This is a genomic window from Bradyrhizobium sp. UFLA05-89 (assembly GCF_059803475.1).
Genome location: NZ_JBANBA010000039.1, coordinates 1 through 57,671 on the forward strand (window position 1 = coordinate 1; position 57,671 = coordinate 57,671).

At 62.5% G+C, this 57,671-nt stretch carries 45 protein-coding genes, 2 tRNA genes and 3 pseudogenes (1 of these 50 running past the window's edge); 37 read left to right on the top strand and 13 right to left on the bottom strand.

Translation table 11 applies throughout. The annotated features are described in order from the left end of the window. Nucleotides 1–1,174 (bottom strand): ABC transporter permease (locus SO139_RS21125; protein WP_498540542.1); only part of this gene is annotated, 1,174 nt, incomplete at its 3' end. Continuing rightward, the gene (locus SO139_RS21130) at nt 1,171–2,805 is read right to left on the bottom strand and encodes a sugar ABC transporter ATP-binding protein (protein ID WP_449378961.1); all 1,635 of its coding nucleotides are present in this window, start codon (nt 2,803–2,805) and stop codon (nt 1,171–1,173) included. The genes SO139_RS21125 and SO139_RS21130, both read right to left, overlap by 4 nt. Nucleotides 2,806–2,977: 172 nt before the next feature. Here SO139_RS21130 and SO139_RS21135 point away from each other — a divergent pair, with 172 nt between their 5' ends. The 7 genes from SO139_RS21135 (at nt 2,978) to SO139_RS21165 (ending at nt 11,272) form a co-directional block, all read left to right on the top strand. Next, nucleotides 2,978–3,694 (top strand): GntR family transcriptional regulator, encoded by a 717-nt coding sequence (locus SO139_RS21135; RefSeq protein WP_449378960.1) that lies wholly within the window; start codon nt 2,978–2,980, stop codon nt 3,692–3,694. A gap of 38 nt (nt 3,695–3,732) precedes the next feature. After that, nucleotides 3,733–5,178 (top strand): xylulokinase, encoded by a 1,446-nt coding sequence (gene xylB / locus SO139_RS21140; RefSeq protein WP_449378959.1) that lies wholly within the window; start codon nt 3,733–3,735, stop codon nt 5,176–5,178. Nucleotides 5,179–5,318: 140 nt separating this feature from the next. Continuing rightward, entirely contained in the window at nt 5,319–6,842 is a 1,524-nt protein-coding gene (locus tag SO139_RS21145; RefSeq protein ID WP_449378958.1) for a sugar ABC transporter ATP-binding protein, read from the top strand. Continuing rightward, a complete protein-coding gene (locus SO139_RS21150; protein ID WP_449378957.1) occupies nt 6,835–7,875 on the top strand; it encodes an ABC transporter permease subunit in 1,041 nt (346 codons plus the stop codon). The genes SO139_RS21145 and SO139_RS21150 overlap by 8 nt, the downstream gene beginning before the upstream one ends. A gap of 98 nt (nt 7,876–7,973) precedes the next feature. Continuing rightward, nucleotides 7,974–8,921 (top strand): ABC transporter substrate-binding protein, encoded by a 948-nt coding sequence (locus SO139_RS21155; protein ID WP_449378956.1) that lies wholly within the window; start codon nt 7,974–7,976, stop codon nt 8,919–8,921. A gap of 118 nt (nt 8,922–9,039) precedes the next feature. Then, complete coding sequence (locus SO139_RS21160; protein ID WP_449379006.1) at nt 9,040–9,876, top strand: SDR family oxidoreductase; 837 nt, start codon at nt 9,040–9,042, stop codon at nt 9,874–9,876. 82 nt (nt 9,877–9,958) lie between these two features. Then, entirely contained in the window at nt 9,959–11,272 is a 1,314-nt protein-coding gene (locus SO139_RS21165; RefSeq protein ID WP_449378955.1) for a solute carrier family 23 protein, read from the top strand. Between the two features lie 29 nt (nt 11,273–11,301). Here SO139_RS21165 and SO139_RS21170 read toward each other — a convergent pair whose 3' ends face one another. Continuing rightward, complete coding sequence (locus SO139_RS21170; protein WP_449378954.1) at nt 11,302–11,541, bottom strand: hypothetical protein; 240 nt, start codon at nt 11,539–11,541, stop codon at nt 11,302–11,304. 198 nt (nt 11,542–11,739) lie between these two features. Here SO139_RS21170 and SO139_RS21175 point away from each other — a divergent pair, with 198 nt between their 5' ends. From SO139_RS21175 to SO139_RS21195, 5 genes are all read left to right on the top strand, one after another. Then, the gene (locus SO139_RS21175; RefSeq protein WP_449378953.1) at nt 11,740–12,831 is read left to right on the top strand and encodes a hypothetical protein; all 1,092 of its coding nucleotides are present in this window, start codon (nt 11,740–11,742) and stop codon (nt 12,829–12,831) included. Nucleotides 12,832–13,276: 445 nt separating this feature from the next. Beyond that, nucleotides 13,277–14,839: a 2-isopropylmalate synthase gene (locus tag SO139_RS21180; RefSeq protein ID WP_449378952.1), complete on the top strand. Its 1,563-nt coding sequence runs from the start codon at nt 13,277–13,279 to the stop codon at nt 14,837–14,839. Between the two features lie 213 nt (nt 14,840–15,052). Then, nucleotides 15,053–16,054, top strand: a complete 1,002-nt coding sequence (locus SO139_RS21185) for a TRAP transporter substrate-binding protein (RefSeq protein ID WP_449378951.1) — start codon at nt 15,053–15,055, stop codon at nt 16,052–16,054. Nucleotides 16,055–16,287: 233 nt separating this feature from the next. Next, nucleotides 16,288–16,869, top strand: coding sequence for a Spy/CpxP family protein refolding chaperone (locus SO139_RS21190; protein WP_449378950.1), 582 nt, complete (start codon nt 16,288–16,290; stop codon nt 16,867–16,869). A gap of 166 nt (nt 16,870–17,035) precedes the next feature. Next, nucleotides 17,036–17,111 (top strand) — tRNA-Lys (locus SO139_RS21195). 271 nt (nt 17,112–17,382) lie between these two features. Here SO139_RS21195 and SO139_RS21200 read toward each other — a convergent pair. Beyond that, a pseudogene (locus SO139_RS21200) lies at nt 17,383–17,614 on the bottom strand (IS5/IS1182 family transposase); the annotation flags it as partial. 31 nt (nt 17,615–17,645) lie between these two features. Next, nucleotides 17,646–18,455 carry a hypothetical protein gene (locus SO139_RS21205; protein ID WP_474799136.1) on the bottom strand — a complete coding sequence of 270 codons (810 nt, stop codon included), beginning with the start codon at nt 18,453–18,455 and terminating at the stop codon, nt 17,646–17,648. 198 nt (nt 18,456–18,653) lie between these two features. Between SO139_RS21205 and SO139_RS21210 the strand changes: the two genes are divergently transcribed. After that, nucleotides 18,654–18,804 (top strand) — tRNA-Lys (locus SO139_RS21210). Between the two features lie 600 nt (nt 18,805–19,404). Here SO139_RS21210 and SO139_RS21215 read toward each other — a convergent pair. Beyond that, a complete protein-coding gene (locus tag SO139_RS21215) occupies nt 19,405–20,283 on the bottom strand; it encodes a GNAT family N-acetyltransferase (RefSeq protein ID WP_449378948.1) in 879 nt (292 codons plus the stop codon). A 325-nt stretch (nt 20,284–20,608) separates the two neighbouring features. Between SO139_RS21215 and SO139_RS21220 the strand changes: the two genes are divergently transcribed. From SO139_RS21220 to SO139_RS21230, 3 genes are all read left to right on the top strand, one after another. After that, nucleotides 20,609–21,532 carry a 2-hydroxyacid dehydrogenase gene (locus SO139_RS21220; protein WP_449378947.1) on the top strand — a complete coding sequence of 308 codons (924 nt, stop codon included), beginning with the start codon at nt 20,609–20,611 and terminating at the stop codon, nt 21,530–21,532. Nucleotides 21,533–21,544: 12 nt separating this feature from the next. Beyond that, nucleotides 21,545–21,901: a cupin domain-containing protein gene (locus tag SO139_RS21225; protein WP_449378946.1), complete on the top strand. Its 357-nt coding sequence runs from the start codon at nt 21,545–21,547 to the stop codon at nt 21,899–21,901. 207 nt (nt 21,902–22,108) lie between these two features. Continuing rightward, nucleotides 22,109–23,566: an NAD-dependent succinate-semialdehyde dehydrogenase gene (locus tag SO139_RS21230; RefSeq protein ID WP_449378945.1), complete on the top strand. Its 1,458-nt coding sequence runs from the start codon at nt 22,109–22,111 to the stop codon at nt 23,564–23,566. Nucleotides 23,567–23,698: 132 nt separating this feature from the next. Here SO139_RS21230 and SO139_RS21235 read toward each other — a convergent pair whose 3' ends face one another. Further along, a complete protein-coding gene (locus SO139_RS21235) occupies nt 23,699–24,388 on the bottom strand; it encodes a haloacid dehalogenase type II (RefSeq protein ID WP_449378944.1) in 690 nt (229 codons plus the stop codon). A 343-nt stretch (nt 24,389–24,731) separates the two neighbouring features. Here SO139_RS21235 and SO139_RS21240 point away from each other — a divergent pair, with 343 nt between their 5' ends. Then, entirely contained in the window at nt 24,732–26,108 is a 1,377-nt protein-coding gene (locus SO139_RS21240; protein WP_449378943.1) for an aspartate aminotransferase family protein, read from the top strand. Nucleotides 26,109–26,124: 16 nt separating this feature from the next. Here the strand turns inward: SO139_RS21240 and SO139_RS21245 are convergent, their stop codons facing one another. Both SO139_RS21245 and SO139_RS21250 read right to left on the bottom strand, forming a co-directional pair. Then, nucleotides 26,125–26,601: an Lrp/AsnC family transcriptional regulator gene (locus SO139_RS21245; RefSeq protein WP_449378942.1), complete on the bottom strand. Its 477-nt coding sequence runs from the start codon at nt 26,599–26,601 to the stop codon at nt 26,125–26,127. A gap of 114 nt (nt 26,602–26,715) precedes the next feature. After that, complete coding sequence (locus SO139_RS21250) at nt 26,716–28,041, bottom strand: NAD(P)/FAD-dependent oxidoreductase (RefSeq protein WP_449378941.1); 1,326 nt, start codon at nt 28,039–28,041, stop codon at nt 26,716–26,718. Nucleotides 28,042–28,687: 646 nt separating this feature from the next. On the opposite strand from SO139_RS21250, the gene SO139_RS21255 reads away from it, so the two are divergent. The 9 genes and pseudogenes from SO139_RS21255 to SO139_RS21295 all read left to right on the top strand — a co-directional run bounded on the left by SO139_RS21255 (nt 28,688) and on the right by SO139_RS21295 (nt 40,644). After that, complete coding sequence (locus SO139_RS21255; RefSeq protein ID WP_449378940.1) at nt 28,688–30,379, top strand: ABC transporter ATP-binding protein; 1,692 nt, start codon at nt 28,688–28,690, stop codon at nt 30,377–30,379. Beyond that, nucleotides 30,376–32,046, top strand: coding sequence for a peptide ABC transporter substrate-binding protein (locus SO139_RS21260; RefSeq protein ID WP_449378939.1), 1,671 nt, complete (start codon nt 30,376–30,378; stop codon nt 32,044–32,046). The genes SO139_RS21255 and SO139_RS21260 overlap by 4 nt, the downstream gene beginning before the upstream one ends. Before the next feature lie 73 nt (nt 32,047–32,119). Further along, nucleotides 32,120–33,070 carry an ABC transporter permease gene (locus SO139_RS21265; protein WP_220001813.1) on the top strand — a complete coding sequence of 317 codons (951 nt, stop codon included), beginning with the start codon at nt 32,120–32,122 and terminating at the stop codon, nt 33,068–33,070. Between the two features lie 38 nt (nt 33,071–33,108). Next, entirely contained in the window at nt 33,109–33,987 is an 879-nt protein-coding gene (locus SO139_RS21270) for an ABC transporter permease (RefSeq protein WP_449378938.1), read from the top strand. Between the two features lie 44 nt (nt 33,988–34,031). Then, complete coding sequence (locus tag SO139_RS21275) at nt 34,032–35,342, top strand: NAD(P)/FAD-dependent oxidoreductase (protein ID WP_449378937.1); 1,311 nt, start codon at nt 34,032–34,034, stop codon at nt 35,340–35,342. 170 nt (nt 35,343–35,512) lie between these two features. Next, a complete protein-coding gene (locus SO139_RS21280) occupies nt 35,513–36,385 on the top strand; it encodes a GNAT family N-acetyltransferase (RefSeq protein WP_449378936.1) in 873 nt (290 codons plus the stop codon). Between the two features lie 26 nt (nt 36,386–36,411). After that, nucleotides 36,412–37,590 carry an alanine racemase gene (locus SO139_RS21285; protein ID WP_449378935.1) on the top strand — a complete coding sequence of 393 codons (1,179 nt, stop codon included), beginning with the start codon at nt 36,412–36,414 and terminating at the stop codon, nt 37,588–37,590. A gap of 77 nt (nt 37,591–37,667) precedes the next feature. Further along, nucleotides 37,668–39,131: an aldehyde dehydrogenase family protein gene (locus SO139_RS21290; RefSeq protein WP_449378934.1), complete on the top strand. Its 1,464-nt coding sequence runs from the start codon at nt 37,668–37,670 to the stop codon at nt 39,129–39,131. A gap of 189 nt (nt 39,132–39,320) precedes the next feature. After that, nucleotides 39,321–40,644 (top strand): annotated as a pseudogene (locus tag SO139_RS21295) (NAD(P)/FAD-dependent oxidoreductase). A 95-nt stretch (nt 40,645–40,739) separates the two neighbouring features. On the opposite strand, the gene SO139_RS21300 reads toward SO139_RS21295, so the two are convergent. Then, on the bottom strand, nt 40,740–42,179 hold the full coding sequence (locus SO139_RS21300) for an FAD-binding oxidoreductase (RefSeq protein WP_449378932.1): 1,440 nt from the start codon (nt 42,177–42,179) through the stop codon (nt 40,740–40,742). Nucleotides 42,180–42,730: 551 nt separating this feature from the next. Here SO139_RS21300 and SO139_RS21305 point away from each other — a divergent pair. From SO139_RS21305 to SO139_RS21355, 11 genes are all read left to right on the top strand, one after another. Next, complete coding sequence (locus SO139_RS21305) at nt 42,731–43,915, top strand: ABC transporter substrate-binding protein (RefSeq protein WP_449378931.1); 1,185 nt, start codon at nt 42,731–42,733, stop codon at nt 43,913–43,915. A 23-nt stretch (nt 43,916–43,938) separates the two neighbouring features. Then, complete coding sequence (locus SO139_RS21310) at nt 43,939–44,811, top strand: branched-chain amino acid ABC transporter permease (protein WP_498540543.1); 873 nt, start codon at nt 43,939–43,941, stop codon at nt 44,809–44,811. 42 nt (nt 44,812–44,853) lie between these two features. Next, complete coding sequence (locus SO139_RS21315) at nt 44,854–45,840, top strand: branched-chain amino acid ABC transporter permease (protein ID WP_449378929.1); 987 nt, start codon at nt 44,854–44,856, stop codon at nt 45,838–45,840. Then, a complete protein-coding gene (locus SO139_RS21320) occupies nt 45,837–46,607 on the top strand; it encodes an ABC transporter ATP-binding protein (RefSeq protein ID WP_449378928.1) in 771 nt (256 codons plus the stop codon). Before SO139_RS21315 ends, SO139_RS21320 begins: the two co-directional genes overlap by 4 nt. Further along, nucleotides 46,600–47,340, top strand: a complete 741-nt coding sequence (locus SO139_RS21325; RefSeq protein ID WP_449378927.1) for a branched-chain amino acid ABC transporter ATP-binding protein — start codon at nt 46,600–46,602, stop codon at nt 47,338–47,340. Before SO139_RS21320 ends, SO139_RS21325 begins: the two co-directional genes overlap by 8 nt. A gap of 29 nt (nt 47,341–47,369) precedes the next feature. Further along, nucleotides 47,370–48,578, top strand: coding sequence for an aspartate transaminase (locus tag SO139_RS21330; RefSeq protein ID WP_449378926.1), 1,209 nt, complete (start codon nt 47,370–47,372; stop codon nt 48,576–48,578). Between the two features lie 95 nt (nt 48,579–48,673). Further along, complete coding sequence (nac, locus tag SO139_RS21335; protein WP_449378925.1) at nt 48,674–49,612, top strand: nitrogen assimilation transcriptional regulator NAC; 939 nt, start codon at nt 48,674–48,676, stop codon at nt 49,610–49,612. Nucleotides 49,613–49,856: 244 nt separating this feature from the next. Then, a complete protein-coding gene (locus SO139_RS21340) occupies nt 49,857–51,923 on the top strand; it encodes a hydantoinase/oxoprolinase family protein (RefSeq protein WP_449378924.1) in 2,067 nt (688 codons plus the stop codon). Between the two features lie 12 nt (nt 51,924–51,935). Next, nucleotides 51,936–53,618, top strand: a complete 1,683-nt coding sequence (locus SO139_RS21345; protein WP_449378923.1) for a hydantoinase B/oxoprolinase family protein — start codon at nt 51,936–51,938, stop codon at nt 53,616–53,618. A 9-nt stretch (nt 53,619–53,627) separates the two neighbouring features. After that, complete coding sequence (locus tag SO139_RS21350; RefSeq protein ID WP_449378922.1) at nt 53,628–54,431, top strand: SDR family NAD(P)-dependent oxidoreductase; 804 nt, start codon at nt 53,628–53,630, stop codon at nt 54,429–54,431. Between the two features lie 12 nt (nt 54,432–54,443). Further along, entirely contained in the window at nt 54,444–55,145 is a 702-nt protein-coding gene (locus SO139_RS21355) for an HpcH/HpaI aldolase family protein (RefSeq protein WP_449378921.1), read from the top strand. A gap of 137 nt (nt 55,146–55,282) precedes the next feature. Here the strand turns inward: SO139_RS21355 and SO139_RS21360 are convergent, their stop codons facing one another. The 3 genes and pseudogenes from SO139_RS21360 to SO139_RS21370 form a co-directional block, all read right to left on the bottom strand. Next, nucleotides 55,283–55,783 (bottom strand): hypothetical protein, encoded by a 501-nt coding sequence (locus SO139_RS21360; RefSeq protein ID WP_449378920.1) that lies wholly within the window; start codon nt 55,781–55,783, stop codon nt 55,283–55,285. Nucleotides 55,784–55,809: 26 nt separating this feature from the next. Beyond that, nucleotides 55,810–56,421 carry a LutC/YkgG family protein gene (locus SO139_RS21365; protein ID WP_449378919.1) on the bottom strand — a complete coding sequence of 204 codons (612 nt, stop codon included), beginning with the start codon at nt 56,419–56,421 and terminating at the stop codon, nt 55,810–55,812. Then, a pseudogene (locus tag SO139_RS21370) lies at nt 56,418–57,671 on the bottom strand (lactate utilization protein B); it runs 260 nt beyond the window's last position. Before SO139_RS21370 ends, SO139_RS21365 begins: the two are co-directional and overlap by 4 nt.

Consider the following 57,671-nt stretch of genomic DNA (forward strand, 5'->3'; position numbering starts at 1 on the left):
TGCAGACGATGATCAGGCCCTTCATCAGGAGCTGGACGTTGGAGTCGATATTCTGAAGCTGAAGAATGTCCGACAGGAGCCCGAAGATCAGGACGCCGACGAAGGTGCCGGCGAGGCCGCCACGACCGCCCATCAGGCTGGTGCCGCCGATCACCACCGCAGCGATCGCGTCGAGCTCGAGGCCTGCGCCGGCATCGGGCTTGCCTTGCCTGTATTGTGCGACGAACAGCACGCCGGCGATTCCGGCGAGCAGTCCGGACAGAAGATAGGCCGTAAGCTGGACCTGGGCGACCTTGATGCCCGAGAGCTTGGCAGCCTCGACGTTCCCGCCGATCGCATACGCATAGCGGCCGAACGTCGTGAAACGCAGGATCGCGCCGAACAGGACGATCGCCGCCAGGAAGAAGACGCTCGGCACCGGCAGCACGCCCCAGAGCATCGAGCGCAGCAGCTCGAAGGCCTCGGTGGCGTTCGTGCCGGTGTAGACCGGCACAACGGCATTGTCCGATCCGGCGGTCAATCGTGCGATGCCGAGTGCGCTGACCATCATCGCGAGCGTCACGATGAAGGGCTGCATCCGGCCGGCGACGATCAGGAGCCCGTTGAGGGCTCCGAGTAGCAATGCGAGGCAAGGCGCCACCAGGAGCACGCCGAGCACGCCGAACTTGCCGGCCACCTGGCTCGCGGTCCACCACGCGATCGCGATCGCGACGATCAGGCCGAGCAGCGTGGGAATGCCGACGCTGTGCCAGCGCGACAGCGCGATGTCGCGGCGCCGCCCGGCGCCGACATCGCGGCCGCGGGCAAGGCCTGCGAATATGAAGCGCGCAGCCAGCGCGGCGGCCGCGCCGCAGACGAGCACGGCCGCCGGCACGCCCAGCGCCGAGGCCGCCGTCCAGCCCGGCTTGGTGAGCAGCATTGCGCATATCACCGTCGAAAAACCCATGACGGAGCCGACTGACAGATCGATGCCACCGAGCAGGATGACCATGGTCATGCCGGTTGCGACCAGTCCGGTGATCGAGACCTGACGGAGCACGTCGGTGAGATTGCCGTAGGACAGGAAGATGTTGTTGCCGGACGAGGTGTGCGGCGAGGTGAGGGCGCCGATCAGGCAGATCAATAGCAACCCCCAATAGAGCTTGGTTTGCGAGAGGAGTTTGAGTGCCTTCATGATGCTTCTTCCTGCGACCACGCCGCCATGCCCGGTGCGGCAAGGCGCATCACCGCCTCCTGCGTCGCATTCTCGCGCGTCAGGAGGCCGGTCTGCCGTCCCTCGCACATCACGAGGATGCGGTCGGACAACAAGAGAAGTTCGGGCATTTCCGAGGTCACCACGATGATGCCGAGGCCCTGTGCGGCGAGATCGAAGATCAGGCGATAGATTTCCTGCTTCGCGCCGATGTCGATGCCGCGGGTTGGCTCGTCGAGCAGCAGAATGCGCGGCTCGGTGGCGAGCCACTTGCCGATCACGACCTTCTGCTGGTTGCCGCCCGACAGCGTTGCGGCCGCCTGTCCAATGCCGGTGCAGCGGACCGACAACCGGCCGACCATCTCGCGAGCCAATGCACGTTCGCGTGCGAAGGAGCGCAGGCCGAATTGCGACAATACCCCGATCGACGGCAGCGCGATGTTGTCGCAGATCGAGGCGGCAAGGTGCAGGCCGCGCTCCTTGCGATCCTCGCTGACGAGCGCAAGGCCGAGGCGATAGGCATCCGCCGGCGCGTTGATGTCGGCGGTCTCATCGTCGATCGTGATGGTGCCGCCGCACCAGCCGCGCGCGACGCCGAAGATGGATTCCAGAATCTCGGTCCGTCCGGAGCCGAGCAGGCCGCCGATACCCAAAATCTCGCCGCGCCTGAGCTCGAAGCTGACGCCGTGCAGCATCCGGCGCCATCCGCGCGGACTGAGCGTGTCGAGCGTCAAGTCCTTGACCGACAGGATGACCGCGCCATCCGCCGCCGCCGCACCGCGGTCGCTTGCGGCCATGTCGCGGCCGACCATCGCCGAGATGATCGCGCCGCGCGACAATTCGCCGATTGGGGCCGTGACCACCCGCCTGCCGTCGCGCAGCACGGTGACGCGGTCGGCGAGCTCGAGCACCTCCTCGATGCGGTGCGAGGTGTAGATGACCGCGACGCCCTCGGCTGCGAGCTGTTGCACGATCTTGAACAGCGTCTCGCATTCCGACGACGACAGCGCCGAGGTCGGCTCGTCCATGATGAGGATACGGGCATCGAGCGACAGCGCCTTGGCGATTTCCACCAGCTGCTGCTCGCCGACACGCAAGTCGGCAACGCGACTCTCCGCGTCGAGCCTCACGCCCAGCCGGGCCAGCAGGCGCTCGGCCGCCTCGACCATGCGGCGGCGATCGATCAGCAGGCCCGCGATCAGTGGCTCGCGACCAAGAAAGATGTTGTCGGCCACGCTCAGCTCGGGGACGAGATTGAGCTCCTGGTGGATGATCGCGACGCCGGCTTCCTCGGCGTCGCGCACGCCGGCGAACGACATCGCCTGGCCCTCGACCTGAATGGTGCCGTCATAGCTCGTGTGCACGCCGGCGAGGATCTTCATCAGAGTGCTCTTGCCGGCGCCGTTCTCGCCCATCAGTGCGTGCACTTCGCCGGGGCGCAGATCGAAGTCGACATTGTGGAGAGCCTTCACTCCAGCGAAGGACTTGGAGACCTGTTCGGCGGAGAGAGCGACGTGACCGCTCGGCGCGCCGGCGCGAGCGCCAAGCTCGATCACGCGGGAGGACGCGCGTGATTCATCCTGCGCTCCGAGAGCACCGACGCGTGCTTCCATTGCTGCTCCTCCCAGCCCCGACTCTTCAGTCTTTGACCAACATTGAGCCGCAGGGGGTGATGGTTGTTGTTTTGCTGATATGCTAGTTATATCAGTCGTCGTTCGTCAAGCCTTCGTCCGCGCAATTGGACTTCGCCAACCGAAAAAGTGAAAATCAGCCTGGGATCAAAGCATGCATTCAATCGGCGGGTTCAGGGGCGGCGGAACTGTTGCAGCGCGAGGGCGCAGGGCAGGCGGGTCGAAAGTCGATCAGGCGTACCTCGCGTTGAAGCGCGCGATCGTATCGGGACAACTCGCGCCCGAAACACCAATCGACAAGAATGAGTGGTGCGCGACCTTCGACGTGTCGCGGCTGTCGATCACGACTGCGATCAACCGGCTTGCCTTCGAAGGCCTCGTCGTGGTCGAGCCGCAGCGCGGCTCCTATGTCGCGCGGATTCACCTTGAGGATGTGCGGCAATGGATGCTGATGCGTCGCGCGCTGGAGGTGGAGGTCGTCGAGGTCTGTGCCGCCGACATGTCGGACGAGGCGATCGCGGCGCTTGGTCAGAATCTCGCCTATCAGAAAGCCGCCATCGCCAGCGGTGATCTTGGAGGCTTTCATGAACTCGACACCAGGTTTCATCGCCAGATGACCGAAACCTTGAATCTTGCGCGGGTTGGCGAGGTGCTTGATCCGATCCGCACTCATCTTGAGCGCGTACGCAGGACTCTGCTTCCCGAGCCCGGGCGGCCCGAGGGGACGTTCCGCGAGCACGAAGCGATCTATCGCGCGATTGCCGCCCACAAGCCGGATCAGGCCAGGCGTGAGATGGCGGATCATCTTGACCGCGTCTCGCGCGAGCTGCAATCCTTTGTCGCCAAGCATCCCGGCTTTTTCGACGAGTAGAGGTCTAACCGGCCGTCATCGCGTCAGGCGAAAGCATCATGTATCTCGGAATCGATCTCGGCACCTCCGCGGTCAAGACGGTCCTCGTCGACGACACCCAGCACGTGATCGCAAGCGCGAGCCGGTCGCTCGCGACGGCCTCGCCGCGACCCGGTTATTCCGAGCAGGATCCGCGGAAATGGATCGAGGCGGCGTTTGCGACGTTGGATGAGCTGAAGGCGGATCATCCGCGCGAGCTGGCCGCGGTCGAGGGCATCGGCCTGTCCGGCCAGATGCATGGCGCCACGCTGCTCGACGCGAATCTCGAGCCGCTCCGCCCCTGCATTCTCTGGAATGATGGCCGCTCTGCAGCCGAGTGCCGTCAACTTGAAGAGCGCTGGCCGACCTTGCGCGCCACGACCGGCAACAAGGCGATGCCCGGCTTCACCGCGCCGAAGCTTTTGTGGATCGCGGCGAACGAGCCCGAGATCTTTGCGGCGACAAAACTCGTGCTGCTGCCGAAGGCCTATCTGCGCCTGGTGCTGACGGGCGAGGCGATCGAGGACGTTTCTGACGCCTCGGGATCGCTGTGGCTCGACGTCGCGCGGCGCGCCTGGTCGGATGAGGGCCTTGCCGCAACGGGCCTGTCACGCGCGCACATGCCGCGGCTGGTCGAAGGCTGTGCGCCATCGGTGCGCCTGACGCGCGAGCTCAGCGAACGCTGGGGCATGGTGAAACGGCCGATGATCGCAGGGGGTGCCGGCGACAACCCGGCCGGTGCGGTCGGCATCGGCGCGATCCGTCCGGGAACCGCGTTCATCTCGCTGGGCACATCCGGCGCGCTGTTGACGCCGACCGACAGGATTGCCGCGAACCCGGATCGCGTGGTGCATACCTTCGCGCATGCGATCCCCGCGATGTGGATTCAGGCCGGCGCGATCCTGTCGGCCGCGTCCTGCCTTGCCTGGATGGCGCGGCTACTCGGCGCCCCGGAGGCCGAGCTGCTGGCGCCGCTCGGTGCATGCCCGCAGGCACCGTCGCCGATAAGTTTCCTGCCTTACCTTGCCGGTGAGCGGACGCCGCATGACGACCCCAATGTGCGCGGCATGCTCGATGGTCTGAGCCACGGCACCGATCGCGCTGATATCGTGCAGGCGGTTCTTGAAGGCGTCGCGTTTGCGCTGGCCGATTGCCGCGATGCGCTCGCGGCTGCCGGCCTCGTAGTTTCGGAGGCCGATGTGATTGGCGGCGGCTCGCGGTCCGCTTTCTGGCTCGCCGTGCTGGCGAACGTGCTGAATATTCCGATCCACCGCTTTGCAGCAGGCGAGACCGGCGCCGCGTTCGGTGCGGCGAGATTGGGGCGCCTTGCTGTCACCGGCGAGGCGATCGCAGCCGTCTGCACGTCGCCGCGGCGCGTCGAGACTTTTGAACCCGAGCGGGCGCTCGCCGATGCCTACGCCGAACGTCTGCCCGCATGGCGCGAGCTGTACCGGCCGCACCATTAGCGTCGTGCGTTCCGCATGTGCACCTCTTCGATATTGTCGGTTCGGTATTGCCCTGCGCCGCCGCCTTTTGTTTAATGGTCGAACCGCGCTAACAACGAAAGAGACGCGGGTGGGAAACGCATTGTGCGCCGGGAGGCACGATGAACGATCCGATCCTCGAGATGCGCGGGGTCTCCAAATCCTTCTTCGGTATCAAGGCGCTGCGCGCCGTTGACCTTACCGTCTATGCGGGCGAGGTCCACGCCCTGATGGGCGAGAACGGTGCCGGAAAATCAACCCTGATGAAAATTTTATCGGGTGCCTACCGGCCCGATCCCGGCGGCGAGATCCGCATCGAGGGCAAGCCGGTACGGATCGAAGGCCCGCTCGGCGGCCGCGCTGCCGGCATCTCGATCATCTATCAGGAACTGTCCTTGGCCCCCAACTTGACCGTCGCGGAGAATATTTATCTCGGCCGCGAGGTCTCACGTTCTGGATTGCTCGCGCGCAGCGACATGCGCGTCGGTGTCGGCCCGATCCTGGAGCGGCTGGGCGCCGACTTCACCCCGTCGACGCTGGTGGCACATCTTTCCATGGGCCAGCGCCAGCTGGTCGAGATCGCGCGTGCGCTGCACGCGCGTTCCAAAATCCTGATCATGGATGAGCCGACGACCGCGCTGTCGGCCGGCGAGAGCGAGCGGCTGTTCGCGCTGGTCCGGCAACTGCGCGCCGAAGGGCTTGCCATCATCTATATCTCGCATCGTATGGACGAGGTCTATGCGCTCGGCGATCGCGTCACGGTGCTCCGTGACGGACGTCTGGTCGGCTCGCTCGACAAGTCTGACATCCGCGCCGACAGCATCGTCCGCATGATGGTCGGGCGCGACGTCTCGTCTTTCTACAAGAAGGACCACGATCCCGAGGCTGGAAAGGGGCATCCGGTACTCACCGCGACCGATATGTCCGACGGGCAGCGCGTCAAGGGCTGTTCGCTGACCGTGCATGCGGGCGAGGTCGTGGGACTGGCCGGCCTGATCGGCGCAGGCCGCACCGAACTTGCACATCTGATCATCGGCGCCGCGCCGAAGATTTCCGGCCGTGTCGAACTCGAAGGCCAGCCAATCGACATCCGCACACCCGGCGAGGCGCTCGAGGCCGGCATCGCCTACCTCACCGAGGACCGCAAGGCGCTCGGCCTGTTCCTGGACATGTCGTGCCAGGATAACATTAACCTTGCCGTGCTTGGGCGCGATGCGAAGCTCGGCTGGTTCCTCGATCGCGACAAGGCGCGTGAGCGCGCCGACAGGGCTTTCGCGGGCTTAAGCATCCGCGCCGCCAACGCCGGCGTCCCCGCGGGCGGACTGTCCGGCGGAAATCAGCAGAAGGTGCTGCTCTCGCGGCTGCTTGCAATCGGCCCCAAAGTCCTGATCCTCGATGAGCCGACGCGCGGCGTCGACGTCGGGGCCAAGTCCGAAATCTATTCGATCATCGACAATCTCGCCAAGGCTGGCACGGCGATCCTCATCATCTCGTCCGATCTGCCCGAGATTATCGGCATCTGCGACCGCGTCATCGTGATGCGACTGGGGCACGTCGAAGGCGAGATCAGGCGAACCGCGACACAGCCGCTGACCGAGGAGGATATCATGGCACTTGCGACGGGGATGGAGCACCTCGATGCCTGATCAGGGATCTTCACCAACAAAGGCGGCCACGGCAAACGGACTTGCCGCTGCCCAGGAGACGAAACGCCAGCGGGTCAGGCTCCTGATCCAGGCGGCCGGCATGCTGCCGGTGCTGCTGCTGCTGTGCGCCGGCTTTCATTACCTGTCGGACGGCCGTTTCTTCACTGGCCAAAATCTCGGCATCGTGCTGCAGCAGGCCGCGGTCAACACCGTGCTGGCGGCGGGCATGACCTTCGTCATCCTCACCGGCGGCATCGACCTGTCGGTCGGCTCGATCCTGGCGGCCTCCGCGATGGCCGGGCTGACCCTGTCAAAACTGCCCGAGCTCGGGGCGCTGTGGCTGCCGGCCGCCGTTCTCACCGGGCTCGGCTTCGGCGTCGTCAATGGCGCGCTGATCGCGCTGCTGCGACTGCCACCCTTCATCGTTACGCTCGGCTCGCTCACCGCCGTGCGCGGTCTGGCGCGCCTGCTCGGCGCCGACACCACCGTGTTCAACCCTTCCATTCCCTATGCCTTCATCGGCAACGGCTCGCTTACTCTCATTCCCGGCGTGATCTCGATTCCCTGGCTATCGGTGATTGCGCTGCTCGTGATCCTCGTTTCCTGGCTGGTGTTGCGCCGAACCGTGCTCGGCGTGCATATCTACGCGGTCGGCGGCAATGAAAGCGCGGCGCGGCTTGCCGGCATCAAGGTCTGGGCGGTGCTGATCTTCGTCTACGGGGTATCGGGACTGTTTGCCGGCCTTGGCGGTGCGATGCAGGCGGCGCGGCTCTATGCAGCCAACGGCTTGCAGCTCGGACAAAGCTACGAGCTCGATGCGATCACGGCCGTGATCCTCGGCGGCACCTCCTTCGTCGGCGGCATCGGCTCGATCTGGGGAACGCTGGTCGGCGCGCTGATCATCGCCGTGCTGTCGAACGGCCTGATCCTGGTCGGCGTATCCGACATCTGGCAATACGTCATCAAGGGACTGGTGATCATCGGCGCCGTCGCGCTCGATCGTTACCGCCTTCAAGGCTCGGCGCGCACCTGACGATCGGTGCGCGAAGGCACGGCCACTCGCGCTGTGGAACTCCGTTGCGGCAACTGGTCAGCCGCGCGGGACATCAAATCAGACCAGGGAGGAAGCCAATGTTGAAGACGATCTCGCTTACCAGCGCCGCCGTGGCGCTTGCCCTGAGCTCCACGCCGCTGCAGGCGAAGGAGCTCAAATCCATCGGCGTCTCGCTCGGTTCACTCGGCAACCCGTTTTTCGTCGCGCTGTCGAAGGGCGCCGAGTTCGAAGCCAAGAAAACCAATCCCAACGTCAAGGTCACGACCGTCGGCTTCGAATACGATCTCGGCAAGCAGGTGACCCAGATCGACAACTTCATCGCCGCCGGCGTCGATCTGATCCTGTTGAACCCCGGCGATCCCAAGGCGATCGGCCCGGCAATCAAGAAAGCGCAGGCCGCCGGCATCATCGTCGTCGCGGTCGATACCGCGGCAGAAGGCGCCGACGCCACGGTGACCACGAACAACGTCCAGGCCGGCGAGATCTCCTGCCAGTACATCGTCGACAAGCTCGGCGGCAAAGGCGACGTGATCATCGAGAACGGGCCGCAGGTCTCCGCGGTGATCGACCGCGTCAACGGTTGCAAGACCGTGTTCGGCAAGAACCCCGGCATCAAGGTTCTGTCCAGCGACCAGGACGGCAAGGGCTCGCGCGAAGGTGGCCTCACAGTGGCGCAAGGCTACCTGACCCGCTTCCCGAAGATCGATGCCATCTTCGCGATCAACGATCCGCAGGCGATCGGCACTGATCTGGCCGCGCGCCAGCAGAGCCGCTCCGGCATCATCATCACCGCCGTCGACGGCGCCCCCGACATCGAGGCCGCGCTGAAAGATCCGCAGTCGCCGCAGATCCAGGCTTCGGCCTCGCAGGATCCGTTCTTCATGGCACGCCGTGCCGTGCAGGTCGGCGTCGGCATCCTGGGCGGGCAGAAGCCCGCCTCGACCGTCGAACTGCTGCCGTCGAAGCTCGTGACGCGCGACAACGTCGCCGACTACAAGGGCTGGACCTCGGATCGCACGCAGTAAGCGGCATCGCCTTTGCCGGCGCCGCCCCTTGCGGGCGGCGCTGGAACGCTGCAAGACGGGAGGCGTTTGTGATCGGCGGCATGTGCCGTTCGACAGAACCCCCATGAGTGCGTCGCCTATGCAGCAATCCGATTCATCGACCTCGTTCGCATCCCGCCTCGTTGGACGATATGCACTTATAACCGGCGCGTCCCAAGGGATCGGGCGTGCGATCGCCGTTCGCTTCGCGCAGGAAGGGGCGACCGTTGCCATCAACTATCTGGAACACCGTACGGATGCGGAGAACACGCTTGCGCTTGCACAGGCGGCCTCGCGCGAGCGCGGCCATGGCGACCGGGATCATGTCGTCATTCAGGCCAATGTCGCTGTCGAGGCGGACATCACGCGGATGTTTGAAACGGTGCTGTCGCGCTGGCGGCGGCTCGATTGCCTCGTCAACAATGCCGGCTTCCAGAAGGAATCGCCGAGCGAGGCGCTCGACATCGAGGCCTATCGGCGCATCATCGACGTCAATCTCAACGGCGCCGTGCTCTGCGCGCAGAAGGCGCTGGCGCATTTCGTGAGCCGGGGAGGCGGCGGTACCATCGTCAACTGCTCGAGCGTGCATCAGATCGTTCCAAAGCCCGGCTATCTCGCCTATTCGATCAGCAAGGGCGGCATGGCGAATCTGACCCGCACGCTCGCGCTCGAATTTGCCGGCCGCGGCATTCGCGTCAACGCCGTCGGGCCGGGCGCGATCGACACGCCGATCAACGCAGCCTGGACCGGGGATACGAAAAAGCGCGCGGACGTCGAGAGTCACATCCCGCTCGGCCGGGTTGGAACGGCCGACGAGATCGCCGCGGTGTTCGCCTTCCTCGCCTCGGACGAGTCGAGCTACATCACCGGTCAGACCATCTACGCCTGCGGGGGTATTACGCTGTTTGGGGAATTCCGCGAGAACTGGGCGAGCTAGAACTCCCGACGTCTGCTACACTCCGCGTCAACCCGAAGGGCGCGCCAGCGCGTGACACAAGCGGCAATCGGGGAGGGGGATCATGTCGACGGCCACGGGCTCTAACGAGCAAGGTAGCGGCTACTTTCCACGCTGGAAGCTGAAGACCTCGGGCGTGATCCTGCCCGAGGAACGGCTGCCCTGGGGCCAGACGATCATCGCCAGCCTCCAGCACGGCGTCGCGATGTCGGGAGCCACGATCATCGCGCCGTTGCTGATGGGGTTCGACCCAAATCTCGCACTGTTCTTTTCCGGCGTCGGCACGCTGATCTTCTTCGTGGTCGTAGCCGGACGTGTGCCGAGCTATCTCGGCTCCAGCTTCGCCTTCATCGCCGTCGTCATCGCTGCGACCGGCTATTCCGGGCAGGGACCGAATCCCAATATCGACGTTGCGCTCGGCGGCATCGTCGGCGCTGGCGCGCTCTATGGCATCATCGCGCTGATCGTGATGTGGGCCGGCGTCGGCTGGGTCGAGCGTCTGATGCCGCCGGTCGTCACTGGTGCGGTGGTCGCCGCGATTGGTCTCAATCTCGCGCCTGTGGCTGTGAAGGCCGTGAGCGCAGGCGCGTTCGACACCTGGGTCGGACTTTTGACCGTCCTGATCATCGGCCTGACCGCGGTCGCAGCCCCGGGATTGTGGCGGCGGCTGCCGATCATCGTTGGTGCCGTTGGCGGCTATCTCCTTTATCTCTTGCTTGCCAATGGCCTGGGTCTCGGCAAACCGGTCGACTTCACTCAACTCGCCGCTGCGCCCTGGATAGGCCTGCCCAAATTCACGACGCCGACCTTCCATGCCGACGCGATCTTCCTGATCGCGCCCGTCGCGATCATCCTGGTTGCCGAGAATCTCGGCCACATCAAAGCCATTGGCGTGATGACCGGCCGAAGCCTGGATGGCTATCTCGGCCGCGCGTTCCTCGGCGACAGCCTTGCCACGATCGTCTCCGCCTGCGGCGGGGGCACCGGCGTCACCACCTATGCCGAAAACATCGGCGTCATGGCGGCGACGAAGGTCTATTCGACGATGCTTTTCGCGGTGACCTCGATAGTATCGATCCTGCTCGGCTTCTCGCCGAAATTCGGCGCGCTGATTCTGTCGATCCCGGGTCCCGTGATCGGCGGCCTGTCGATCGTCCTGTTCGGTCTGATCGCGGCGATGGCCGGGCGAATCTGGGTCGAGAACAAGGTCGACTTCTCCAATCCGCGCAACCTGATCACGGTCGCCGTTGCGCTCACTGCCGGTGCCGGCGATCTCACGCTGAAGTTTGGCGCATTCACGATGGGCGGCATCGGCACTGCGACCTTCGGCGCGATCATCCTCTACCAGATTTTGGCCACAAAGGACGCGGGCAACTGATCAGCGGAAGCCGTGATGTGCGGATTTCATCAGGCCACAGGTAGCTCGAGCGCGATGACGCCGTCGCCGCTATCCGTGGATCTGATGCTGTCGCGCGCCACCGATTCGATGGCGGGCCACCGCTCGCGGAACAGCGCTGATGCGTCGTGGAAGTTCGGGGCGTCGACCCTGACACAGCAGGCCCGCCGCTTGCCGCCATCCGCTATCTGAAATGAGAAGGTGAAGCCGACCCGCTCCGCATCGCCGTCGATCGCCCGCAGTTTTTGCATCAGTGTCCCCTGATGTTGCATTCACCGGCGTACCTTGCGTTTTCGATTTGGAAATTCCTGCGGCGCGATTGTGGCGCCGATCAAATAGGTTTGCAGTGTTGCAAACATCTGACACTTGTCGTGAGGTGGCGCTTCAAGGCCTTGTTCCCAATGACTACGATTAAGCCAACAGGCTGAGCGCGTGAGCTGAAGACGGACATGGAAGCGAGACGCCATATCATCGCAAGCGTGGCGCTTGCCGTTGCAATCGCCTTGAGTGGGGTCGTGAATGTCGGCTCATCGGCGCACGCGCAGCCAGCCGCGCTTACCGCGAAGCAGTCAGGAGCGCTCGAGGCCTACAATCGGGCGTTGAGTGACTTCAAGGCGATCCTCAGCCAGCGACGCCGCCAGATCGACGCGCACGAGCCGCTTCCGAACCTGCCGGGACAAGCCCTTTACCTGGCGCGCGTCGACGTCATGAGCACTTACAAGGATCTCACCGATGTACTTCCGTCGCGGATCGGACGGCCCAACAAATACGAGGTTCCAGCGGCGTATTTCGACGCTGATATCGAACCGCTGATCGACGAGTACAGAAATCTTTTCGACGTCATGGAGGCGCCGCCCGCGAATGCGCAGGCCTCACCGACGCCATTCAAGGACGTCGTCGATCTCGGTACTGCGATCGCGCGCGCGAAAGGATTGGATACGAAGGGGGCGGACGCGGCCGGCCGTATCAGCCTGGGGCTGTTCTTCGCCGAGACCAACGGCAAGCAGAATGTCGGCAATGGGCGCTCCAACACCTATATCGGCAGCTTTCAGACCGGCCCGTCCGAAGACCGCAATGGCCGGAAGCGATGGCAAGCGATCAGGCCGTCCATCGCCTCACTTGATCCGAAACTGATCGCGCGCGACGACAAGGAGGAGGCGCGCGTCAGCCTCGACCATCGGCTCAACCACTGGACCGCGGTGCGTGACGGCCTCATGAACGCCCACGCGGATCTCTTCGCGGCGATCCCCGATATCGCCAAGACGCTGCCGGACCCGATCGACCAGATGAAATTCTTCGAACTCATCCAGATCATCCCGACGGCGACGCGAGCCGCGCTGAAGTCGGGCAACTTACTTCGGAGCCGAGTCTCTGACCCGACGGTCATGAAATACTTACGCAACAACAGCATCTTTGCCTATGGACGCGCAGACAGGGCAAGAACGTCAGCGAGCTTCCGTGAAATCCTCGATGCGATGTGGCTGTTCAATCAGAAGTTCGCGCGGGCGCAGGCGGAGTTCGAACGCGTGCGGGCGCGGTGAGGGCATCCACCGCATCTTCTCCGCCAGCTCGCTCCATTCGCCTGCGGAGCCGGCGAGGGCAAGGTCAGGCTCCAATCAGGTCAGTTATCCTGACCATCTTTTGGCGTTGCAGTTTCAGCCATTTCTCGTCTAGAAACGCCTCAACGGGCCTCCCGGCAATGAACCGTCAACGGTTTTGGCCGAGGATTTGTGGCTCAAAGGGTCTGGCAATGCTGATTCGCGGCCAAAAAAATGGGATCTCGGGGGAGGCGGCTCTGGCCGTCGGCACCGCCGCGTCCCGGTCCGCGATCCTGCCCACCCTCCTTCTTGGCGAGCTCCTTCTTACCTGCCCCTGAGGGCCGGCTGGGCGAAACGCGCCTGGGCACTCAGGGGTTGTACGAGATCACCGGACACCTCAAGCGCTCGAGCCAATCGAAGGGCGCACCACCTTAAAGGAAATTTCGAAATGGCCCCCGTGAACAAGTCCGAGAAGGACCGCGTCATTATTTTCGACACCACGCTGCGCGACGGCGAGCAGTGCCCCGGCGCGACCATGACGTTCGAGGAGAAGCTCGAAGTTGCGGAGCTGCTCGACGATATGGGCGTCGACGTGATCGAAGCCGGCTTCCCCATCACCTCCGAAGGCGACTTCCAGGCGGTCAGCGAGATCGCCCGCCGCTCCAAGAATGCCGTCATCGCCGGGTTGTCGCGCGCGCATCCGGCCGACATCGATCGTTGCGCCGAAGCAGTGAAATTTGCAAAGCGCGGCCGCGTCCACACCGTGATCGCGACCTCGCCGCTGCATATGCGGGTGAAGTTGAATAAGACGCCGGAGCAGGTGATCGAGACGTCGGTCGCCATGGTCGCACGCGCCCGCAATCTGATCGACGACGTCGAATGGTCGGCTGAGGACGGCACCCGCAGCGAGATGGACTTTCTCTGCCGCATCGTCGAGGCCGTCATCAAGGCCGGCGCCACCACGGTGAACATCCCCGACACCGTTGGCTACACCACGCCCGATGAGTACACCCACTTCATGAAGACGCTCATCGAGCGCGTGCCGAACTCGGACAAGGCGGTGTTCTCAGTGCACTGCCACAACGACCTCGGCATGGCCGTTGCGAATTCGCTGGCCGGCGTCGTCGGCGGCGCGCGTCAGGTCGAGTGCACCATCAACGGCATCGGCGAGCGCGCTGGCAACGCCGCACTCGAGGAGATCGTGATGGCGATCAACGTGCGCAACGACAAATTCCCGTACTGGAACAAGATCGACACCACGCAGCTCACCCGCGCCTCGAAGGTGGTGTCTGCGGCGACCTCGTTCCCGGTGCAGTACAACAAGGCGATCGTCGGCCGGAACGCGTTCGCGCATGAGAGCGGCATCCATCAGGACGGCGTGCTGAAGGATGCCTCGACCTACGAAATCATGCGGCCGGAGATGGTCGGCCTGAAGCAGTCCTCGCTGGTTCTCGGCAAGCATTCCGGCCGCCACGCCTTCGTGCACAAGCTGGAGGAGATGGGCTACAAGCTCGGCCCGAACCAGCTGGAAGATGCATTTGCGCGGATGAAGGCGCTGGCCGACCGCAAGAAGGACATCTACGACGAGGACATCGAGGCGCTGGTCGACGAGGAAATGGCGGCCTCCCACGACCGCATCAAGCTGACCTCGCTGACCGTGATCGCGGGCACCCATGGTCCGCAGCGCGCGACCATGAAGCTCGATGTCGACGGCCAGACCAGGATCGAGGAAGCCGAGGGCAACGGTCCGGTCGATGCCGTCTTCAACTGCATCAAGGCGCTGGTGCCGCACGAGGCCAAGCTCGAATTGTACCAGGTTCACGCAGTCACCGAAGGCACCGACGCGCAGGCCGAAGTATCGGTCCGTCTGTCCCATGACGGCCGATCAATGACGGCACGCGCGGCGGATCCGGACACGCTGGTGGCCTCCGCCAAGGCCTATCTCGGCGCGCTCAATAAGATCGTCATGAAGCGCCAGCGCGATACGGTGCAGACGGCAGCGGCGAGCTGACGAACGTTGGCTTGTCATTCCGGGGCGTGCGAAGCACGAACCCGGAATCCCGAGATTCCGGGTTCGGCTCTTCGAACTGCCCCGGAATGACGCCGAATACCTGCCCTGCTAACGGCCAATAGCACCGGTGTGCGCCGGCCTGTATTGATGCAGCCAGCACAAGGATGGGCCGCCCGCGCACCGGGCGGCCCAAACAATAACAAGGGAGACATCATGCGCACCTTCGCGATCGCGGCATCCGTCGCGGCTTTGGTTCTGGGGCTTGCCGGTTCGGCAGCCGCCGACCCGATCGTCATCAAGTTCAGCCACGTCGTCGCGACCGATACGCCGAAGGGCAAGGCGGCCGAGAAGTTCAAGGAGCTTGCCGAGAAATATACCGGCGGCAAGGTGAAGGTCGAGGTCTATCCGAACTCGACGCTCTACAAGGACAAGGAAGAGCTCGAGGCGCTCCAGCTCGGCAGCGTGCAGATGCTGGCGCCGTCGAACTCCAAGTTCGGCCCGCTCGGCATCCGCGAGTTCGAGGTGTTCGATCTGCCCTACATCCTCCCTGACCTGAAGACGCTGCGGAAAGTGACGGAGGGTCCGCTCGGCGCAAAACTGCTCAAGCTGCTGGACGCCAAGGGCATCACCGGCCTTGCCTATTGGGATAACGGCTTCAAGCAGATGAGTGCCAACAAGAAGCTGATCACGCCGGCCGACTATCAGGGCGTGAAATTTCGTATCCAGTCCTCGCGCGTGCTCCAGGCTCAGTTCAAGGCGCTGGGATCGCTGCCGCAGGTGATGGCGTTCTCCGAGGTCTATCAAGCACTCCAGACCGGCGTCGTCGACGGGCAGGAGAATACCTGGTCCAACATCTACACCCAGAAAATGCACGAGGTGCAGAAGTTCATCACCCAGACCAATCACGGCTACATCGGCTACGTCGTGATCGTGAACAAGAAGTTCTGGGACGACCTGCCAACCGATGTCCGCGACCAGCTTGCCAAGGCGATGAAGGAAGCGACCGATTTCAACAACGCGCAGTCGCAGAAGGAGAATGACGATGCGCTCGCCGAGATCAAGAAGAGCGGCAAGAACGAGATCATTGCGCTGACGCCGGAACAGGACGAGGCGATGCGCAAGGCGATGGAGCCGGTCTACAAGGATGCCGCGAGCCGCGTCGGCCAGCCGCTCATCGACGAATTCCAGAAGGAAGCGAAGAGCGCGACGAACTGAGATAGCCTGCGATTATAGAAGGGCTTCCGCGTGCGCCGCGGAAGCCCTTCATTCGTTTGGCGACCATTGTTGCGAATGATTTCAAACTGCGACAATGGAAGCGGTGTTTGCAATGCGGTGTTTGGATATGTCTTGATTACATCTTGGTAAGACTGGCCTCTCTATCGAAGTTGTAAGTTGAACACGGTGCAAATGGCGCCCATCTTCAGGGAACCTTGGAAGAGGAGGTTCGTATGAGGAAGTTCGCCATCGCCGCTATCGCGGTGCTCAGCATCGCCGGCTCCGGCGCTGTCTACGCGCAATATCATCGCTTCTCCGACCACATGCGTCACATGCGCATGAATCCGGAAGATCGTGCCGCCTTGGTCGATGCGCGCATCGCGGCGGTGCATGCCGGCTTGAAGCTGAATGCCGACCAGGAGAAGCTGTGGCCGCCTGTCGAGGCCGCCGTGCGCGACTTCGCCAAGCTACGCATCGATCGCGCCAATGCGCGAATGAACGCTGGCCCGGGCGATGCCGACAGGACGGATGATCCGGTCGCCCGCCTGCGCCAGCGCGCTGACGACATGGGCGCGACGTCCGCGGCGCTGAAGAAGATCGCCGATGCCGCCGATCCCCTCTACAAGACCCTGGATGAGGGTCAGAAGCGGCGTCTGGCCGTCCTGACCCGCCACCAGGGCCCGTTCGGCGGCGAAGGCGGCTGGCACCACCGCTTCATGGAGCGCGGCATGGATCGCATGATGGACCGCGGCATGGACCGCTTCCACGGCGGCGACCGGGATGGCGGGCCGGATCGGGACGGCGGACGCCTGTAAGAGGACCGGGATTCCCCGGATAAATGCGCACGAAGCCGCTGGAATCCGGCGGCTTTTTGCTTTTCCCGGAAATCGGACGAAGCCTTGGAAAACCTCGTCCACATCGCTTGCCTTCCCAGGATCGCTTTGCTAAACGACCGGCCTCGCAAGGCGTTAGCCGCCTTTCGGGCGCATAGCTCAGTTGGTAGAGCAGCTGACTCTTAATCAGCGGGTCCCAGGTTCGAGCCCTGGTGCGCCCACCAAACAAAAACCCCTCTTTTTCAGTAAATTACGAGAGTGGTCGCCGAGAACAAAACGGGTCTCGTGCGACGGTTTTTGTAGTCGGACGTCGCGGGCCGGATTGCGGTGCGACTTATCCTTCCTTGTTTCTGTATCTTCATCCCATTTGATACAGCGCGCGGATCCAATGGCACAGGTCGATTACGTGCTCGTCGTAGAATAGGATGCTAGGGCGAGCAAAACGGACAATCCCCGGAGGTACGTCTTGCTGCAGAACCAGAATTGGGTCGTCCGTTAAGAAGACGGATTGACCTGCGCAGGACTTGTGAGCGTTCGCGATAGCAATCCCAGGAACAGGCCCACCCAGGAACAGGCCCAAAAGTTCTCAGCGAGGCGAGAAGGCGGAAGTTGTGGCCGACGGCTGAGAGGAGGCGTTGGCGGCGTCACCAGTGCGGCCTTTGAGGTAGCGGCGGCCGAGATGACCTTCGGCCTTCATGCGTCGGATGACGGGTGGCAACTCGCCTCTCGGTGGCGCGTGATGATTGCCACGAGACTCATTACTGATCTGATCTATCAGGCGCCGCGAAGGTGTACACAGTTCTGCCGCCCATCTCCGGATTCTCGTCAAGCTCGCTGGTTTCGTGCAAAGAGATGCGCGGCAAACGGTTCTTGATCCGGCGGCGTATTTCGGTCTCTGGGTAAGTCAATCTCTGAAAGAAACTCAACGTCTTGCCACTCTTGTCCGCGAGATCGTGGCAGGCCTTGACCCACTCACCTTTGACCCGCCTCCGCTCGAGCTTGATCGCTAGGTCAAGATCACCGAGGTCGTCAGTGTCGGTGAGATAGGAGCCGAATACACGAACTTCAGTGACGTAGTGGAGCAGCTCAGGGTCATTGTTGATCTTAGCGATGCGCTCAAGCGTCTTCTGAAGTAGGGCCTCGGCAGTGGAGCGGGTCATCCGGGGAGCAAGAGTTTTCATCCCGGTCGCGTGGCCCTTGTCCGTAATGCGATAGACGATGCGGCCGTCGCTTTTCCGATCGTCTTCGCGAATCAGATCGCGAGCCAGAAGTGCTTCAATCAAATTGCGCGTCTGAGCCGGGAGATCTGGCGCATTGGGCAAACGCACTCCGAAAATCTTTTCGCGATCCCGTGCCATGGTCCAATTGCGTAGAGCCTGGCCGCGATTTTGACGATCGATCTTGCCTTCCTCAATCAACGTGTCGATGGTCGAGCGCCACCATGCCTTCAATATGTGCTCATCGACTAAATCGGAATGAAAGCCATCGGAGTTAGTGGCATCGGCCAGGAGGTCGCGCACTAGCTTGGCAGGTTGGCCTCCAACCGTGGCATCTCGGTCAATTTTCATGCGCTGCCTTCATGCTGCCGCATTGAACTTATTCAGCTGGTGCTGCGATTCTCGCACTGCGTCACGCTCGTGCGTGAGGTGCGCATCCTCAAGCGCGACCCAGCTCGACCCTAGGGATTCCGCAAAATGGTTCACCCAAGTCCATTGAAAACGATAACCTCGGGTAGAACCGTTTGCAGGCGCCAAAAGGCCAATTGCGGGCCGCATTGCGATTTACAATTCTGCTGTAAGCAATTGATTTGTATCGGCCTGCTAATGCCAAGCTTTACATTTAAGTCATTGAAATATCTATCTAAATGACTGACTCTTAATCAGCGGGTCCCAGGTTCGAGCCCTGGTGCGCCCACCAAGCTTTTCAATAGCTTAGGTAGCTTGCGAGGCGGCCATTCCGACAAGTGGTCAGCGGCTATCGAGCTGATCTTTCAGTCTCGATCCTATTCAAAGCCGAGGGTGGTCTTTGCGCCTTTCTTCTGGGCAAGATGCATGCGTCGGTGACCTGAGTACAGAAAGAAAATCCGCACATCGTAGAATAGGATATTGAGGCGAACTATTGGGCCAGGTGCCGGAGAGCTCGCCGCAGGACACAAATCCGTCCGGTCATGGATTGGAGCAGACTTCAAGACTTACAACCGGAAGACGGCGTGTGCCCAACGTGTGCACGGATCAAGAAAAATCCATCGAGGGCGAGCTTCGGCCGTCGTTGCGTGCGCTCCGAACCTAACGGCGGGTGGCTAGTTGGCTGAAATTCAGCACCACAATCTGAATCGTGTGTTTGACTCCCACTCTCTCCGCCATTTGTGCGATTTGGCACGCCAAACTACGATTTTGCGCGCTTAAATTCGTCGATTGGGCCGAATGCACGCCAAGGCTGGCAGCGATAGAATCCTCATGGGACCTGGAAACAGTTTGCCTGTCGCTTGAGCCCTTCTCCGTCCGATGCTTCAGAGCTTCAGCTCAAGGCGTGACCGGCCAATCCGTAGACCCACGGCTCGTTTTCCTTTCGGTTCAGGAATCGCCGTCCCTTGGACATGGTCGTGACTGTGTCGTTCATCCCGAGGCGGCTCTGTTGAAGAAAGTCGGCAAACAGACCCGTCTGCTCCCGCGTATCCACGCGGGCGAACCTTCCGGCGAGATCCTTGAGATGCATGGCCGTGAGATGGATCGCGTCACAATCATTGCTGGCGACGATGGGCCCGATCACGTGGCCGCGCCCGAATTCGCGCTTCATGGAGTACCCGACGGTCGCTCCGCCGCGGCGCAAGACGCAGATTGACGCGCTTTCGGAAAGCAATGCAAGCAGTCTCTGGCGGTTGGTTCCGAACGCGCGTTCATCCAGTGCTGCGATCTCTTTGAAATTCTCGGCAGACGGCGAGCTCAATTCGCCGTCGAGAGTCGGCACCGGTGGCGGTGGTGACACGACCTCTCCTTGCCACTGAAACACGGTGGCTTCCTTCGTGAAGCCCAGGGAAAGATAGAGGTGGTACGCCGCGTCGGTCGAATTGAGAGTCAAATTCCGGTCGTCACACCGCTCGAACACCTGCTCCATGAGCCAGCGGCCGGTGCCCTGAGCCTGGGTTCGGGGCGATGTGATCACCAAGCCAATGGTCGCGAAATCGCGGCCATGTGGAAACCACATCGCGCTGCCGAAGACCCGTCCGATGCCATCAACGGCTACGATCCCATGACCTGCGCGGCGCAAGAAATCCCAATCCTTGGGCCGATGGGGCCAGCCAACCCCGGTCGAGAGGGCGTGGAGCAGCGTCACATCAACGTCGTTGATGTCTTTCGCAGCCAGTTCGAAGGACTTCACGCGTACCGTTCGTCCCATCTCGACCCGTCCGTTCCTTCGCGGGATGCCAGTCTCTCGCGCATCGCGCCTTTTCTCTCCCGCCACAATAGGGCAGCGGGAGTATTTCGCCGCACTATCGCACGGAAACTCGGCAGGTTTCCCCTGTTTGGGCCTTCTTTTCGAAATCTTCGGCTTGTCTCGCCGCGCAATTCGGCAGGGAAAGCTCCGGCTCGCAGCTACCCTCGCGATATCAGGCAAACTGCGCAGGCAGAGTGAGTCGCTGTGGATGCTCAAGGACGTGTTGCGAGGCTAGTCGCTTTTCCCGGCGTCGTCGACACGCCAGGCAAGGCAGAGGCGTGTAGCGATGGCATTTTTGTTTAATTCCGATGCTGCGAGGGCGGCAGTCTTCCGCGAGGTCTTTGCGCGCGAGCTCCCCGATCTGGAATTCCATCATTGCAGCGAGAGTTTCGACCCGGGAAAGGTGCGGTACCTGCTGACCTGGAACGTGCCCGACGATCTCTCGCGTTTTTGTAATCTGGAAGTGCTCTTTTCCATCGGCGCCGGTGTCGATCAGTTCAGGCCGGAGGCCATACCCGGCCACGTGAAGGTCGTGCGCATGGTGGAGGATGGCATCGTTCGCATGATGCAGGAATACGTCGTCCTCGGCGTGCTGACGCTGCATCGCGAGATGCTCGCGTATCGGGAGCAGCAGAGACGGGGCGTTTGGCAGGCGCTAGCATCGTCCCAGGCGACTGATCGGCGTGTTGGCTTTCTGGGGCTTGGCATGCTGGCGCAAGCTGTAATCGACCGCTTGAGGCCTTTTCAATTTCCGCTTGCCGCATGGAGCCGCAGCAAAAAGGCGTTCGAAGGGGTTACCTGCTTTCATGGCGACGATCAGCTTGGCTACTTCCTGCGAGGAACGGATATCCTGGTCTGTCTTCTGCCGCTGACGGAGCAAACAAGCGGCATCCTGAACGCAAGGCTCTTCTCGCTTCTGCCGGCGGGAGCGAAGCTGCTGCACGTCGGCCGTGGTCCGCAGCTTGACCAGAGCGCACTCATCGAGGCGCTCGACAGCGGGCGTCTGACAGCAGCCATGCTTGACGTGACCTATCCCGAGCCGCTGCCGGAAAGCCATCCGCTCTGGTCCCATCCGAAGGTGATCGTCACGCCGCATATCGCGTCCGTGACTCAACCGCATACGGCAGCACAATCCGTCATAGAAAACATTCGGCGCCACCGCGCCGGACGAAACCCGATCGGCCTCGTCGATCGAACACTCGGCTACTAGCAGGAAAATGCCATGTCACTTCTGGTCACCATCGACACCAATCCGGACTTCGCACCGAAGAACGCCTTACCTGCGCCGGAACGGCTCATCTCTGGCGATCCATCCTTCAAGACTTGGGCCCAGGACGCCTCGAAAGGCGAGAAGGTGCTGACCGGCGTCTGGGAAGCAACACCGGGCGAGACCCATTCCATCAAGGGCACCACCTTCGAGTTCTGCCACATCCTCTCGGGCCTCATCGAAATCGAGGAGAAGGGTGGCGAGACGAAGACCTACCGTGCCGGCGACAGTTTTGTGATGAAGCCCGGCTTCGTCGGGGTCTGGCGCACGATCGAGACCGTGCGGAAAATCTACGTCTGCCATTATGACTGAGACGACGCTGAGGGCAGCACGATCAAGCGGCCCCTCAGAATATTCGACCTCCGCGGCCGCGCCTGACCAGATTCAACGCGGCCAGACGCTTCATTCTCGATGAAAAATGCGGCGTCCGGTCCTGTACTGCTTGCATGAGACGGCTTCATCTCGCCGATCGCAGATCCAGGCAGATGGCGGGATGGCCCGAAGGCAAGGAGCAAGCCCATGATTGCGTTGAAGGACACGGATCTGTTTCGCCAGCAAGCCCTGATCGGCGGCGCCTGGCGGGATGCGAGCACGAAAGCCACCGTTGACGTCGTCGATCCCGCCAGCCAGAAAGTGCTCGGCACCATCCCCGACATGGGCCGAGACGAGACCAGGGCAGCGATCGACGTCGCGGCCGCAGCGTTCAAGCATTGGAAGACCAAGTCTCATGCAGAGCGCGCCGCGCTGCTGGAGCGCTGGTATGAGCTGATGCGTCGGCATGAGCAGGATCTGGCTCTCCTGCTGACGCTGGAACAGGGCAAGCCGCTTGCCGAAGCGCTCGGCGAGATCCGTTACGGGGCATCCTTCGTCAAATGGTTTGCGGAAGAAGCCCGCCGCATCAACGGATCGACAATCCCGGCGCCCACCGTCGATCGCCGCATTCTGGTTCTGAAAGAGCCGGTCGGCGTCTGCGGGATCATCACGCCCTGGAATTTTCCCAACGCGATGATCACGCGCAAGGTCGCACCCGCGCTTGCTGCGGGCTGCACTGTTGTTATCAAACCGTCTGAATTCACGCCTTTTTCGGCTCTGGCCATCGCTGTTCTGGCTGAGCGGGCCGGAATTCCGGCGGGCGTGATCAACATCGTGACGGGCATGCCGGCGGAAATTGGCGCGGAGCTGATGGCCAACGAAATCGTCCGCAAGATCTCGTTCACCGGATCGACCCGCGTCGGCGGGTTGTTGATGAAGGGCGCCGCCGACAACATCAAGCGGCTTAGCCTCGAGCTCGGCGGCAATGCGCCGTTCATCGTCTTTGACGATGCGGATCTCGACCGGGCCGTCGAGGGCGCGATTGCGTCAAAATTCCGCAATGGCGGGCAGACCTGCGTTTGCTGCAATCGCATTCTCGTGCAATCAGGCATTTACGATGCCTTTGCACAGAAGCTCGCCAGCCAGGTCGCGAAAATGAAGGTCGGCGTTGGCACGGAAGAGGGAGTCGCAATCGGACCGATGATCAACGGCGCGGCGATCGAGAAGATCAAGCGGCACGTGGTGGACGCCCTTGATAAGGGCGCGAAGATCATCTCGCAGAGTGAAATGGTGCCGGAAGGACGGCAATATGCCCGGCCTCTCGTGCTCGGTGGTGCGACGACTGAGATGCTGCTCGCTTCGGAGGAGACCTTCGGGCCGGTCGCTCCGCTTTTCCGGTTCGAGACCGAGGACGAGGCAATTGCGATCGCCAACGGTACGCCATTCGGCCTTGCCGCCTATTTCTACACCGAAAACCTCAAGCGCTCATGGCGTGTTGCCGAGGCGCTGGAGTTCGGCATGGTCGGTTTGAACACCGGCCTGATCTCGACCGAGGTTGCGCCGTTCGGCGGCGTCAAGCAGTCGGGCCTCGGACGCGAGGGATCCCAGCTCGGGATTGAAGAATATCTCGAGACCAAGGCGCTCCATGTCGGCGGACTGGACTGAGCGGCCATCGGGTCTACAGCTGAAACAAGGAAAGGGGGCGGCTGAACCGCCCCCTTTTTCCTTTACTGCGCAGCTCTCTATTGAAGTTTTCCAAGAACTGAAGTGTTGCGAGAGATCCCGAAAAGACTGCGCTCAGGCGCTTTTGCGCAAGGGCTCGAGGCCGACTGCTGTAGCAAGCCCTCCGATGTCAGCAACCTCGGTGTATTCGTAGAAGGGATTGGCGGGCTCGTGACCGCGGTTCACCCAGACCTTGCTCTTGATGCCGAGATCGTAGGCGGTCATCAGGTCGTAGCGGAAAGAGGATGAGACGTGGGTGATGTCGTCCGGCCCGCAGCCCAGCTTGTCCAGCATATATTCGAAGCCCTTCATGTGGGGCTTGTATGCGCCGGTTTCCTCCGCCGTGATGACCATGTGGAAGGGAGCGCCGAGCTTTTCGACGTTCGACATGATCAGATTCTTCATCGAATTCGACAGGATGACCAGCGGAATCTCTCTGGCAACTTTGGCCAGACCCGCTGGGACGTCGGCGTGCGGACCCCATGTATGGACCTCTTCATTGATGCGCTGGGCATGCTCCGGCCGAAACACGATGCCGTTGCGCTTGCACGCGCGCTCCAGCGCATTGTGCACGACCTCGAAGTACGGCTTCCAGGCGCCGAGAACCTCGTCCAGGCGATAGGCCGAAAAATCCTTGATCAGCTTTGTCATGGCTGGCGACGAGAGCTCGGAGCCATAGACTCTGGTGGCCGCGCCGGCCATGTCGAAATTGGTCAGCGTGCCGTAGCAGTCGAAGGTGATGTATTTCGGTCTGAATGTTGCCATGGCTCGTTCCTTTTCGGTCCTCGCGCACCGTGGTCCGGTACGACAGGGATCATAGCGGGCGGGCGACCGGATAAAGCACCGCTGTCGCGGTGACCGGGAGCAGATTGTGTCGTATCGGATCGCAGCTGTGGCAGAGAGTTGTGCGAAGAGGCGCCTTCGAGTTGAGTGCCAGCGCCGGGCGCAGGCCGATGCCGGCATAAGATGCGGCGCCGATCGTCAATGACAGCCAAAATGCCCTTCCTCGATGTCCAGCCTGGGAGCAACTGCTGTCCTGGTTGTCCTACGTTGAGTGCGAAAACATCGGGGTAGCCGCACAGTTGTTGCGGTTGATCTGGAGGACGACATGTTGAGCAACTCGCTGATTGAGCTCGATCGCGCGCATCTGATTCATCCGGTCTCATCGTATCGTAGCCACGAGGCGACTGGCGTCCGCGTGCTGAAGTCAGGCAGGGGCGCGACGCTGACCGATGTCTCGGGCCGTCAATTGCTGGACGGCTTTGCCGGGCTGTGGTGTGTCAATGCGGGCTACGGACAGGACAGCATCGTTGAAGCGGCTTTGAGGCAGCTGCGCGAACTGCCTTATGCGACGGGCTATTTCGGGTTGGGTTCCGACCCGGCCATCCGGCTCGCCGCAAGGCTGGCTGAATTGGCGCCTGGCGATCTGAACCATGTCTATTTCACCCTGGGCGGCTCCGATGCCGTCGACAGCACGATCCGGTTCATTCGGTACTATTATCATGCCAAGCGTATGCCACAGAAGGATCAGTTCATTTCCGTCGAGTCTGGCTATCATGGATCGTCGACGGCTGGGGCCGGCTTGACCGCGCTGCCGGCCTTTCATGCGGGCTTCGGAGTACCATACAATTGGCAGCACAAAATCCCGTCGCACTACGCCTATCGCAATCCTGTCGGCTCCCATCCCCAGGCCATCATAGCGGCGTCGGTCGCCGCTCTGCGGGCCAAGATCGCCGAGCTCGGTGCCGAACGCGTCGCCGCCTTCTATGTCGAGCCGATACAGGGATCAGGGGGCGTCCTCGTTCCACCGCCGTCTTGGCTGAAGGCCATGCATGGTGTTTGCCGGGAGCACGACATCCTGTTCGTCGCGGATGAGGTCATCACCGGCTTTGGCCGAGTCGGTCCGCTCTTCGCCTGCGAAGAGGATGACGTCGTGCCAGATCTCATGACCACGGCAAAGGGACTGACCTCGGGTTATGTGCCGATGGGGGCCGTGCTGATGTCGGACCGCATCTACAACACCATTGCCGATGGTGCCGGCAAGGCGGCCGTGGGCCACGGTTATACCTATTCCGCCCATCCGGTCAGCGCGGCCGTCGGGCTTGCGTGCCTTGATCTTTATGAAAACGGCTTGCTGGAAAACGGCCGGAAGGCCGGGCATCGGCTCATGGAGGGTCTTCGCGCGCTGGCCGATCATCCACTCGTCGGCGATATCAGGGGGCGCGGCATGCTGGCTGCGATCGAGCTCGTGACTGACAAGGAGCGCAAGACGCCTCTGCCGGCGGAAGCCGACGCGGCGCGTCGCATTTTTGACCGCGCTTGGGACAACGGTCTCGTCATCCGCGCCTTCGCGCAAGGCGTGTTGGGCTATGCGCCGCCGCTGTGCTGCACGGATGCGGACATCGACGGTATCATCGAGCGGACCAGGAAGACGCTCGACCAGACGCTCGAAGACAAGGACGTTCGCGCGGCCATGATGGGATAAGGACCGAGCCCGTCCTCTAGCCGTTGAATATGCTTTCGAGTGGCAGATGAGATTTCACGATCGGCGACTTCAGCACGACGAAGCTGAAGTATTTGTCGATGCCGATATCCATCTCGACCAGGCGCTCCATGACCGCCTGGTACTCGCTGATGCCTGCCGTGATGAATTTCACGAGATAGTCGTACCCGCCCGAAACCAGATGGCATTCGACCACCGAGTCGATCTTTTCGATGGTCGTGAGGAAGCGCGCGAAATCGATCCGCCGGTGATTCTTGAGGGTGATTTCGGCGAAGACAGTCAGGGTTTGTCCGAGCTTGGAAACATCGATCTGGGCGGAATAGCCGGTGATGAAGCCTTCCGTCTGGAGCCTTTTGACGCGCATCAGGCAAGGGCTCGGGGACAGGTTGATCAGCTCCGCGAGCTCGACGTTGGAAATCCGCCCGTTCTTCTGCAGTTCGCATAAAATCCTGATGTCGATCTTATCGAGCTTCATAGCAATGCCATGAGATAGGGCCGACAACGGTGTGGAGGCTTTGAGGCTTCAGGGTCATACGCCTTGTCATAGCATCAACCAGCATCTTTTCCCACCGGCGGCACAAACCGCGTCTTAGAACTCGCTGACCTTGCCCCAGGCGCTCATTTTCAGCCGCTCCGGCCTGTAGGGACGCGGATCGACGATTGGCGCGCTGCCCGTAATGACGTCCGCGATCATATGCCCCGCGCCTGGGCCAATTCCGAAGCCGTGGCCGCTGAACCCCGCTGCAAGAATGAACCCCGGAATCGATTCAACTTCACCGATCGCGGGGATGCCGTCTGGCGTGCTGTCGATGTAGCCGGCCCAGACATTGGAAATTTCGACGTGCTCAAGTTCCGGCACGAGCTTGCAAGCTCGTCGATGCGTCGCGCGAATCTGCTTCATGTCGGGGCGAGGATCGAGCGTCCGGTTCAGCTCCATTGGGGTGACCTCATCCAGCCGCCATTTGCCCAGGGATTCATGGCGCTGCCGCAGGCCCTCGAAAGCCCCAGGGCTAAGGCTTCGCCACCGGCGGGCGAACATGGGTAGGAATTCACGGCTGAACCTGAACTGCTGCGGCGTCGGATCGACGCGCGCGCGCCCGCTGATGGCGAGGGTGTATCCACCATTGCCGCGCCGGGTGATTGAGGCGAGGCCGGTGTGGAGGGCATCAGGCAGGCCGGTGGCGCCCGGAGCCACGGCGAGAATGGACTGGCGGACAGACGCCTGTGGGAAGCGAATTCCCAACTGGTTGCAGAACGAGGACGCCCACGCGCCTCCTGCCATGACCACCGTTTTCGTCCGGATCGTGCCGGCTTCGGTCACCACGCCGCTGACCCGGCCGCCACTCAGCTCCACGCCGCGCGCCGCACATTGCTGGTGCACCGTCCCACCTGCGGCCATGATCGCACGCGCGGCGATGGGCACCGCCTTTGAGGTATCTGCCGTTCCGTCCGTTGGAGAGAAGACGCCACCCTTCCACTTGCGGCCCGTCGCCTTGCCTCGCTCGTCCGCTTCTTCCGCACTCAACATGTGCGTCGTGACGCCCACCGTCCTGGCGAAGTCTCGCCACTTGGCCCAGCCCGCCAGCTCGCTTTCGTCGTTCGACAAATACAACAGGCCGCAGCGGCGGAAGCCGATATCTTCACCGGTCTCATGGGCAACCTTCTCCCAGAGATCGAGGCTCTTGGTTGCGATCGGCAACTCGCGCGCATCGCGGTTCTGCTGGCGGCACCATCCCCAGTTGCGGCTGGATTGCTCGGCGGCGACGCGGCCCTTTTCGAGCAAGGCGACCTTGAGGCCGCGGCGGGCGAGGTAGTAGCTGGTGAACACGCCCACCACGCCGCCGCCGATGACGACGACGTCCGCCTCACGAGGCAGGGATGGACTGGATTCGATATGCAGGAGCGGCGCGCTCATCGGACTGGGATCCTCGGTGGTTGCGTAGCGTAACCGAGGAATTGCGGCAGGCCCCGCGGACTTTCATCATGAGACCGAATATCCTGCGGTTTACTGGCTTTGACACAGGCTATTATTGCAAAAATCCTTTGCTTGCGTTGCAGCTTGCAGGCGGTGAGACCGATGCACGTGCTCCTGCAATCCATCGGGCGCTTCCCGGCGTGCGCCATGGCAGGGCCGGCGCCGCAGACTGAAATGCCAAATCGGACTTCGTTTTCAGAAGTTCCTGCTGCTTCGATGCCGTTTTCGGCGACTCCGGGCTGACTCAAATCGCCAAGATCGGCAGAACCAAGCGATCGATCGGCCAAAGTCCACGGAGGCAATTTGCATGAGCCGTGCCCAGGAGCAGGCCTTCGCAGAAGCGATGACGTGGATGTCAGCTGAGCTTCGCTTTGATCGATATGGCCGATCGGGTCGGCGCTGCGCTCTGAGCAACAGCTCTTGCTTCTTGCGCGAAGAGGCCTGAATCATGTCGCAGCCTCCAACGAAGGAATGGCAAGTTGAGCGGCGAATTATCGACCTGTCCAGGGAGCGTGGAGGCGCAAGGAGCCGAAGGCGCCGGCTGCAGCAAGATGGCGGCATTGGCTTGAAACGGGAGGATGCTCTTATGGCCTCTGGCATCCAGGTGACAATCCCCGCTGATGTCGCGCTGTCGGTGCGCGAGCTGATCGTGAGTCTGCCTGAAGGAATGGAGCGGGCCCACGCCGTCGAGAACATCTCGTTCGATCTGAACCGCGGACAGATTCTCTGTATCATCGGGGAATCAGGCTCGGGCAAGTCGGTCACCGCCAACGCGATCATGGGGCTTCTGCCAAAGGTGATCCGGGTCTCCTCGGGTGCGATCCACCTGGATGGGATGAACATTGTCGGCCTCCCGCCCGACAAGCTCCGCAGCCTGCGCGGACGGGTCGTTTCGATGATCTTTCAAGACCCTCTCTCGGCGCTCAACCCGCTGATGACCGTGGGCGCGCAGATCGAGGAGGTGATGGCCGCGCACGATGTCGGCACGCCGGCCTCCCGTCGCAGCCGGGCCATTGAGCTGTTGATTGAAGTGGGTCTGCCCGATCCGCAGCTCATGTATCACCAATATCCATTCCGCCTTTCGGGCGGACAGCGGCAGCGCGTGATGATCGCCATGGCTCTGGCTCTTGAGCCTGCGATCCTGATCGCGGACGAGCCGACCACGGCATTGGACGTGACGACCCAGGCGCAGATCCTTCAATTGATCCGCGACATTCAGCGCCGCAAGGGGATGAGCGTCATGTTCATCACGCACGACTTCGGCGTCGTGGCCGAGATTGCCGACTATGTTGTGGTGATGGAGAAAGGCCATTGCGTGGAGCAGGGCAGTGCCGAGCAGGTCCTGAACTCGCCCAGCCACCTCTACACGCGACGCCTGATCGCGGCCGTGCCGCACTTGACCGGCAAGGACCGTGTTCCCTTGGACGCAGCTGACAGGGCCCCCATCCTGAAGGTTGAATGCCTCGTAAAGACCTATCGCAGCGGCAGTGCACTTTTCCGTACACAGCGCATCGTGCCCGCGGTCAATGGCGTCACCTTCGATCTCACGTCGGGACGCACGTTGGGCGTCGTCGGCGAAAGCGGCTCGGGGAAATCGTCGCTCGGCCGATTGCTGATCAAGCTTATGGACAGCGACGGCGGCTCGATTCTGTTCGAGGGCCGCGACCTTGCTCAGCTTTCCGAAGCCGAGTTTCGGCCGCTGCGGCCAAAGATCCAGATGATCTTCCAGGATCCTTTTGCCTCGCTCAACCCGCGATCGACGGTCGGGCAAATCCTGACAGTCGGTCCGGTCGCGCATGGGATGCGTTACAGCGAAGCTTGCGATCGGGCGCGGGAGCTTCTGTCCCATGTCGGCCTGGATTCAGGAGCCTTCGACCGCTATCCGCACGAGTTCTCCGGCGGGCAGCGCCAACGCATCGGCATCGCCCGGGCGCTGATGTTCAAGCCAAAGCTGCTGATTGCCGACGAAGCGGTCTCTGCGCTCGACGTATCGATCCAGGCCCAGATCCTGAAGCTGCTGGACCAGATTCAGCGCGAGACGGGCGTCTCAATGATCTTCATCACCCATGATCTGCGCGTTGCCAGCCAGATCTGCGATGAAATCGCGGTCATGCATCGAGGACAAATCGTGGAACGTGGACCGCCGTCTCAGATCTTCCTCGACCCGAAATCCAGCTACACGCGTGAACTGGTGGCAGCGATCCCCGGCGAGCAGGCCGGGGGCATGTCCCAAGATGAAAGCGGCGTCGGACACCACAGGCAAGGAGAGACGTTATGACGAGCCGTTCTGCGACCACATCGAACTACTCGCGGCGCGATGCCCTGCGGATGGTGGCACTTGGCGGAGCGGCGGGCCTCTTCGCGCCCAATCTCCTGGGCAAGCCTGCTTTCGCACGAGCCTCTGCGGAAAAGCCGACCGGCCGTGTGATCGTCGGGCTCGGGCAAGAGCCGACCGTTTTCAATCCGCTGATGGTGCATATCGAAGTCGATGATGGCGTACATTTCTCGGTGTTCGATGCGCTCTTCCGCATCGATCCGCAGGGCGTCATTCAGCCCAACCTTGCGGCGGAAGTGCCGGACCTGAAGAATGGCGGAATTTCGGAGGACGGTCTCAAATGGCGCATCCGCCTGCGTGACGATGTTCGCTGGCACGACGGCACGCCGTTCAGCGCCGAGGACGTGAAGTTCACGCTTGAGCTGATTGTGAATCCCAACTTCCGCAGCTGGCGCACCGCCGGCCATGCCCTCGTGCGCGACGTCACGGTGATCTCGCCGACGGAGATCTCGTGGCGAATGGAAGAGGCCTTTGCGCCGTATCTGTCCTTCCTGACCGAAACCTTCATCGTTCCCAAGCACATCCTCGAGAAGGAGGCCAATCCGAACAACGCCGCCTTCAATCAGGCGCCGGTCGGCACCGGTGCATTCAAATGGGGCCAGCGGGTCGCCGGCGATCATCTCGAGCTCGTAGCCAACCCCGACTATTTCGGGGAAGGTCCTCACATCGAGAGGCTGGTCTTCAAATACATTCCCGATCTCACCGTCCTCTACACCCAATTCAAGAGCGGCGACGTTGATCTGGTCGGTCAGCCCTACATCACCCCTGACCACTATGGGGAAGCCAAGTCGCTGCCGAACCGCGTCGTGACCCTCGTCCCAAGGACCTCGTTCGAATCCTTCTACCTGAACCTCGAGCGCCCGCAGTTCAAGGAGCTTGCCGTTCGCGAGGCGCTTTACGCTGCGATCGACAAGGAGGCGATCATCCAGGGGCTCTATTATGGCGTGCCGACGCCAACAGAGACGTTCATGCCGCGGCAGTCATTCTTCTTCAATGCCAATCTGCCGCTGCACCAATTCGACGTGAATCGCGCGGGTAAGATTCTCGATCAGGCCGGCTGGGCAAAGGGCGCGGACGGCATTCGTGCCAAGAACGGCGTTCGCCTGTCCTTTACCAATTCGACCACGTCCGGCGATCCCCTGCGCGAACAGGTGCAGCAGTTCCTGCAGCAAACCTTCGCGCAGCTGGGCGTCGAGATGAAGATATCGAACCTACCCGCTGCCGTGATGTGGGGCGAGTTCTGGACGCAATCGCAATTCGATTCCGTGATCGTCGGCAGCTCGTATCTGATCGGCGCCGACCCTGATGTCACCAATCGCCTGCACTCGCGTTCGATCGCCGTGAAAGGCGGTCGCGGTTCGAACAATGCGCAGTACAACAATCCGGAGGTCGATGCCCTGCTCGACAAGGGCGCGCGAACCTTCGATCCTGAAGCCCGCCGCGCGATCTACTCTCGCGTCCAGGAGCTCGTCCGTCGCGATCTCCCCTTCCTGCCGCTGTACCAGAGCAATGCGGTCGAAGGCCTCAAGAAGGGGATCAACGGTTTCGTGCCCAATGGCAATACGCGCACGGAGTCCTGGAACGCGCTGGCCTGGTATTGGGCGAGTTGATGTGCTGCCGGCCGAGGCGGTGTGGCCGAAGCCGGCGCTGGGGTGATGCTGCAACGCCAACATGGTGACTCGAATGTCCGGGTTCCTGCTCAATCGTCTCTCGCAGAGCATCGTGCTGCTGGTGATCGTCTCGATCATCGGCTTCACGGTTCTCAACCTCATGCCGGGCGGTCCTCTCGCGCAGTTCGGGCTCGATCCGGGCATGACCCAGAAGGATGTGGAGCGGCTCGCAGCGCAGCTCGGGTTGAACCGGCCGCTATGGATACAGTATCTGGATTGGGCCTGGCGGCTGCTCCAGGGCGATTGGGGACACTCGTTCCGCGACGGCTCTTCGGTCCTGGCGGTCATCGGTCGACACTTGCTGGCGACGCTCCTGCTGATGGGGACGTCCACCGCATTTGCGATCGCGGTCGGTGCCTGGATCGGAATCCGCGGCGCCACCCACCGCTATTCCCTGTTCGACTATTGCGCGACGGTCGGCGCCATGGTCGCGCTGTCGGTCCCGACTTTCTGGTTCGGCCTCATCGGCATCTACATCTTCACGCTGAAGCTCGGTTGGGTTCCTGCAGGTAACATGTACACGATCGGCGACGGCTCGGTGCTGGATTATCTGCATCACCTGATCTTGCCGAGCCTGGTGCTGTCGCTGGTTCATGTCGCGATCTGGAGCCGCTACATGCGCACCGCGACACTCGATGCGCTAAGTCAGGATTTCGTCAAGACGGCTCGCGCCAAGGGCGTCAGCGAGCGCCGGATCTTGCTGAAGCACGTCGTCGGCAATGCGTTGCTGCCGATGATCACGCTGGCAGGGATGCAGCTGCCGAGCATCCTGACCGGCGCATTGGTCACGGAAACGGTCTTTACGTGGCCCGGAATGGGCCGGCTGTTTCTCGATAGTCTCGGTTACAGCGACTATCCCGTCGTGATGGGGCTGTTGATATTCTCGGCGATCCTGGTCGTGTTGGGCAACCTGATCGCAGACATCATCATCGCCACCGTCGACCCGCGCATTCGCCTGGGCTGAGCCCGCGGACTCATGCCTGATAACAGGAGGCAGCTGATATGACCGTCATCGCCGCGCACGCTACTCCAACTCACTGGTGGCACAGCCGTGCGGTGTACCGCTTCATGCGTCATCATCTGGCGCTCGTTGGGATCGCGATGATCACCCTGCTCGTGCTGGCATGCATCGTCGGGCCCTATGCCTTGCCTTACGACTCCCTCCACATCGATCTGCGGGCGCGCTTTGCTCCGCCTCTCAGCGGTCACCACTATCTCGGCACCGATCCTCTCGGACGTGACTTGGCCGCACGGCTTTTGGTGGCCGGCCGCATCTCTCTGCTGGTGGGGTTCTCCGCGATGTTGCTGTCAACGCTGATCGGCACGATGGTCGGCGTCACGGCGGGTTATCGCGGCGGCTGGATCGGGGCGGCGCTGATGCGCACCGTGGACGGCTTCCTGTCCTATCCCTCGATCTTCCTCGTCCTGGCGCTGGCCGCGACGCTGCGGCCGAGCCCCGTGATGATCACCGTCATCATTGCCGTCACAAGCTGGATGGAGACCGCCAGGATTGTCGAGGCCGAAGTGCGCTCGCTGCGCGAGCGCGAGTTTGTCCAGGCTGCACGCATGGTGGGGCTGAGCCGTCGGCACATCATGTTCCGCGAGATCCTGCCCAATGCCATGGGCCCGATCATCGTCGCCGCAAGCCTGGCGGTCGCCCGCGCGATTCTTCTGGAAGCCTATATCAGCTTCCTCGGCTACGGCATCCAGCCGCCGCTGCCGAGCTGGGGCAACATGCTCAACGGCGCCCAGCAATATCTGGCGAGCGCTCCATGGCTCGCCATCATTCCCGGAGCCGCAATCACCATCGCGGTGACGAGCTTCAACTTCATCGGCGATGGCTTGCGAGATGCTCTCGACGTTCGAAACGACCACATTTGACACTTCGAGCCGAGCCACGACTGGACAAATGAGAAGCAATCGCCATGCACGCGCCGAGAGTTGACGAGAAGGCGACGCCCTACTGGTGGGAAGCCGCACCGCTCAAGCCGCTGCCTCAACAGCCACTGCCCAGGAAGCTCGACGTGCTGATCGTGGGCGCCGGCTATGCCGGGCTTTCGGCCGGTCTGGTGCTGGCGCGCGAAGGACGCTCCGTTGCGGCGTTCGATGCGATGGATCCGGGAGAGGGAGCTTCTACGCGCAATGGCGGGATCACCAGCGGGACAATTCGGCCGGATTTCGCGACGCTCACCCGGCGGTTCGGGGAGGAGAGGGCGCTGGCAGTCGAGGCCGAAGGCAAGAGCGCACGCGAATTCCTGTACGATTTCATCAAGACCGAAGGGCTTGCCTGCGACTTCCAGCCGGTGGGACAGTTCAAGGGCGCCTTCGGCTATGAACAATACGAATCCATGGCGCGGACCGCGGCGAGGCTCGCTAAGAGGCTTGGGATCGAGGCTTACGCAGTTCCTTATGCCGAGCAGCGCAAGTACATCGGCACGGATGTCTATCGCGGCGGCACGGTTCGGATGGACATCGGCGGGCTGCATCCGGCGAAATTCCACGCCGAACTCCTGCGCGTCGCGCTCGATTCGGGGTTGGCAGTCCACGCCCGGACGCCCGTGATTTCAATCGAAAGAGATGGAGCCGGCTTCCGCGTCGTCACTTCGGCCGGGCCGGTGCAGGCACGTCAGGTGCTGGTCTGCACGAATGGTTACACCGATGGCGCCGTGCCCTTCCTGCGCCGCAGGCTGGTGCCGGTTCGCAGCCGGATTATTGCGACCGAGGAGCTCGCCCCCGAGGTCATGGCGCGGCTGATGCCGAGACGGATGATGATCACCGAGAATCGGGAGGTCGGCTTCTATTACCGGCCTTCGCCGGACGGCAAACGCCTTCTGCTCGGCGGCCGTGACAGCTCCCGGGTCGGCGATCCCATCGCCCCGAAGCTGCTTCTCCGCAAGGGCCTGATCAATCTGTTTCCGGAACTGGAGAGCGTTCGCCTCTCGCACAGCTGGTTCGGCAACGTGGCGATGAACCGCGACATGATTCCTCGCATCTTCGCGAAGGACGGCATCGTCTATGCCAGCGGCTTTTGCGGCTCGGGCGTGGTCTGGGCGCCGTGGGTCGGTATGCATGCAGCCCACAAGCTCCTGGGGCATGAGGAGCGGGCACGCACGGCCTTTGATTTCCGCCCTCCGGCCTTCATCCCGTTCTATCGCGGCAATCCCTGGTTCATGCCTGCCTTCATCCAGGGCTACCGGATGCGGGACCGGATCGCGCTGTGGCGCGCCAGCCGCTGACGGCAGATCGGTCGTTCTGCCGCATCATCAATGAAATACTATGCCGAACTTTGCGCGAGTCTGATTGCGTAATGCTGTCGTCCTCAAGATACGCTGCAGACCATGCGACGATCACGAGATCGCACGCGCACTGTGGCGAGTAGTCCCCGAGCAAGAGACGTCGACCGATCATGACAGCCGCCGCTTATCCAGTCGGGCATCTCGACAATGAGGATGTGGTCCTGCTTCCCTTCGCCAGATCACATCTGGAAGGCGCCCTGAAGCTCTCGCAAGAAATGTCCTGGCCCTACCGGATCGAGGATTGGGACGTCGCGCTGCAGCTGGGCCATGGCTTTGTTCTGGAGCGCGCCGGGACGGTGATCGGGACCGCGGCCTGGTGGCCGTACGGCGAGACTCATGCTTCCGCCGGCATGATCATTGTCGCGAAGGCTGCTCAGGGCCGCGGCTATGGGGCGCGGCTGATGGACGCGTTGCTGGCGTCCGCGCGCCCACGGACCATCGCGCTGAATTCGACGGCCGAGGGCATCACGCTGTATCGCCGCCGCGGCTTTGTACCGACCGGGATTATTCACCAGCATCAGGGAATTCCGCGTGCAATCCGCGAGACGCTGCAATCGGGTCTCCTCAGGCCGATGGCTGCATCGGAGTTCGAGGTGATCGCGCGGCTCGACCGCGCCGCTACAGGGCTGGAGCGACGACAGATGCTGAGTCGGCTGTTCGACAGCGGTGACGGCCATGTCCTGCTGCGTGACGGCGTACTTCGTGGCTTCGCCATCTCTCGCCTGTTCGGCCGCGGGCATGTCATCGGCCCCGTCGTGGCTGAAAGCCCGACCGATGCGCGCGCGCTGATTGAATTTACGATCGCGCGGCTCGGGCCTGTCTTCGTCCGGATCGACATTCCAGCCTCCTCGCAGCTCGGGGCATGGCTCGAAAGCATCGGCCTGCAACGCGTCAGCGACGCCACAACCATGGTGCTGGGAACGCCGGCTCGATGGACTGGACCAGCGCGCCTGTTTGGGGTCGCCAATCAGTCATTCGGCTAGGGGACATCGGGATGCTGCGGGTGGAGATGGACAGAACTGACATCCCGGACGCCGGCTCGGACCAGGCAGCTGCAACGCTCGGCGCGCTGGCAACACCGGCTCTCCTGCTCGACAGAGACCGACTGGATCGCAATCTCGCGCGCCTCTCTTCTCGTATGGCCGCGCAAGGCATCGTGCTGCGTCCCCATATGAAGACCGCGAAATCCATTGACGTCGCTCAACGCGCCCATCCATCGGAGCCGGGGCCAATCACTGTCTCAACCTTGGCGGAGGCCGGGTACTTCGCGCAGCATGGCTTCCGGGACATCACCTATGCCGTGGGACTTGCACCTCACACCGCCGCGAGGGCGATGCGCCTGGGGAAAGCAGGCATCGACATCAAGCTGCTGCTGGATTCGCCTGAGCAGGCCGCCGAGCTTGGCGCGGCCGGGCGCGCAGCCGGTGTGACACCGTCCGCCTTCATCGAGATCGACTGCGACGGTCATCGCGGCGGGCTGACCGGGACCGATCCCAAGCTCCTGACCGTCGCGACAGCCCTGGCCGAGGCCGGCGTCAAGCTTGCCGGCGTTCTCACCCATGCCGGCGAATCCTACAGCCTCAGCACGCCGGCGGCCCTTGCCGCGGCTGCGGAGAACGAGCGCGCCGTGGCCGTGGCCGCCGCAACGACATTGCGCGCGGCCGGGCATGAATGCCCTGCCGTCAGCGTCGGCTCGACGCCGACCGCCCATTTCGCCGAAGACCTGACCGGCGTCACAGAAATGCGTGCCGGTGTCTACATGTTCTTTGATCTGGTCATGCACGGTGTCGGTGTCTGCACGACCGATGACATCGCCATATCGGTGCTCGCCACCGTGATCGGCACGAAAGCCGAGAAGGGCTGGATTTTGGTCGATGCGGGGTGGATGGCGCTGTCGCGCGACCGCGGCACTGCGGCGCAGCGGGTCGACCAGGGATATGGTCTGGTCTGCGACGCGGCAGGCAAGATCTATCCCGACCTGATCGTCTCGCAAGCAAGCCAGGAGCACGGGATCCTCGCCATCAGGCCCGGGTCGGCGCACGCTTTGCCCGATCTTCCGATCGGCGCGAAGGTCAGGATTCTCCCCAATCACGCCTGTGCGACGGCGTCGCAACACGAGTTGTACAACGTCGTCTCCGCCGGCAGCGACGCGATTCACGCGCGATGGCCCCGGATGCGCGGCTGGTAGGGCGGGCCGGTCATTCCCGGCCAACCCTGGTTCCTGCCGCTGATCGGCGCCCATTACCGGATCAAGGATCGCCTCCAATGACCTCGCCCCTTCGACACCTGACGGAAGCCGGCTTCCTCGGAAAATGCTACATTGACGGAGAATGGCGGAAGCCGATCGGATCCGTCACGGCAGCAGCAACTGTCGTCAACCCGGCGACGGAGCAGCCGATCGCCGACGTCGCGCTCGGCGATGACGACGATGTGGACTGCGCAATCGCAGCCGCCAGACGAGCCTTCGCCGCCTGGTCCATGACACCGCCTGCCAAGAGAGCGGCGCTGCTCGACCGGGTTCATGGTTTGCTCCTCCAGCGGCTGGAGTTGTTCGCACAGGCTCTCACGTGCGAGATGGGAGCTGCGATCACCTACGCACGTCGCGCTCAGGTGCCGTTGGCCGCCGAACATATCCGCGTCGCCCGCGACAATCTCGCGAATTATCCGTTCATCGCCGCGCGCGGCAGCACCGCGATCATGCGCGAGGCCATCGGCGTCTGCGGGCTTATCACGCCATGGAACTGGCCTCTCTACCAGATCACAGCCAAGGTCGGACCCGCGCTCGCAGCGGGCTGCACCGTGGTGTTGAAGCCGAGCGAATTGTCGCCGCTGAGCGCCTTGCTGTTTGCCGAGCTGATGGACGATGCCGGTTGTCCGCCCGGCGTGTTCAATCTCGTCAATGGGACAGGACCGATCGTGGGCGCCGCTCTGGCGTCGCATCCAGAGGTCGACATGATCTCGATCACCGGTTCGACACGGGCCGGCGTTCTCGTCGCGCAAGCGGCGGCGCCCACCGTGAAGCGTGTTGCCCAGGAGCTTGGCGGCAAGTCGCCGAATATCATCTTGCCGAACGCCGATCTCAGCCGTGCTGTTCCGCTCGGCGTCGGCGCCGCCTTCCGCAATCTCGGTCAATCCTGCAGCGCACCAACGCGGATGCTCGTGTACCGTCCGCAGATGCATGAGGTCGAGAGCCTGGCGGCGGCGACCGCTTCGGAACTGGTGGTCGGCGATCCCCTTGCGGAAAGCACGACCCATGGCCCGATCGCCAACCGGCCGCAGTTCGAGCGCGTGCAGACCATGATCGGCGTCGGCCTGGAGGAAGGCGCCAAGCTCGTCATCGGCGGGCCGGGTCGGCCCGGCGACCTTCAGTTTGGCTTCTATGCGCGCCCGACCATCTTCTCGAACGTCCGTCGCGACATGAGGATCGCGCAGGAGGAGATCTTCGGCCCGGTGCTGTCGATCATCCCCTACGACACCGTAGACGACGCGATCGCGATCGCCAACGACACCGTCTACGGCCTCGGCGCCCATGTGCAGGGCACCGATATGGAGATGGTGCGGACCGTCGCCAGGCAGATCCAGTCGGGCCAAGTGCATCTCAACCATCCTGACTGGGACCCCAACGCACCCTTTGGCGGCTACAAGCGTTCCGGCAATGGCCGGGAATATGGCATCGAGGGCATGGAGGAATATCTCGAGACCAAGGCAGTTCTCGGGTTCTACCGGTAGCTCAATATCGGCTCCGAAAAGCACCCTGCTCGGTCGGGGCTTGAGCAGGTCGTGTCGCTCAAGCGCTCGAAAACCGAACAACTTGCGAAGTTCTGGATGATTTCAGCACTTTGTATCGTGCGCACGATGCGATGAAGAGCTGATCGGAATTTTGCTTCCGCACTCTTGGTTGCCGAGGTTCGTTGGAACATGTCGCCCCGCGTCGAGCGCATTCACAGCGATGAGCGTCTTCCGGCCGAGGCGGACGCCGTCGTCGTCGGCGGCGGCATTCTCGGCTCTACGGCCGCCTATTACCTGGCGAAGCGCGGCCTCTCTGTGGCGCTGCTCGAGAAAGGCCACGTCGCCTGTGAACAATCGAGCCGGAACTGGGGTTGGTGCCGCCAGCAGAACCGCGACCGGCGCGAACTGCCGCTCTCGGTGCTCTCCATGCGACTGTGGGACGAGCTCACGCGCGATATCAATCGGGACCTCGGATTTCGACGCTGCGGTCTCGTCTATGCGACCCACGACGAGGCTGTGCTCGCCGGCTGGGAAAAGTGGCGCGAGGTCGCCAGGGAGTACGACGTCGACACACGCGTGCTGAGCCGGGCGGAGGTGGCCGAGCGAGTCCCGGAAGCGCGCGATAAATGGGTTGGCGGGGACCTATTCGGAGCGTGACGGCAAGGCCGAACCTGCGCTCGCTGCGCCGGCTATCGCCGAAGCGGCCAGAACCCTGGGCGCCACGATCCATCAGGGATGCGCCGCGCGGGCGCTCGACCTGGCCAATGGCAAGATTGCGGGCGTGCACACGGAGAGGGGCTACATCAGGACCAGCGCGGTGCTGTGCGCCGCCGGCGCCTGGTCCTCCCGCTTCCTTCGGCCGCTCGGGATCAGTTTCCCCCAGGCGAGCATCCGGCAGACTGCGCTGCGTTCCACCCCGACGATCAACATAGGTGAGGCGGTCTCCACACCCTACTGCACGATCACGCGCCGACTGGACGGCAGCTATACGCTTGCGATCAGCGGCAAGGCGAACCTCGAAATCACGCCCCAGGCGATCAGGTACAGCCGCGAATTCATGCCGCAGTTCTTGCGCCGCTTGAAGAATGTCAGGCTCGGCGTCGGCCGATCCTTCGTTTCGGGGCCGGATTCGATGCCGGCGCTTCTGACCAACGACGACCGGATATTCGAACAGAATCGCGTGCTGGATCCTCCGCCCTTGAAATGGCTGGTGAGCCAAGTGGTGGAGAGTGTCCGGAAAACCTTCCCCCAATTCGGCGAAATAAAGATCGATAGCGCCTGGGGCGGCTTCGTCGATTGCACGCCGGACGCAGTGCCTGTGGTGTCAAAGGTGGATGGGGTGGAAGGCCTCGTCCTTGCGGCGGGCTGCTCGGGTCACGGCTTCGGTCTGGGGCCGGGGCTCGGCCATCTGGCCGCAGAGCTTGTCGTCAACGACACGCCTTGCGTCGATCCCACACCGTTTCGGCTGTCGCGCCTGGTCGATGGCTCGAAGCTGGACATCTCCGCCATCTGAAGATCGAGCCGGAAGTCAGCAGTGCCGATGGAGCGTTTCCTCCCCAACTTGAGCCACTCCTTGGGAGTGGCTCTTTCTTTTTGCCGGCCGACGGTTCAAGAGGCAGACGTCACGTCCAGCGGACGAACGATCGCACCGGCGTTCATGATATCTGCCGGATCAAAGGCGGTCTTGATCCGGCGCATCGCAGCGATGCGGCCGACATCGCCATACCGCTCCAGAAGGTTCTTCTTGAAACGACCGACGCCGTGCTCTGCACTGAACGTGCCGCCGAGCGCCGCAGCCGTGTCGTAGAGTTGCAATGATAGGCTGCCTTCGATCCGCTTGGTGAACTCCAGCCGGTCGACATCGCGAGGAACGAGGACGTTGTAGTGCAGATTACCGTCGCCCACATGCCCGTAAACGGAGAGCTCAAGGTCGGCGTCATACGATCGCACCTGCGAGCCGGCCAGATCCAGGAAGCGCTGAATGGAGGAAAGCGGTACCGAGATATCGTGCTTGACCGATCCGTTCCGGCGCTTCTCGCCCTCGGGGATGGTCTCGCGGAGCCGCCACATCGCGGTCCGCTGCGATTCGCTCTGCGCCAGCAATGCATCTTCGATCCATCCGGACTCGATCGCCTCGGCCAGTACGGCTTCCATCAATTCGTCGAGATCGAGATGACGTGAGGAAGAGGCGAGCTCGACGAGGACGGCGCCTCCTGGGCCCGCTCCCAGGGATGGCGGGTCGGTCATTGCTTCGGTCGCGAGTGCGATCGATCGGGCCGCCATGAATTCGAAAGTGGTCAGCAGGTCCGCGGATTCGCGACGGACGAGGGCGAGAACCTCGGCGAGCGGCGCGACGCTCGCGAGCTTCAGCCATGCGGTTGCGCGGCGGGTCGGCAAGGGCGCAAGACGCAACACTGCGCCGGTGACGATGCCGAGAGTCCCCTCGCTTCCGACGAAGCACTGCTTGACGTCGTAGCCGGTATTGTTTTTCCGCAGCTTGCGCATGTCGGACACCACCGTGCCGTCCGCCAGCACCGCCTCGATCCCGAGCAGCAGATCGCGCGTCATCCCGTACCTGACCACCGACAGGCCGCCGGCGTTGGTGCCGATGTTGCCGCCGATTCGGCAACTGCCTTCCGCGCCGAGGCTGAGCGGGAACAGAAGTCCTGCCGCCGTCGCGGCGTCCTGTACGTTCTTCAGGATGACGCCGGCGTCGACAGAGATGCTCATGGAGACGGGATCGACTTCGCGAATCCTGTCCATCCGCTCAAGGCTCACGATGATTTGGCGTCCCGACGCGTCGGGCGTCGCACCGCCGCAGTAGCTGGTGTTGCCGCCCTGCGGAACGATTCCGATACCGTGATGCGCCGCCAGGCGCACTATGTCGGCGACCTGCTGCGTCGTCGCCGGCTTCAGCACGGCAAACGTTGTCCCCGTGAAGAGCCGGCGTTGGTCCGATGTGTAAGTGGCGATTCGCTCCGGGTCTTCAACGAAGCCTCCACTGCCCAGAAGGTCGCGAAAGGCTCGAACGTGTACTGACTGGGACATGCGCAGCTCCCGATTGGCATCGGGTCATTTTTGCGCATTTGTGCCGCATTGGTTGCCGTTGAGTGGTTCTTCCGAAGAAACCAATGCCAAATTATGGCGATTGTCGGCAGTTTACACCGCGCGCCGACCCACTTCATCGCGAGGCAAGTCCCGAACATCGCAAGGACTTGCAAGCAACCTCGCCGTTCGGGCTCGCGTCAATTGGTCGATGCCCGCAAGTGGCTTCGGCAGCCATGCCGAAGTGATGCTCGGTGCTCGCCTGTATTCTCGCGAGGACAACATGCTTCGCATCATCTCCGAGGTCGCGTCCCCGCCTGGCCGCTGCTCATGCCGATTAGACCGGGCGGCCGAGCTGTTCGGGATGATCCTCTCGCCGCGGTCGCATCCCGCCATAAAAATTCGCTATGGCGGCAGACCGCAGTCGTGCTTCCCCCGCGACCGGGCGTAAATCTATTTTTTACTGCCGGACGCAGCAAAAAATTCTAAGCGTCAGACCAAAAAGCCGGCGGACTTAGTGGGTGCACAAAAGTTGGCAGCAACGGAGCGGGGAAATGACGATTGATGTAAGCCGGCGGGGATTTTGCATCGGAACCGCCCTGATCGGACTTCAGGACATGTCCTCCCGTGCATTTGCTCGAACCGAGGACGGCACGGTCAAGCTCGGGCTCGTCGCGCCGATGAGCGGTCCGAATGCGCGGTACGGCGCGTTTTCGCTGCGCGGCGCCGAGATGGCGGCGAAAGAGATCAACGGCGCGGGCGGCGTGGGCGGGCGCAAGATCAAGGTCATGCCCGCGGACAGCCAGGGGACACCGGTCGAAGGTGTTTCGGCGACCCGGCGTCTGATCGATCAGGACCAGGTCGATTTCATCATTGGCGACGTTTCCAGCTCGGTTACGCTGGCCATGCAGCCGGTGGCCGAAGACGCTGGCGTCCTTCTCCTCAATGCGGCGTCGTCCAACCCGATGATCACCTACAAGGCGGGCGTCGGCGGCTTCAAATGGACCTATCGCAACTATCCGACGGACGAGAACCGGGCGCTGATCGTGCTCCAGTATGCCGCCGAGAAGAAGGGCTTCACCAAATACGCCGTTCTCTCGGTTGACACCGACTATGGGCGCGCGGCCATCGCCTTCACCAAGAAGTACCTGCCTCGCTTCAACAGCCAGATCCTGACTGAGGACTACTATAAGGAAGGTGAAGTCGACTTCCGCAGCGTGCTTTCCAAGATCCGCGATTCCGGCGCGCAGGCCATCATCATGTATGGCAACGCGGATTCGACTCCCATCGTAGGGCGCCAGATGATCGAAGTCGGGATCGCCGGCAAGATTCCGCTCGTCGGGAATGCCGAGTTCAATACGGCAAGCACCATCAAGGCGGCGCCGAAGGCGCTCGAAGGAGCCATCGAGGCTGCGGCCTGGCTTCCGGCGTTCGATTCCCCAAAGAGCAAGGCGTTCGTCGAGAAGTTCATCGCGGAGTACGGCGAGGCCCCCAACAATCACGCCTATGTGCATTGGGAGACGGTGCATCTGCTGGCCAAGGCGATCGAGCAAGCTCAAAGCATTGACCGTGAGAAGGTCCGGGCTGCACTCTCGGCAATTCACTATGACAGCGCGGTCGGCGAGGTGACCTTCGATGATCATAACCAGGCGCGCCTGCCCATGATCTTGCTGGAAGTCGAGAAGGGCAAGCCCGTGATCAAGGGCACCTTTGCAGGCGAGATCGACTATCCCAAATAGGCCCAAACGGAACGGTCAGGCGCATGTTCTACACGGTCGTCGAGCAGGTCATCAACGGAATCGTTTCCGGATCGGGCTATGCGATCGTTGCCGTCGGAATGACGATGATCTTCGGTGTGCTGCGGGCGATCAACTTCGCGCATGGCGAATACTACATGCTCGGCACCTTCGGGGCCTGGTTCGCCATCGACTATTTCGATCTGCCATATCCGGTCGCCGTCGTGATCGGCGTGGTCGCGACGGCGCTGATCGCTGTCGTCGTTGGCAATTTCGTGATGCAGCGGATCGTCGGAGCGCCGGCCGAAGCCGGGGTTCTTGCGACGCTCGGTGTCGCCTTGATCCTGCAAAATACGACCATTCTCGTCTTCGGCGGCAGCTACAAGTTCTTCTCGGGCGGCTATATCGAGCCGGTGAGCATCTTTGGATTCACACTGGCCGAGCAGCGGATCCTGATCCTGCTCGTCGGCCTGGTTGTGTTCGTCGGCCTCGAATTGATCGTCACCTATAGCCGCATGGGGAAGGCGATGCGCGCGGTGTCGCAGAACATCGAGTGCTGCGCCGTCGTCGGCATCGATGTTCGCCATATTGCGCTGTGGACCTTCATTCTCGGCGCCTCCCTTGCTGCTCTTTCGGGCGTTCTGACCGCGCCGGTGAACGTCAGTGTCTACGGCGGCATGGGCGAGCTCATCACGTTCAAGACGCTGCCCATTATCATCATGGGCGGGCTCGGTAACGTTCGCGGCACGTTCATCGCTGCGATGATCCTGGGTATCGCAGAAAGTCTGGTCGCGACCTATGTCGGCCTGCAGTTCCGGGACACCGTTGGGTTCGCCACCCTGATGCTCGTCTTGATGTGGCGTCCGCACGGGCTGTTCTCCGCCCAGGCGCGCTTCTAAGCGAGGTATCCAGAGTTGTCCGAGATCGCGCGAGGTCCGAACATGACACCAGCCGAGCTCCCATTGCCGACGACGGCGCGGGATCTTCGACTTCCGTTCGGTGTCGCGCTGATCGCGCTCGCCTGTATCGCACCGCTCTTTCTCGGAAACTATCCGCTGCACGCGCTGATCATCGCGCTGATCTTCCTGCTGCCCGCGCACGGCCTCAACCTGCTGCTCGGCTATACCGGGCTGCTCTCGCTCGCCCAGGCAGCATTCTTCGGCATCGGCGCCTATGCGTCCGCGCTGCTGGCGGTGCATTTCGGCACGCCGTTCTATGTGAACTTCCTGGCGGCCGGGATCGCCGCCGGCGCCATCGCGCTGCCGCTCGGCATTCCCGCACTTAGGCTGCGCGCCACATCCTTCGTGATGTGTACGCTGGGTTTCGTCATCATCGGTCAGGCCATTGCCAAGAACTGGATCAGCCTGACACGCGGCGACATGGGGCTCGCGGCCATTCCGAAACCTTATTTCGCGCTGGGGCCGGCCTCGTTCACGGTCTCTGGAACGGTGGGTTTCTATTATCTGGTCCTCGCCATCGCTGCGATTGCGACATTGGCTGTCTACCTCATCGTGCGGTCGCCGGCGGGCCGGAACATGATCGCCATTCGCGAGAACGAGACGCTGGCCGAGTCCGTCGGCATCCCGACTTGGCATTACAAGCTGCTGGTTTTCATGATCAGTGCCGCGTTTGCCGGCTTCGGTGGCAGCCTCTATGCGCATTACCTCACCGTGGTCAGCCCGCTCACCTTCCAGATGTACTATTCGACCACGATGCTGATCATCGTCCTCGGAGGAGGTGCCGGCACCATCTCAGGCGTCATCTTCGGCAGCCTGTTGTTCGTCGGCCTCACCGAAGCCCTTCGCGTTGCGCCCGAACTGCGCATGATCGCTTACGGCTTCTTCCTGTTCGGTCTCGTGTTCTGGTTCCCGAGTGGCTTCGCACCGCTGATCGGCCGCTTCTGGTCATTCCTGGAGAGGCGCAAATGACCGGCCTTCCCATCCTCGATATCTCCGGCCTCTGCAAATCCTACGGTGCCATCCGCGCGGTGGACGCCCTCGATCTCCATGTCGATCGCGGCGAGATCTGCGGGCTGATCGGTCCGAACGGCTCGGGCAAGTCGACCTTCTTCGATTGCGTGACCGGGCTTGCGAAACCCAACGGGGGAGCGGTGAAGCTCGATGGCCAGGACATCACGGGCTGGTCCTTGAACGACATCGCGCGCGAGGGCCGCATGCTGCGGTCTTTCCAGAAGACGGTCGTGTTCGGCGCGCTCGACATCGAGGAAAACCTCGTCATCGCGGGCCAGATGTTCACCTTTCCCGGCATCCTGTCGACGTTCGGGATCGGCGCGGCAGCCCGCAATCGCGTGGCGGCACTGCGGGAGCGGGCGCGGGAGCTGATTCAGATCGCGGGTCTGTGGGACGTGCGTTTCCAGCCCGCGGGCAAGCTGTCCGGCGGCCAGCAGAAGCTGATCCAGTTCGCCTCGATGCTCATGCCCGAGCCAAAGCTCATCCTGCTCGACGAGCCGATGGCCGGCATCAACCCCAAGCTCATCGAACGCGTCGTCGACAGCATCCGCCTTGCCAACACGTCTTTCGGCGTCAGCTTCCTGATCATCGAGCACAACATCGACGTGGTGACGAGCCTGTGTAGGCGCGTGGTCGTGCTCGACCAAGGGTGCAAGCTCGCGGAAGGCACGCCCGACGAGATTGTCCGGAACCAGGCGGTGCGGGAGGCCTATCTCGGTGGCTGAACCCTCTCTTTCGATCAAGGGACTGCGCGCGGGTTACGGCTTGCTCGACATCCTCAACGGCGTGGATCTCGACGTGCCCCAAGGCCAGTTCGTCGCCCTGATGGGACCGAACGGCGCCGGCAAGTCGACGCTGCTCAAGACGCTCTATGGCATGACGACGATCAAGGGCGGCAGCATCAACTGGCAGGGCAAGGACATCAGCGCCTACAAGTCCCGCGCGATTCTCGCCGAAGGCATCTCCTGGGTCCCGCAGGGACGCTGCAATTTCTCGCTCATGACGGTCGACGAGAATCTCCAGATGGCCGCCTACACTTTGCGCGATGCCAAAGTGAAGGCGGAGCGGGATTATGTCTACGACCTGTTTCCGATCCTGAAGACGCGCCGCAATACGCTGGCGGGAAACATGTCCGGTGGCGAGCAGCAATTGCTCGAGGTCGCGATGGCGGTGCTGCAGCGACCCAAGATCCTGCTGGTCGACGAGCCGTCGGTCGGGTTGTCGCCCACGGCCATCGGGAACGTCTTCGATGAGCTGCTGCGCATCAATGCTGCCGGCCAGACCATTCTGCTCGTCGAGCAGAACACCAAAAAGGCCATGGCGGTCGCCCAACGCGCCGTCATCCTCCGCCTCGGCAAGGTAATCTGGGACGGCCGGCCCGCGGATATCACGCACGACGAGTTGGGCGAATTGTTCCTGACCGGCCGCATGCGCGACGAAACCGACGTCGAACACTGACGTCATCTGCAACGCGAAGGACCACCAAAGTGACGATTTTCGTGCCCGCCGCGCGGGTCTCCCGCATCAAGATCTCACCGACCACCGCGGCGTCCGCGCGCGTTCGTGAACTGAAGGCAGCAGGTCGTGACATCATCGACATGGCGATCGGGGAGCCTGACTTCGACACCCCTGATAACGTCAAGGCCGCAGCGCACGATGCGATTGATCGCGGAGAGACGAAATATACCGCGGTGAACGGCACCGTCGCCCTGCGCAAGGCGATCATCGGCGATTACAAGCGGCGCCTTGGGCTCGACTATGCCGACAATGAGATTTGCGTCGGCGGCGGCGCCAAGCAGATTCTGTTCCTGGCGCTGATGGCAAGCGTGGAAGAGGGGACGGAGGTCATCATCCCGGCGCCGTACTGGGTGTCCTATCCCGACATGGTCATCGCCAACGACGGCAAGCCCGTCATCGTGCGCTGCTCCGAGAACCAGGGGTTCAAGCTGACGGCCGATGCGCTCGAGGCCGCCATTACGCCGCGGACGCGGTGGCTCATCCTCAATGCGCCGTCGAACCCGACGGGCGCGGCCTATTTGCGATCGGACCTGGAGGCGCTGGGCGCTGTTCTGCTGCGGCATCCCAACGTGCTCGTGCTATCCGACGATATCTACGACCAGATCTGGTATCGCGACGTACCCGCAACCACGCTGGCGGCCGCCGTGCCGGCATTGAAGGAGCGCATTCTCCTCACCAACGGCGTTTCCAAGACGTACGCGATGACCGGCTGGCGGATCGGCTATGCGGCGGGTCCTGCGCCGCTGGTTGCCGCAATCAACAAGCTGCAATCGCAGATGTCGTCATGTCCGTCGTCGATCAGTCAGGCCGCCGCAGCTCATGCGCTCACCAGCGATCAATCCTTCGTTCGCGAGAGCGTCAAGCTCTACAAGGAGCGGCGCGACTACGCCTGTGCGCGGCTGAACGCGATATCAGGCCTGTCGTGCCTCGTCCCGGATGGGGCTTTCTATCTTTACCCGGGCTGCGCCGGCGTGATCGGCAAGACGACGCCGGGCGGAAAGGTCATCGAGAACGATCTCGATTTCGTGCTGTACCTGCTCGATGACGTCGGTGTCGCTGCCGTGCAGGGTGCAGCCTACGGATTGTCACCCTATTTCCGCCTGTCGATCGCGACCTCGATGGAGGCGATCAAGGAAGCCTGCGACCGCATCGGGAAGGCCTGTAAGGCGCTACGCTGAACGCCTGGGGTCTTGCAAAGAATCTCATTGAAATCAACGACCTAGATAGAGGATATTGCCAACCCAGGTACATCGAGGGGCAGCGTTCCGCACACATGAGCGTCGATTTCAGGAAGCTGAAGAGCTTTGTCAAAGTCGTCGACGCCGGCAGCGTTTCGCGGGCGGCCGGTCTGTTGCGGACGGCGCAGCCCGCGCTCTCGCAGCAGATCGCCGCTCTCGAGAGTCATTTCAAGCACAAGCTGCTGCTGCGCAGCAATCAGGGCATCGTCCCGACCGAAGCCGGCCTCATTCTCTATCGTCATGCCCAACTTCTGCTGAAGCAGATCGAGCAGGCGCAGATCGACATCGATCAATCGACCAAGGCGCTGGCCGGACGCGTGTCGATCGGGCTTGCCACCTATTCGGCCTCCAGCACGCTGTCGCTGCCGCTGCTCAAGGAGATGTCCAGGCTCCATCCCCAGATCATCGTCCACATCAACGACAGTTTCGGCCACGTGCTGAGCGAGCTCATCATGACCGGCAAGATGGACATGGCCATGATCTACGGGTCCGGTCCGATCAAGGGCGTGAAACTCCAGCCGCTGTTCCGGGAGGAGCTGTATCTGGTGTCGCGCGCGGATCCGGCCGCGAAGAAATCCGTGGATGAGCCGCTCCAGCTTTCCGCGCTTGCCGACGTCAAGCTTCTGCTGCCGAGCCAGGGGCATTTTCTGCGCCGGCTGATCGATGAATCCCTGGCGCGGGCAAGGGTGACACCAAACGTCGTGTCTGAGATCGAGTCCGTCTCCGCGCTGGGCGCGGCGGTCACGGAGGGGCTCGGCTCCACCATCTTGCCGGCATCCGTCGCAGCGAGCGCATCGAGCTTTGCGGGTGTCGAAGTCCGGCGGCTCGTCCGCCCGGCGATTGAGGCCACCGTTTCGCTGTGCGTGTCCGATCATTTGCCGCTGTCGGAGCCGGCGCTTGCCACGCGAGCGGTGCTTCTGACCGTGGTCGAGAAGCTGATGCGAAACCATCCGCAGGGCATTCGGGCGGTCTAGCCTCAAATCCGGATCACTTCGAGGACGCGAGCACCACGTGCTTAAGGCGAATGTGCTTGCGTCCTTGAAGCCATAAACAAAACCTATGGCGGCAGACCGGAGTTGTGGTGGCCGGCCAAGGGCACATTTCCTACCCTCGAAATACGTGGAATCCGCAATCTCGACTCCATGCTTTGACCGTGCGTCGGCAGGGAAAATTCGACGGACCAGCGTCGTCTTGATGACGATCGCTTCGAGGAAAAAGATGGCTAAGCTTGGATTCGATACCGGTGGAACCTTCACCGATTTCGCGCTTCTCGACGACACCGGCGAATTGCATCTGCACAAGGTCCTGAGCACCCCGAACAACCCGGCCGAGGCCGTGGTTCGTGGTGTGTCCGAGCTGCTCGAGCAGTTCGGTGACGTTGTCGACCTCGACAAGCTCCAGGTGTTAGGCGCAACCACCGTCGTTACCAACGCAGTGCTCGAACGCAAGGGCGTCAAGACCGGCTTCATCTCGACATCCGGTTTTCAGGACATGCTGCGCATCCGCAATGAAGGACGTTACGATCTCTACGATCTGAACCTCAAATATCCGGATCCGCTGGTGACGCGCGCCGACAGTTATGGTGCGGTCGAGCGCATCTCGGCCGATGGCGACATCGTGACGGCGCTGAAGGAGGAAACGGTTCGCGAGATTGCCGGCCGGCTGCGCGACGACGGCATCAAGTCCGTCGCCGTCTGCCTGCTCCACGCCTACAAATATCCGACTCACGAGCAGCGCATCGCGGCGCTCTTGCGGGAAGAGAATCCCGACATCTTCGTCTCGCTGTCCTCCGAGGTGTGCCCGGAAGTTCGCGAGTTCGACCGCGCTTCGACCACGGTGGTCAACGCCTATACGCGCCCGCAGATGTCGGGCCACGTCGCGCATCTCGAGCGCGAATTCGCCGCCAAAGGCATTAATCGCCAGGTCCTGTGGATGACCTCGTCCGGTGGCCTCGTGCCGAGCCGCCGCGCCGCCGAGCTGCCCGTGCGCCTGATTGAATCGGGACCGGCGGCGGGCGCCGTCGCAGCGGCCGAGTTCGGCCGCATCGCGGGCGAGGGCAGCGTGCTGTCCTTCGACATGGGCGGCACCACTGCCAAGCTGTGCCTGATTCCAAATGGCGAGCCGACGGTCGGCACCGACCTCGAAGTCGCGCATTATCATCGTTTTCGCAAGGGCTCCGGCTTTCCACTAAAGATCCAGTCGATCCGCATGATCGAGATCGGTGCCGGCGGCGGCTCGATCGCCGCCAAGAACCCACTCGGCCTGCTCGATGTCGGACCGCGCTCGGCCGGCGCGCTTCCGGGCCCCGCTGCCTATCAGCGCGGCGGCACCGAGCCGACGGTGACCGACGCCGACATTCTGCTCGGCTATATGGGGACCGAATCCTTCGTCGGCGGCTCCTTCAAGGTGTCCAAGGATGCGGCCGAGGCGGCAATGGCCAAGCTCGCGGCTTCCCTCGACGTCAGCGTGCCGCGTTGCGCGTGGGGCATCCACGACCTCGTCAACGAGTCCATGAGCAAGGCGGCCGCGGTACATGCGACCGATCTCGGCGTCGATCCGCGCAGCCTGCCGATGGTGGCTTTCGGCGGTGCGGGTCCGGTGCACGCCTATGGCATCGCGCGCAAGCTTGGCATCAAGCGCGTGATCTGCCCGACCGGCGCCGGCGTCACATCGGCGATCGGGCTGCTCATCGCGCCGGTCGCGGTCGATCTGTCGGCAAGCTTTCCGATGAGGGTCGACAACTGGGATTTCGCCACCATGGATCGCCTGCTCGGCGACCTTGCGGCGCAGGGCGCAGAAGTCGTCATCGCAGCCGGTGTCGCACCGGAGACGATCACCAACACCTACACGGTCGACATGCGCCACGTCGGCCAGGGGCACGAGATCACGGTCGCCTTGCCGGATCGCAATCTTCCCGCAAAGCAATTCCTGGAGCAGCTGCTCGCCAATTTTTACAAGCTGTACCGCGAGCTGTTCGGCCGCACCGTTGCCGGTTCGTCGGTCGAGGTCATCACCTGGCGCCTGCGCTCCAGCGGCGAGAAGGATCAGGTCACGCGTCCGCACAGCAGGGAAGCTGCCCAGGCCAAGAACGGCTCGCGCCCGGTGTATTTCAACGAGCTCGGCGGGTACGCCGAGACGGCGGTCTACGACCACTACAAATTGCCTGTCGGCGAGGAAATCGAGGGACCGGCCATCGTCGAGCAGCGCGAGTCCACCGCGGTCGTCGGACCGAGCGGCAGGGCTCACGTCGATGCCCACGGCAATCTCGTCATCAACATCGCCTAGAGGAAGCCGCGCATGTCCGTGAATGCAGCCGATTTCAACGATCCGATCAACCTTCAAGTGATGTGGAATCGCCTGATCTTCATCGCCGACCAGGCCGACATCGTTCTCGGGCGCACGGCGTTCTCGCCGATCGTGCGCGAGAACCACGATTATGTGACCGTGCTGCTCGACAGCCGCGGCCGCGCGCTCGCCCAGTGCACCTGGTCTATCCCGGTGTTCATCACGTCGCTGCCGATGGCCGCGCAAAAATACTTTCTGCCGAAGTTTCCACCGGAAAGCCTGCAGGAGGGCGACGTCCTCGCCACCAACGATCCCGAGATCGGCACGGGTCATCTCCCCGACGTGACCATGATCACGCCGATATTCAGGAAGGGCAAGATCGTGGCCTATGCGGGCTCGATCGCCCATCTGCCCGATGTCGGCGGCCGCCCGTTGCACTCCGAGGCCAGCGACATCTTCGAGGAAGGCATTCGCTTTCCCATCGTGAAGCTGCACAAAGCAGGCGTTCTCAACAAGGACGTGCTGGATATCATCGCTGCGTCCGTTCGCCTCCCGACCGAAGTGATGGGCGACCTCGAATCCATGGTTGCTGCCAACAACGTCATGGGACGCGAGCTCGTGAAGTTCCTGGACGAGTATGATCTCGATGGCATCGACGAGCTCGCGGACGCCATCCATACGCGATCCGAAGCGCAGACGCGCAAGGCCATCAGGCAATGGCCGAACGGGACGTACTCAGCGGAAGTTCTGCTCGACGGGTACGACGCAGATGTGAAGCTCAAGGCGTCGGTTATCGTCCGCGACGACTCCATTCACGTCGACTATGCCGGCACCTCGGATCAGATCCTTCATTCGATCAATTGTCGCACCAACTATCGCTACGCCCATTCCGTCTATGCGCTGAAGTGCCTGCTCGACCCCGATACGCCCAACAACGAGGGCTGCATCACGCCGATCACCGATGAAGCCCCGCTCGGCTCCATCCTCAACCCGGAGCAGTGGACCGCCGGAAATTCGCGAAACCTGATCGGCCATGTGATTCCGTCGCTGATCTTCAAGGCGCTGGAGGGTGTCGTGCCTGGTCTCGTGATGGGCGATAGCGGCGGCGCGCCGATCTGGGCTGCGAACTGCGTCGGTCAGCGCGACGACGGCTCGCAATACAGCTCCGTCCAGAATTTTCACGGCGGACAGGGAGCTCGTGCCGCGTACGATGGTCTCGACACCCTGAGCTTTCCGTCCAACTGCAAGGTGACGGCGGTCGAAATGTTCGAAATTGCCGTGCCGGTGCTCACAGAATGCAAGGAGCTGATTCCGGATTCCGGCGGCGCGGGCAAGAGTCGTGGTGGCCTCGGCCAGCGCGTCGTGCTGCGCAACCGCGGACGTAATCCAATGAGCATTTATCTCGCTTCCGAGCGGGTGCGTCATCCCTGCTTCGGCGTCGTGGGCGGCCAATCCGGCAGCGCCGGCAAGGTGACCAGGAACGGCGAACCGCAGTTCCCCAAGGGCAAGGTCGTTCTCAGGACCGGCGATCGGCTGGAGGTCGAGACGCCCGGTGGCGGCGGATGGGGACAAACCAGTGAGCGTAGCCCTGCAGCGGTCGAACTCGATCTGGCCGAAGGGTTGATTACGCCAGCGGCAGCGAGGCAGACTTACGGCTATCGACGCTCAAGTCTGGCGGCGACCGCTGCCGAATAGAGGTACGGAATGGGCCTGCTCGACGGAAAGATCGCGCTCGTCACGGGCGCAGGGACGGGAATCGGCCGAGAGACCGCGATCCTCCTGGCCCAGGAGGGCGCGACGGTCGTCCTGACTGGCCGCCGGATCGCGCCGCTGGAGGAGGTTGTCGCGGCGATCGAGAAAGCAGGCGGCAAGGCCGTTGCCCGTGCGCTCGATGTCGCCTCACGGGAGGCGATCCTGGAGACGGTCGGCTGGGTCAAGAACAATCTCGGATCGGTCGACATCCTCGTGAACAACGCGGGCAGTGCCAGCAAGGTGCTGAACGCGCGCTTCATCAGCGAGGTCGAGTGGAACGCCACGGTGAACGTCAATCTCACCGCGGTGTTCAACCTGACCCAGGCCGTGCTGGAGGACATGATCGCCAGGAGGGAGGGTACGATCATCACCGTCTCCTCGTTGGCGGTCGTCAACCCGAACCTGCTTGGTGGTGCCGCTTACGGTGCGGCCAAGGCCGGCGTTAAGAACTTCATGACCTTCCTGCACAACACCTATCGCAACCAGGGCATTCGCGCGACGACGATCCTGCCGGGAGAGACCGACACGCCGATCATGAATAATCGCGCGCGACCGCCGGCGGATAGCGAACGTGCTGTGATGCTCAATCCGCACGACGTCGCGCGCGCGGTGCTGCTCTGCGCCAGCCTGCAAAAGGGCGCCGTGATCCCCGAACTGCACATCTGCCCGACCTTCATGCGCGATACCTCCGCAGACATCGAGACGGCCCGGTGGGTCGGTGCGCCGGAAGGCCTGAAAGACCAGCCGAAGCGTTAGAAAGGATCTCCCATGAACGGCGCCAAACTGCGCGAGCGTCTTGCCAAGGGCGAGGCGGTCACCATGCTCACGCCCCACCATGCTTCGTCGGGACTGGCGGTGCGCCTGGTCGAGCTTGGCGCAGATGCCATCTTCGTCGATTGCGAGCACGGTACCTGGAGCTTCGAGGATGTGCGCGCCGCCGCGCAGGCCATTCGCGGGGCGGGTGGAGCGGCCATCGTTCGCCCGCACTCCCACGAGCGGCCACTCCTGATCCGCTATCTCAACGCCGGCGCCGACGGTCTCATGGTTCCTATGGTGGATACCGCAGACCAGGCGCGCGCCATCGTCGACGCCGTCCGCTACGCCTGTCCCGCCGACCATGAGAAGCGATTGATCATCGCGATGATCGAGACGCCGAAAGCGATCGATGACATCGATGAGCTGCTCGCGGTGGATGGGATCGACGTGTTCTTCATCGGACCCGGCGATCTGTCCCAGAACATGGGATATCCGCCGGCGCCTCCGTTCGGCCAGTCCCGGCCCCAAGCTGTGATCGAGCGCGTGGGATTTGCCGTGAAGAAGATTCGCGCCGCAGGCAAGATCGCGGGCACGCTGGTGACCTCCGACGAGCTGCCGTCCTGGCTGGAGCAGGGCGTGCGGTATTTCTACATTCATTCCGATCCGTTCCTTCGCGTCGGCCTTGCCGGCGTGAAGAAGCTGCTCGGCCGATAGCCGCGTCCATCGCCGCGCTGAAGAAGGTCTCCCTTGCCATTTGAATTGTTCAACCTCGCCGGCAGGCGCGCGCTCGTCACGGGATCCTCGCAAGGCATCGGATCTTTTTCCGGCAATCGCGCAAGGCGTTGCGCGCCTTAAGCGACCGGCCTCTCCCAAACCTTCGTTCGTACGGCCCACGCCTTGAACTGTTGAGCGCGGAGCGCATCGAATTCAGCGCGGCATGCTTCGCCGAAGCTCCGGAGAACATCAGCAGAGCCGGTTTCAAACATCTCGCGAACGCTCTCGCTCGTCAGCGATATTCCGGGTTGGAGCAGGGTATCGATAATCCGCCTGAGGGCCTGTTCAGCAGCAGAAAGCACCGCCGGCGAGGAAATGATCCTCATTCGGCTCAGTTTCTCGTACAGGACCACTATCGACGCAATGTCGGGCTTGTCATGTTGGAGCGCATCCACGTAAGACTTGGACGCCGCCTCGACAAATTCCTTATAGAGATCTTGCCTTCGCAGTCTGTCCTGGACAAACCATTGAGCACGCAGCTGCTTCTGTTGTGCGACCCACGAGCCCAGGAAAGACATTGCTCCCCCGATCGCGGCTCCGCCAAGGCCGGCCGCTGCGGAAACCAAGGTCCCATCCATCGCTTCACCTCAAAGCCAAAATCGATCTACACACGGTGTTCAGCCGTGCGCCTTGCAAGTGGCACGACAGACAAGGATCGCACTCCTTGCGCGCCATGTATTAGGACGCCTTCGATATCGGCGGTTGCCGATGGTCCGGTATTGAATGACGCGTAATGTCCCGACCGGAACTCAGGGCGTCGATAGGCGTGATGGAGATTTGGAACGATGTCGGCGGGATCAAGCAGAACGATGATGTGCTGCGCGAGATATGCCAAGGCATTGACTTCCAGATCGCGCTCGCTCAGGAGAACCGAGCCGGTCTCAGCAACGGCAAAGGAAGCGCGCACGATTGCGAAATCGACATCCGCCAGGTCGACAGGCGAATAGACGTCCGCAAGGTCGCGATTGCCTGCAAGCTCCGGCACCACCGAGCAAACGACTTTCGCCGTGCCAATTTTGTCGCGCGCCGCCTGGAGCTCGTCCCCGCCGACTGGCGGATCGAGGAATATGCCGCCCATGCGCTCCAAACTTGTCTTGAATGTTGCCAGAAGGGCCACGGGCTCGGGCGGATCGAACAAGGGAACGACGGGTAGCGGCCGCTCGGCTTTAGGACGGTTGGTTCGAATGGCGGCAAGAATGTCTTCCCGGCTGCTCATTTTTTCTCTCCCCGGTTTATACGATACCAACTGTGGAACGTTTGCTTGGGCGCATGCGGGATTTCGCGGCCCTTGCCCCAGGCATTGAGACCATTGTAGATCACGAACCGTGGAAGATGGGGCAGCACCGCATCGGCTGCGGCAATCGCAGCGCGGTAGGCTGCCGGACGCGACAGCAACTCGCCCGCGGCTTTCATGGCGGCCTTCTTGACGAACGGCACCTCGTGCTGCTTCACGAGCTCTCGCCGCCAGGCGTAGATTTGCTCGTGGATGTTGATCTTCACGGGGCGGACGTTGGTACAACTACCGTTCAGCGTGGATGCGAACGGCAGGTTGCTGTATTTGCGCGCATTGAAGGTCGGGTCGATGATGAGCCCGATCGGCCCCGAATAGGTCGCGCCGTAGCTCAGGCCGCCACTGCGCCGGTAGACCGGGCAGGTGTTCATGCAGGCTCCGCAGCGGATGCACTTCAGTGAGGTCCAGAATTCCTCCAGTCCGAGGCGCGCGGACCGGCCATTGTCCACCAGGACCACGTGCATCTCGCCGCCCCGCCGCGGCCCTCGAAAGTGTGACGTATACTGGGTGATCGGCGACCCGAGCGCGCTGCGCGACAGCATCCGTACGAAAACGGCGAGATGCTCCAGCCGGGGTATCGTCTTCTCGATCCCGATCGAGGCGATGTGCAGTTTCGGCGCGTTGGCCGAGAGATCGGCGTTTCCCTCATTGGTGCAGACGACGACACTGCCGGTCTCTGCAACGGCAAAGTTGCAACCGGTCATGCCGGCGTCCGCCGCCAGGATCAAGGGCCGCGTCGCCTCGCGCTGCGCCTCGGCCAGATAATGCACGTCACTATTGTTCGGATCCGTCCCGATGGTCTTCGCAAACACGTCGGCCACGTCGCATCTTGTGGACCGCCGGAACGACCACGTGGCTTGGGTCTTCGTTGTCGAGTTGCTAGATGCGCTCGCCGAGATCGGTCTCGATCACCTCGATGCCGACCGAGGCCATATAGTGCCGGAATCCACTCCTCTGTCAGCATCGACTTGCTTTTGATCAGTGACTTGGCACCGTGGTCCCTGAGAATGCCGTGAACGATCTTGTTGTGCTCAACCGCGTCCCGGGCCCAGTGCACATAGACGCCATTCGCGCGTGCGTTTGCCTCGAACTGCTCCAGATATTCGTCGAGATGGGTCAGCGTGTGCTCCTTGATCGCCGACGCGAGCGAGCGCAGTTCTTCCCACTCCGGCATG

Excerpts from the sequence above, each read along its gene's own strand:
- SO139_RS21130 (WP_449378961.1), bottom strand. The coding sequence starts at position 2,805 with ATGGAAGCACGCGTCGGTGCTCTCGGAGCGCAGGATGAATCACGCGCG.
- SO139_RS21135 (WP_449378960.1), top strand. The coding sequence starts at position 2,978 with ATGCATTCAATCGGCGGGTTCAGGGGCGGCGGAACTGTTGCAGCGCGA.
- xylB (WP_449378959.1), top strand. The coding sequence starts at position 3,733 with ATGTATCTCGGAATCGATCTCGGCACCTCCGCGGTCAAGACGGTCCTC.
- SO139_RS21145 (WP_449378958.1), top strand. The coding sequence starts at position 5,319 with ATGAACGATCCGATCCTCGAGATGCGCGGGGTCTCCAAATCCTTCTTC.
- SO139_RS21150 (WP_449378957.1), top strand. The coding sequence starts at position 6,835 with ATGCCTGATCAGGGATCTTCACCAACAAAGGCGGCCACGGCAAACGGA.
- SO139_RS21155 (WP_449378956.1), top strand. The coding sequence starts at position 7,974 with ATGTTGAAGACGATCTCGCTTACCAGCGCCGCCGTGGCGCTTGCCCTG.
- SO139_RS21160 (WP_449379006.1), top strand. The coding sequence starts at position 9,040 with ATGCAGCAATCCGATTCATCGACCTCGTTCGCATCCCGCCTCGTTGGA.
- SO139_RS21165 (WP_449378955.1), top strand. The coding sequence starts at position 9,959 with ATGTCGACGGCCACGGGCTCTAACGAGCAAGGTAGCGGCTACTTTCCA.
- SO139_RS21170 (WP_449378954.1), bottom strand. The coding sequence starts at position 11,541 with ATGCAAAAACTGCGGGCGATCGACGGCGATGCGGAGCGGGTCGGCTTC.
- SO139_RS21175 (WP_449378953.1), top strand. The coding sequence starts at position 11,740 with ATGGAAGCGAGACGCCATATCATCGCAAGCGTGGCGCTTGCCGTTGCA.
- SO139_RS21180 (WP_449378952.1), top strand. The coding sequence starts at position 13,277 with ATGGCCCCCGTGAACAAGTCCGAGAAGGACCGCGTCATTATTTTCGAC.
- SO139_RS21185 (WP_449378951.1), top strand. The coding sequence starts at position 15,053 with ATGCGCACCTTCGCGATCGCGGCATCCGTCGCGGCTTTGGTTCTGGGG.
- SO139_RS21190 (WP_449378950.1), top strand. The coding sequence starts at position 16,288 with ATGAGGAAGTTCGCCATCGCCGCTATCGCGGTGCTCAGCATCGCCGGC.
- SO139_RS21205 (WP_474799136.1), bottom strand. The coding sequence starts at position 18,455 with ATGAAAATTGACCGAGATGCCACGGTTGGAGGCCAACCTGCCAAGCTA.
- SO139_RS21215 (WP_449378948.1), bottom strand. The coding sequence starts at position 20,283 with ATGGGACGAACGGTACGCGTGAAGTCCTTCGAACTGGCTGCGAAAGAC.
- SO139_RS21220 (WP_449378947.1), top strand. The coding sequence starts at position 20,609 with ATGGCATTTTTGTTTAATTCCGATGCTGCGAGGGCGGCAGTCTTCCGC.
- SO139_RS21225 (WP_449378946.1), top strand. The coding sequence starts at position 21,545 with ATGTCACTTCTGGTCACCATCGACACCAATCCGGACTTCGCACCGAAG.
- SO139_RS21230 (WP_449378945.1), top strand. The coding sequence starts at position 22,109 with ATGATTGCGTTGAAGGACACGGATCTGTTTCGCCAGCAAGCCCTGATC.
- SO139_RS21235 (WP_449378944.1), bottom strand. The coding sequence starts at position 24,388 with ATGGCAACATTCAGACCGAAATACATCACCTTCGACTGCTACGGCACG.
- SO139_RS21240 (WP_449378943.1), top strand. The coding sequence starts at position 24,732 with ATGTTGAGCAACTCGCTGATTGAGCTCGATCGCGCGCATCTGATTCAT.
- SO139_RS21245 (WP_449378942.1), bottom strand. The coding sequence starts at position 26,601 with ATGAAGCTCGATAAGATCGACATCAGGATTTTATGCGAACTGCAGAAG.
- SO139_RS21250 (WP_449378941.1), bottom strand. The coding sequence starts at position 28,041 with ATGAGCGCGCCGCTCCTGCATATCGAATCCAGTCCATCCCTGCCTCGT.
- SO139_RS21255 (WP_449378940.1), top strand. The coding sequence starts at position 28,688 with ATGGCCTCTGGCATCCAGGTGACAATCCCCGCTGATGTCGCGCTGTCG.
- SO139_RS21260 (WP_449378939.1), top strand. The coding sequence starts at position 30,376 with ATGACGAGCCGTTCTGCGACCACATCGAACTACTCGCGGCGCGATGCC.
- SO139_RS21265 (WP_220001813.1), top strand. The coding sequence starts at position 32,120 with ATGTCCGGGTTCCTGCTCAATCGTCTCTCGCAGAGCATCGTGCTGCTG.
- SO139_RS21270 (WP_449378938.1), top strand. The coding sequence starts at position 33,109 with ATGACCGTCATCGCCGCGCACGCTACTCCAACTCACTGGTGGCACAGC.
- SO139_RS21275 (WP_449378937.1), top strand. The coding sequence starts at position 34,032 with ATGCACGCGCCGAGAGTTGACGAGAAGGCGACGCCCTACTGGTGGGAA.
- SO139_RS21280 (WP_449378936.1), top strand. The coding sequence starts at position 35,513 with ATGACAGCCGCCGCTTATCCAGTCGGGCATCTCGACAATGAGGATGTG.
- SO139_RS21285 (WP_449378935.1), top strand. The coding sequence starts at position 36,412 with ATGGACAGAACTGACATCCCGGACGCCGGCTCGGACCAGGCAGCTGCA.
- SO139_RS21290 (WP_449378934.1), top strand. The coding sequence starts at position 37,668 with ATGACCTCGCCCCTTCGACACCTGACGGAAGCCGGCTTCCTCGGAAAA.
- SO139_RS21300 (WP_449378932.1), bottom strand. The coding sequence starts at position 42,179 with ATGTCCCAGTCAGTACACGTTCGAGCCTTTCGCGACCTTCTGGGCAGT.
- SO139_RS21305 (WP_449378931.1), top strand. The coding sequence starts at position 42,731 with ATGACGATTGATGTAAGCCGGCGGGGATTTTGCATCGGAACCGCCCTG.
- SO139_RS21310 (WP_498540543.1), top strand. The coding sequence starts at position 43,939 with ATGTTCTACACGGTCGTCGAGCAGGTCATCAACGGAATCGTTTCCGGA.
- SO139_RS21315 (WP_449378929.1), top strand. The coding sequence starts at position 44,854 with ATGACACCAGCCGAGCTCCCATTGCCGACGACGGCGCGGGATCTTCGA.
- SO139_RS21320 (WP_449378928.1), top strand. The coding sequence starts at position 45,837 with ATGACCGGCCTTCCCATCCTCGATATCTCCGGCCTCTGCAAATCCTAC.
- nac (WP_449378925.1), top strand. The coding sequence starts at position 48,674 with ATGAGCGTCGATTTCAGGAAGCTGAAGAGCTTTGTCAAAGTCGTCGAC.
- SO139_RS21340 (WP_449378924.1), top strand. The coding sequence starts at position 49,857 with ATGGCTAAGCTTGGATTCGATACCGGTGGAACCTTCACCGATTTCGCG.
- SO139_RS21345 (WP_449378923.1), top strand. The coding sequence starts at position 51,936 with ATGTCCGTGAATGCAGCCGATTTCAACGATCCGATCAACCTTCAAGTG.
- SO139_RS21350 (WP_449378922.1), top strand. The coding sequence starts at position 53,628 with ATGGGCCTGCTCGACGGAAAGATCGCGCTCGTCACGGGCGCAGGGACG.
- SO139_RS21355 (WP_449378921.1), top strand. The coding sequence starts at position 54,444 with ATGAACGGCGCCAAACTGCGCGAGCGTCTTGCCAAGGGCGAGGCGGTC.
- SO139_RS21360 (WP_449378920.1), bottom strand. The coding sequence starts at position 55,783 with ATGGATGGGACCTTGGTTTCCGCAGCGGCCGGCCTTGGCGGAGCCGCG.
- SO139_RS21365 (WP_449378919.1), bottom strand. The coding sequence starts at position 56,421 with ATGAGCAGCCGGGAAGACATTCTTGCCGCCATTCGAACCAACCGTCCT.